At 42.8% G+C, this 57,479-nt stretch carries 57 protein-coding genes (1 of these 57 running past the window's edge); 22 read left to right on the top strand and 35 right to left on the bottom strand.

Translation table 11 applies throughout. From position 1 onward, the window contains the following. Positions 1-351: 351 nt before the first annotated feature. The 7 genes from ACZ5A8_RS04055 to budA all read left to right on the top strand — a co-directional run bounded on the left by ACZ5A8_RS04055 (position 352) and on the right by budA (position 9,090). Entirely contained in the window at positions 352-2,874 is a 2,523-nt protein-coding gene (locus tag ACZ5A8_RS04055; RefSeq protein WP_464532360.1) for an oligosaccharyl transferase, archaeosortase A system-associated, read from the top strand. A gap of 171 nt (positions 2,875-3,045) precedes the next feature. Further along, complete coding sequence (gene hacB / locus ACZ5A8_RS04060; RefSeq protein WP_229388535.1) at positions 3,046-3,552, top strand: homoaconitase small subunit; 507 nt, start codon at positions 3,046-3,048, stop codon at positions 3,550-3,552. Between the two features lie 107 nt (positions 3,553-3,659). Beyond that, positions 3,660-4,517 carry a DUF7714 family protein gene (locus tag ACZ5A8_RS04065; protein ID WP_464532362.1) on the top strand — a complete coding sequence of 286 codons (858 nt, stop codon included), beginning with the start codon at positions 3,660-3,662 and terminating at the stop codon, positions 4,515-4,517. Between the two features lie 458 nt (positions 4,518-4,975). Then, complete coding sequence (locus tag ACZ5A8_RS04070) at positions 4,976-5,536, top strand: manganese efflux pump MntP (protein WP_464532364.1); 561 nt, start codon at positions 4,976-4,978, stop codon at positions 5,534-5,536. Positions 5,537-5,602: 66 nt separating this feature from the next. Then, the gene (locus tag ACZ5A8_RS04075; RefSeq protein WP_464532366.1) at positions 5,603-6,595 is read left to right on the top strand and encodes an isocitrate/isopropylmalate dehydrogenase family protein; all 993 of its coding nucleotides are present in this window, start codon (positions 5,603-5,605) and stop codon (positions 6,593-6,595) included. 211 nt (positions 6,596-6,806) lie between these two features. Then, positions 6,807-7,451: a cyclase family protein gene (locus ACZ5A8_RS04080; protein WP_464532367.1), complete on the top strand. Its 645-nt coding sequence runs from the start codon at positions 6,807-6,809 to the stop codon at positions 7,449-7,451. Between the two features lie 790 nt (positions 7,452-8,241). Further along, on the top strand, positions 8,242-9,090 hold the full coding sequence (gene budA / locus ACZ5A8_RS04085) for an acetolactate decarboxylase (protein ID WP_464532369.1): 849 nt from the start codon (positions 8,242-8,244) through the stop codon (positions 9,088-9,090). Between the two features lie 454 nt (positions 9,091-9,544). On the opposite strand, the gene ACZ5A8_RS04090 is transcribed toward budA, so the two are convergent. The 10 genes from ACZ5A8_RS04090 to ACZ5A8_RS04135 form a co-directional block, all read right to left on the bottom strand. After that, the gene (locus tag ACZ5A8_RS04090) at positions 9,545-9,688 is read right to left on the bottom strand and encodes a hypothetical protein (protein WP_229388523.1); all 144 of its coding nucleotides are present in this window, start codon (positions 9,686-9,688) and stop codon (positions 9,545-9,547) included. Between the two features lie 543 nt (positions 9,689-10,231). Continuing rightward, positions 10,232-10,738: a ferritin-like domain-containing protein gene (locus tag ACZ5A8_RS04095; RefSeq protein WP_464532371.1), complete on the bottom strand. Its 507-nt coding sequence runs from the start codon at positions 10,736-10,738 to the stop codon at positions 10,232-10,234. Positions 10,739-10,783: 45 nt separating this feature from the next. Continuing rightward, positions 10,784-11,422, bottom strand: a complete 639-nt coding sequence (afpA, locus tag ACZ5A8_RS04100) for an archaeoflavoprotein AfpA (RefSeq protein ID WP_464532373.1) — start codon at positions 11,420-11,422, stop codon at positions 10,784-10,786. A 128-nt stretch (positions 11,423-11,550) separates the two neighbouring features. Continuing rightward, a complete protein-coding gene (locus ACZ5A8_RS04105; RefSeq protein WP_229388517.1) occupies positions 11,551-12,240 on the bottom strand; it encodes a flavodoxin family protein in 690 nt (229 codons plus the stop codon). A gap of 137 nt (positions 12,241-12,377) precedes the next feature. Further along, positions 12,378-13,754: a multiheme c-type cytochrome gene (locus ACZ5A8_RS04110; RefSeq protein WP_464532374.1), complete on the bottom strand. Its 1,377-nt coding sequence runs from the start codon at positions 13,752-13,754 to the stop codon at positions 12,378-12,380. Positions 13,755-13,799: 45 nt separating this feature from the next. After that, the gene (locus ACZ5A8_RS04115; RefSeq protein WP_322223110.1) at positions 13,800-14,285 is read right to left on the bottom strand and encodes a desulfoferrodoxin family protein; all 486 of its coding nucleotides are present in this window, start codon (positions 14,283-14,285) and stop codon (positions 13,800-13,802) included. A gap of 193 nt (positions 14,286-14,478) precedes the next feature. Beyond that, positions 14,479-14,826: a carboxymuconolactone decarboxylase family protein gene (locus ACZ5A8_RS04120; RefSeq protein ID WP_464532376.1), complete on the bottom strand. Its 348-nt coding sequence runs from the start codon at positions 14,824-14,826 to the stop codon at positions 14,479-14,481. A 187-nt stretch (positions 14,827-15,013) separates the two neighbouring features. Next, complete coding sequence (locus tag ACZ5A8_RS04125) at positions 15,014-15,235, bottom strand: DUF2180 family protein (RefSeq protein WP_229388510.1); 222 nt, start codon at positions 15,233-15,235, stop codon at positions 15,014-15,016. Between the two features lie 11 nt (positions 15,236-15,246). Beyond that, entirely contained in the window at positions 15,247-15,477 is a 231-nt protein-coding gene (locus ACZ5A8_RS04130) for a DUF2180 family protein (protein ID WP_464532378.1), read from the bottom strand. A 106-nt stretch (positions 15,478-15,583) separates the two neighbouring features. After that, positions 15,584-15,709 carry a desulfoferrodoxin FeS4 iron-binding domain-containing protein gene (locus ACZ5A8_RS04135; RefSeq protein WP_464532380.1) on the bottom strand — a complete coding sequence of 42 codons (126 nt, stop codon included), beginning with the start codon at positions 15,707-15,709 and terminating at the stop codon, positions 15,584-15,586. A 728-nt stretch (positions 15,710-16,437) separates the two neighbouring features. Between ACZ5A8_RS04135 and mer the strand changes: the two genes are divergently transcribed. The 4 genes from mer (at position 16,438) to ACZ5A8_RS04155 (ending at position 20,360) form a co-directional block, all read left to right on the top strand. Continuing rightward, complete coding sequence (gene mer / locus ACZ5A8_RS04140) at positions 16,438-17,424, top strand: 5,10-methylenetetrahydromethanopterin reductase (protein ID WP_464532382.1); 987 nt, start codon at positions 16,438-16,440, stop codon at positions 17,422-17,424. 102 nt (positions 17,425-17,526) lie between these two features. Then, positions 17,527-18,567: a F420H2 dehydrogenase subunit FpoF gene (gene fpoF, locus ACZ5A8_RS04145; protein ID WP_464532384.1), complete on the top strand. Its 1,041-nt coding sequence runs from the start codon at positions 17,527-17,529 to the stop codon at positions 18,565-18,567. 53 nt (positions 18,568-18,620) lie between these two features. Continuing rightward, positions 18,621-19,142, top strand: coding sequence for a nicotinamide-nucleotide adenylyltransferase (locus ACZ5A8_RS04150; protein WP_464532385.1), 522 nt, complete (start codon positions 18,621-18,623; stop codon positions 19,140-19,142). Between the two features lie 780 nt (positions 19,143-19,922). Then, a complete protein-coding gene (locus ACZ5A8_RS04155; protein ID WP_464532387.1) occupies positions 19,923-20,360 on the top strand; it encodes an Ig-like domain-containing protein in 438 nt (145 codons plus the stop codon). A 74-nt stretch (positions 20,361-20,434) separates the two neighbouring features. On the opposite strand, the gene ACZ5A8_RS04160 is transcribed toward ACZ5A8_RS04155, so the two are convergent. The 8 genes from ACZ5A8_RS04160 to ACZ5A8_RS04195 all read right to left on the bottom strand — a co-directional run bounded on the left by ACZ5A8_RS04160 (position 20,435) and on the right by ACZ5A8_RS04195 (position 29,655). After that, the gene (locus ACZ5A8_RS04160; RefSeq protein WP_464532388.1) at positions 20,435-20,995 is read right to left on the bottom strand and encodes an adenylate kinase family protein; all 561 of its coding nucleotides are present in this window, start codon (positions 20,993-20,995) and stop codon (positions 20,435-20,437) included. Positions 20,996-21,096: 101 nt separating this feature from the next. Continuing rightward, positions 21,097-23,427, bottom strand: a complete 2,331-nt coding sequence (locus tag ACZ5A8_RS04165) for a PEP/pyruvate-binding domain-containing protein (RefSeq protein ID WP_464532390.1) — start codon at positions 23,425-23,427, stop codon at positions 21,097-21,099. Between the two features lie 178 nt (positions 23,428-23,605). Further along, positions 23,606-24,133 carry a pyridoxamine 5'-phosphate oxidase family protein gene (locus ACZ5A8_RS04170; RefSeq protein ID WP_464532391.1) on the bottom strand — a complete coding sequence of 176 codons (528 nt, stop codon included), beginning with the start codon at positions 24,131-24,133 and terminating at the stop codon, positions 23,606-23,608. 61 nt (positions 24,134-24,194) lie between these two features. After that, on the bottom strand, positions 24,195-24,425 hold the full coding sequence (locus tag ACZ5A8_RS04175; protein ID WP_464532393.1) for a cytochrome b5 domain-containing protein: 231 nt from the start codon (positions 24,423-24,425) through the stop codon (positions 24,195-24,197). An 88-nt stretch (positions 24,426-24,513) separates the two neighbouring features. Further along, positions 24,514-26,607 (bottom strand): thioredoxin domain-containing protein, encoded by a 2,094-nt coding sequence (locus ACZ5A8_RS04180; RefSeq protein WP_464534005.1) that lies wholly within the window; start codon positions 26,605-26,607, stop codon positions 24,514-24,516. A gap of 21 nt (positions 26,608-26,628) precedes the next feature. After that, entirely contained in the window at positions 26,629-27,408 is a 780-nt protein-coding gene (locus ACZ5A8_RS04185; RefSeq protein ID WP_464532394.1) for a rhodanese-like domain-containing protein, read from the bottom strand. Positions 27,409-27,849: 441 nt separating this feature from the next. Continuing rightward, on the bottom strand, positions 27,850-28,746 hold the full coding sequence (gene uppS, locus ACZ5A8_RS04190) for a polyprenyl diphosphate synthase (RefSeq protein ID WP_464534007.1): 897 nt from the start codon (positions 28,744-28,746) through the stop codon (positions 27,850-27,852). Positions 28,747-29,385: 639 nt separating this feature from the next. Continuing rightward, positions 29,386-29,655, bottom strand: a complete 270-nt coding sequence (locus ACZ5A8_RS04195; protein ID WP_048135725.1) for a DUF2551 domain-containing protein — start codon at positions 29,653-29,655, stop codon at positions 29,386-29,388. A 1,016-nt stretch (positions 29,656-30,671) separates the two neighbouring features. On the opposite strand from ACZ5A8_RS04195, the gene ACZ5A8_RS04200 reads away from it, so the two are divergent. The 7 genes from ACZ5A8_RS04200 (at position 30,672) to ACZ5A8_RS04230 (ending at position 37,639) form a co-directional block, all read left to right on the top strand. Continuing rightward, on the top strand, positions 30,672-31,334 hold the full coding sequence (locus ACZ5A8_RS04200) for a 4'-phosphopantetheinyl transferase family protein (RefSeq protein WP_464532396.1): 663 nt from the start codon (positions 30,672-30,674) through the stop codon (positions 31,332-31,334). Between the two features lie 304 nt (positions 31,335-31,638). Continuing rightward, positions 31,639-31,884 carry an acyl carrier protein gene (locus ACZ5A8_RS04205; RefSeq protein WP_229388483.1) on the top strand — a complete coding sequence of 82 codons (246 nt, stop codon included), beginning with the start codon at positions 31,639-31,641 and terminating at the stop codon, positions 31,882-31,884. A 5-nt stretch (positions 31,885-31,889) separates the two neighbouring features. Then, entirely contained in the window at positions 31,890-33,368 is a 1,479-nt protein-coding gene (locus ACZ5A8_RS04210; protein WP_464532398.1) for a class I adenylate-forming enzyme family protein, read from the top strand. Next, on the top strand, positions 33,349-34,386 hold the full coding sequence (locus tag ACZ5A8_RS04215) for an adenine nucleotide alpha hydrolase family protein (RefSeq protein ID WP_464532400.1): 1,038 nt from the start codon (positions 33,349-33,351) through the stop codon (positions 34,384-34,386). The genes ACZ5A8_RS04210 and ACZ5A8_RS04215 overlap by 20 nt, the downstream gene beginning before the upstream one ends. A gap of 168 nt (positions 34,387-34,554) precedes the next feature. Beyond that, positions 34,555-35,619, top strand: coding sequence for an NAD(+) synthase (gene nadE, locus ACZ5A8_RS04220; protein ID WP_464532402.1), 1,065 nt, complete (start codon positions 34,555-34,557; stop codon positions 35,617-35,619). Positions 35,620-35,780: 161 nt separating this feature from the next. Continuing rightward, positions 35,781-36,914 (top strand): DUF362 domain-containing protein, encoded by a 1,134-nt coding sequence (locus ACZ5A8_RS04225; RefSeq protein WP_464532403.1) that lies wholly within the window; start codon positions 35,781-35,783, stop codon positions 36,912-36,914. 176 nt (positions 36,915-37,090) lie between these two features. After that, entirely contained in the window at positions 37,091-37,639 is a 549-nt protein-coding gene (locus ACZ5A8_RS04230) for an acyltransferase (protein WP_345945461.1), read from the top strand. Between the two features lie 159 nt (positions 37,640-37,798). On the opposite strand, the gene ACZ5A8_RS04235 is transcribed toward ACZ5A8_RS04230, so the two are convergent. Further along, positions 37,799-38,386, bottom strand: coding sequence for a metal-dependent hydrolase (locus ACZ5A8_RS04235; protein ID WP_464532405.1), 588 nt, complete (start codon positions 38,384-38,386; stop codon positions 37,799-37,801). A gap of 219 nt (positions 38,387-38,605) precedes the next feature. Further along, a complete protein-coding gene (locus tag ACZ5A8_RS04240; protein WP_464532407.1) occupies positions 38,606-39,667 on the bottom strand; it encodes a DUF8061 domain-containing protein in 1,062 nt (353 codons plus the stop codon). Positions 39,668-39,834: 167 nt separating this feature from the next. Here ACZ5A8_RS04240 and ACZ5A8_RS04245 point away from each other — a divergent pair, with 167 nt between their 5' ends. Next, positions 39,835-40,020 carry a DUF362 domain-containing protein gene (locus ACZ5A8_RS04245; protein ID WP_322223508.1) on the top strand — a complete coding sequence of 62 codons (186 nt, stop codon included), beginning with the start codon at positions 39,835-39,837 and terminating at the stop codon, positions 40,018-40,020. A 62-nt stretch (positions 40,021-40,082) separates the two neighbouring features. Further along, positions 40,083-40,811 carry a cyclase family protein gene (locus ACZ5A8_RS04250; RefSeq protein ID WP_464532408.1) on the top strand — a complete coding sequence of 243 codons (729 nt, stop codon included), beginning with the start codon at positions 40,083-40,085 and terminating at the stop codon, positions 40,809-40,811. Between the two features lie 16 nt (positions 40,812-40,827). On the opposite strand, the gene ACZ5A8_RS04255 is transcribed toward ACZ5A8_RS04250, so the two are convergent. Beyond that, complete coding sequence (locus ACZ5A8_RS04255; RefSeq protein ID WP_464532410.1) at positions 40,828-41,430, bottom strand: hypothetical protein; 603 nt, start codon at positions 41,428-41,430, stop codon at positions 40,828-40,830. 326 nt (positions 41,431-41,756) lie between these two features. Here ACZ5A8_RS04255 and ACZ5A8_RS04260 point away from each other — a divergent pair, with 326 nt between their 5' ends. After that, positions 41,757-42,116 (top strand): hypothetical protein, encoded by a 360-nt coding sequence (locus ACZ5A8_RS04260; RefSeq protein ID WP_322223502.1) that lies wholly within the window; start codon positions 41,757-41,759, stop codon positions 42,114-42,116. Between the two features lie 60 nt (positions 42,117-42,176). Here ACZ5A8_RS04260 and ACZ5A8_RS04265 read toward each other — a convergent pair whose 3' ends face one another. The 14 genes from ACZ5A8_RS04265 to ACZ5A8_RS04330 form a co-directional block, all read right to left on the bottom strand. Then, the gene (locus tag ACZ5A8_RS04265; RefSeq protein ID WP_464532412.1) at positions 42,177-42,731 is read right to left on the bottom strand and encodes an XTP/dITP diphosphatase; all 555 of its coding nucleotides are present in this window, start codon (positions 42,729-42,731) and stop codon (positions 42,177-42,179) included. Continuing rightward, positions 42,724-44,412, bottom strand: coding sequence for a bifunctional N(6)-L-threonylcarbamoyladenine synthase/serine/threonine protein kinase (locus ACZ5A8_RS04270; RefSeq protein ID WP_464532413.1), 1,689 nt, complete (start codon positions 44,410-44,412; stop codon positions 42,724-42,726). Before ACZ5A8_RS04270 ends, ACZ5A8_RS04265 begins: the two co-directional genes overlap by 8 nt. Positions 44,413-44,632: 220 nt before the next feature. Then, entirely contained in the window at positions 44,633-47,695 is a 3,063-nt protein-coding gene (locus ACZ5A8_RS04275; RefSeq protein ID WP_464532415.1) for a tetratricopeptide repeat protein, read from the bottom strand. Between the two features lie 409 nt (positions 47,696-48,104). Continuing rightward, a complete protein-coding gene (locus ACZ5A8_RS04280) occupies positions 48,105-48,269 on the bottom strand; it encodes a hypothetical protein (protein ID WP_229388452.1) in 165 nt (54 codons plus the stop codon). 370 nt (positions 48,270-48,639) lie between these two features. Then, the gene (locus tag ACZ5A8_RS04285; RefSeq protein WP_229388450.1) at positions 48,640-48,789 is read right to left on the bottom strand and encodes a 30S ribosomal protein S27ae; all 150 of its coding nucleotides are present in this window, start codon (positions 48,787-48,789) and stop codon (positions 48,640-48,642) included. A 21-nt stretch (positions 48,790-48,810) separates the two neighbouring features. Beyond that, on the bottom strand, positions 48,811-49,116 hold the full coding sequence (locus ACZ5A8_RS04290) for a 30S ribosomal protein S24e (RefSeq protein ID WP_229388448.1): 306 nt from the start codon (positions 49,114-49,116) through the stop codon (positions 48,811-48,813). Continuing rightward, the gene (locus ACZ5A8_RS04295; RefSeq protein ID WP_229388446.1) at positions 49,097-49,684 is read right to left on the bottom strand and encodes a GTP-dependent dephospho-CoA kinase family protein; all 588 of its coding nucleotides are present in this window, start codon (positions 49,682-49,684) and stop codon (positions 49,097-49,099) included. Before ACZ5A8_RS04295 ends, ACZ5A8_RS04290 begins: the two co-directional genes overlap by 20 nt. Position 49,685: 1 nt before the next feature. Further along, entirely contained in the window at positions 49,686-49,871 is a 186-nt protein-coding gene (gene spt4 / locus ACZ5A8_RS04300) for a transcription elongation factor subunit Spt4 (RefSeq protein WP_048132197.1), read from the bottom strand. A 32-nt stretch (positions 49,872-49,903) separates the two neighbouring features. Beyond that, positions 49,904-50,488: a DNA-directed RNA polymerase gene (locus ACZ5A8_RS04305; RefSeq protein ID WP_322223492.1), complete on the bottom strand. Its 585-nt coding sequence runs from the start codon at positions 50,486-50,488 to the stop codon at positions 49,904-49,906. Positions 50,489-50,549: 61 nt separating this feature from the next. Then, complete coding sequence (locus ACZ5A8_RS04310; RefSeq protein WP_464532417.1) at positions 50,550-50,915, bottom strand: DNA-binding protein; 366 nt, start codon at positions 50,913-50,915, stop codon at positions 50,550-50,552. Further along, positions 50,912-52,138: a translation initiation factor IF-2 subunit gamma gene (locus ACZ5A8_RS04315; protein ID WP_464532419.1), complete on the bottom strand. Its 1,227-nt coding sequence runs from the start codon at positions 52,136-52,138 to the stop codon at positions 50,912-50,914. The genes ACZ5A8_RS04310 and ACZ5A8_RS04315 overlap by 4 nt, the downstream gene beginning before the upstream one ends. Before the next feature lie 380 nt (positions 52,139-52,518). Beyond that, positions 52,519-53,682, bottom strand: coding sequence for a formate--phosphoribosylaminoimidazolecarboxamide ligase family protein (locus tag ACZ5A8_RS04320; RefSeq protein ID WP_464532420.1), 1,164 nt, complete (start codon positions 53,680-53,682; stop codon positions 52,519-52,521). Positions 53,683-53,965: 283 nt separating this feature from the next. Continuing rightward, entirely contained in the window at positions 53,966-54,709 is a 744-nt protein-coding gene (locus ACZ5A8_RS04325) for a stage II sporulation protein M (RefSeq protein ID WP_464532422.1), read from the bottom strand. Positions 54,710-54,791: 82 nt separating this feature from the next. Further along, a complete protein-coding gene (locus ACZ5A8_RS04330) occupies positions 54,792-55,649 on the bottom strand; it encodes a DUF63 family protein (protein WP_229388429.1) in 858 nt (285 codons plus the stop codon). 793 nt (positions 55,650-56,442) lie between these two features. Between ACZ5A8_RS04330 and ACZ5A8_RS04335 the strand changes: the two genes are divergently transcribed. Continuing rightward, positions 56,443-57,479, top strand: partial view of an NAD(P)-dependent glycerol-1-phosphate dehydrogenase gene (locus tag ACZ5A8_RS04335; protein ID WP_464532423.1) — the 5' portion only. The gene runs 34 nt beyond the window's last position; the window shows 1,037 of its 1,071 coding nt (coding positions 1-1,037); its start codon is at positions 56,443-56,445; its stop codon lies beyond the right edge, outside the window.

A 57,479-nucleotide genomic window follows, 5' to 3' on the forward strand; every position in this document is an offset into this window, starting at 1 on the left:
TAAAAGTCTAAATCAGTAAGATTTGCAGGGAAATTTAAACTGCACATCTATCTTTCTTGGACTTTTTACTTTTCTGTGCTTTATCTATCATGAATTCTTTGCCGAAATTCTCCCCCTGTGAAGAATACCGGCTTTTCTATTATTGTCTTTACCCGTTCATTCTCCCTGTGACAGTGTTCTATCCTGGAAGCTGCCATCCTGTCAGGGAATAAAAAGCACTGTGTAACTAATGAGACCAGAACTGGGATAAAACTATAAACCTCCAGATTGAATTACTACAATCTGTTTTACTTTCTTTTCACATAAATTATATATTTGATTGCAAAAATTTACTCCTAAAAGGGAATTACTATGAATTCTGAGAATCCTCCTGTATCAACGTTTAAATCTAGAATCAAATCCAGCTTGCCTTATACTCTGGCAGTTGCGATAATTGGTTTTGTAGCCCTATGGATCAGAATGCGTCCCTATGATTCTGTGTTTTTAGCCAATGGGTTTGTAAAGTTCACGAGCAATGACGCCTGGTACCATATGCGGACCTTAAATGTTCTTCTTGAAAACTACCCGAACAGGATGTTTTTCAACCCTATGACCAACTATCCTAACGGGAGTTACATCCATTTCGGTCCTCTTTATGATCAGATGATGGCCATAACCGCTCTGGTTCTGGGACTGGGTAGTCCGGGTCAGGATCTTGTCAATACCGTAGGAGCCTATTTTCCTGCAGTGCTCGGAGCTCTGACTGTCATTCCTGTTTACTATATCGGAAAATATCTCGGGGGGCATAAAACCGGGGTACTGGCTGCGATCCTGATCGCGTTTGCTCCTGGACAGTTTCTGTCACGTTCATTGCTTGGTTTTACAGATCATCACGTAGCCGAATCTCTGTTCAGTACTTTCTTCATAATGTTTTTCATGCTGGCAATAATTACTGCAAAGAAAAAAAATCTGCATTTTGAAGATATATTAAATAAAAATCTCACTGTCTTTAAAGAACCGTTAATCTATTCCGTTATTGCCGGTGTCATGTACTCGGCTTACCAGCTTTCGTGGCCTGGAGCTTCTCTTTTCTTACTGATTGCTCTGGTTTATGCCGTAATCCAGTACATTCTTGATAACTTCCATGGCGAGTCAAGTGATTATCTCGGGTTTACAGGCATAATCACATTCCTGGTAAGCGCAGTACTTATACTCCCATTTGTCCATGCTGATATGGGATTTTCTCTGTATTACTACTCATGGTTCCATGTTGCTACTGCTATTGGAGCAATGGCAGGTTTCGGGTTTTTAAGCTTTATTCAAAGGGAGTTCAAAAATAGAAATCTAAAAGCTTACTATTATCCTCTGGCAATATTCGGGATTGGCATTCTGGGACTGATAGCAGCAAAAGTCATATCTCCATCTATTTACTCTCTTGTCATAAATGCTCCATATACGGTATTTGGAGTCCAGACAGGTGGAGCAGCGACGATTGGTGAAGCTAGCTCTATGTTTTATTATGGTAATAGTTTCACTCTATCGAGAGCCTTAGGAAACTTCACAGCCTCCGGGTTTTTAGCTTCAATCCTTGGTATGATTATCCTTCTCGTTAATGTATTCCGGAAAGCAAAACCTGAAGAGGTATTGGTTCTTGTCTGGAGTATTTTAATGCTCTTTGCAATTTACGGCCAGAATCGTTTTGCATATTATTATTCCATAAATGTAGCAGTCCTCAGTGCTTATGTAGGAAGCCTGCTGCTTGAAAAGGTGAAATGGAATGAACTCGATCAGAAGTTCAAGTCCAGTGTGAAATCTCCGGGAGATCTATCAGGTTTTCTTAAATTCGTCAAAATAGAGCAGATCATTGCTGTCCTGGCTATAGTGGTTGTTCTTATTTATCCGGTATATGGAGCTGCACTGGAGCAATCAACTGGTTCAAACGACCCTAACGAGCCCTGGATAGAAACCTGTCTGTGGCTCAAGTCCTATACCCCTGACCCTGGTATGGATTACAACGCTATTTATGAAGCTCCTGAGGATGGAGAACTTTTCGATTACCCTGATTCTGCATACGGAGTTATGTCATGGTGGGATTATGGTCATTACATAGAAACGCTGGGCCACAGAATGCCCAATGCGAATCCTTTCCAGGCAGGAATAGGAGGACGCAGGGGAAGCATAGATGAGGAAAATCAGCCAGGGGCTGCAACCTTTTTAACTGCTCAGTCCGAAGAAGAAGCAACTTTAGTGCTTGAAGCCATCCACCCTGACCCTGATAAAGCCGGAGCACGTTACATCGTGTCCGATGAGAGAATGGCTATAGATATATTTCTGGCAATGCCTGAGTGGACTCTTGATACCGAAGGATACAGCGAGCCTTACTGGACAGGGAGCGGGTACCAGTATCTCCCTTCCACACGTTACTTCGATTCAATGGAATCGAGGCTGCATATCCTTGATGGAAACGGTTTGAAACAGTATCGTCTTGTCCATGAGACCTGGGCATATCAGACTCAGGAAGCTGGATACAAACAGGTTTACAATCTCCTTTATGGAAGCAGTATTCCCGAAGTCGACACGGGCTATGTTAAAATTTTTGAGTATGTTGAGGGTGCAAAGATTACAGGAACTGCCTCCCCTAATGAGGGCGTTAATATAAACACAACAATTTTAACAGGTCAGGGTAGGACCTTTGAGTATTCTCAGTCCACGACTTCGGATTCTGAAGGCAGGTATGAGTTTACCGTGCCTTACTCAACCGAGGGCCCTGTATCCGGGGAAACCCAGTTCGATACCGCTCCCTCAGGTCCGTATGTCATAAGCTACGGGGATACAACCAGGGAAGTAAGGGTCAGTGAAGAAGCCGTATTGAAAGGAGAAGAAGTAAAGATCTAAATGAAGGTTAAGCAATTAGAAATATAACTAGAGCAGTGAGATGTGCGGTTGAGGTTCTGCTGCACATCTGCTTTTCCTTCCAATTTTTAATTTTTCTTTCTTCTACTTTTTTCTTTTATGTCCGCTACCTAGATATACTATTAAAAAAACCTACTTCACAGGTGATGTGCATTGGAAAACCCTATCATAGGCCGAGTTTGGAAATTCGGAAACGATATAGATACTGATGTGATTATCCCGGGGAAATATCTGCGGACAAAGGATATGCAGGTGTTTGCAGCTCATGCAATGGAAGGTATTGATCCTGAATTCGCAAAGAAAGCAAAACCCGGAGATATTATTGTTGCAGGGGACAATTTCGGGTGCGGGTCATCAAGGGAACAGGCTCCTCTTGCTTTAAAGCATGCGGGAATAGCCTGCGTTGTGGCAAAGTCTTTTGCAAGAATCTTTTTTAGAAATGCGATTAATGTTGGGCTGCCCCTTATAGAGGCTGATATTGAATGTGAGGAAGGGGACGAAATTGAAGTTGACCTGCTCAAAGGTGAAGTTAGAGTTCCCGGAAAAGGCGTGTTCAAAGGAAATAAACTGCCTGACTTCCTGCTCGATATGCTTACGGACGGCGGGCTTGTCGCCCATAGAAGGAAAGTTCAGAGCCAGCAGAAAGAAGAATCATTGTGATGATGGATTATTTTAAGCAACAAAATTAATTAAATACCTGGCCTAAATGCCACCTGATCAATTCCTTAATCTGATTAATCCGGTAACAGCATAAACAACCGATATTTATGATTTTTCCAGATGAATACAAACATGTGGGAGTGACAAAAGCACTCCCTGCAGGCGCCGAAGAGCTAATTTATTTCCTTACGGATTATCTGATTGAAGAAAGAGAAAATCCCGAAACAGGTAGCTTGGAGTACGCACTCTACAGCGTTAGAAAGAGCGGAGATGGACTTCTCAGAAAGGTTGAAGCCCTCGAGCTGATCGCTTCAGGAGAAAAGGTTGTCAAATATGGAAGTGAATTAAGTATAAAAGATCGTGCCCTTCTGATTGAGACAGCATTAAAACTCTGTACCGGCAAAGTAAATACTGTCATTTTTACAGGCGTTGACAGGCACGTTACAATCGTTCACGACCCCGATCCCTCCTGTATTCTCGAAATAGAAATTCTTGACGTTGCCCCACCCGAACCTGCCTGGCTTTCCCAGGTCGTGAGGAGGCTTGAAGCCAGTGGGATTTTCGGAGACCTGCAGGTCCGGTTTACTGAAAACATAATTGACCTCAGGCATTTTGAAGGAGACAAAACTGTTTTTCCATGCAGTGCATCAGGGCTTGAGGGAAAATGCCTGGATTCGGATATCCTTACTGAAAATGGTCATCTGCTTGTAGGATGTGAGATCTCAAAGACTCTTTTTGAGATGCGTTTTCCGGAACTTGAGTACTCCTTCATAAACATCTGTCCTTTTAAATCCGACATAGTAGTGCCCTCAAAACCCTTTATTACGCGCTGTTGCAGGTCCGAAAAGTCGGGTTTTGTAAATATTTCAGGTTTTGAAGGGGCTGTTGTCCACTGGGGAGCATCCGAATATCAGGTTGCTGAAGCGGTCCGAAATCTTGTAAACAGATTGAGAAAAATCGGTTGATACTATTCCTGAAAATCTGAATGATATGCATTTGTATTCGGTTAAGGATTTTGAGCTGCGGATCTCGATTTCGACGGAAAAACTCAAACCCAAATGTTTAGTGTTTAAATTGAAATCGATATCAGATTCCAGTTTTGCATTTGATGAATAATTTAACAAATTTTATGAAAATCAATGCAAGTGATAACGATTTTTCCTTAACCGATGACCAATGGAATGATATGGTTATTCTTTGCAGCTCTGTTTGCCGCTTTAGTCCGCCGTGTACGAGTAATAAAAACAAAAGCACAAGTTTTACCGGAACCCTAACTCCAAAATATCAACCATACAGATATGGGAACATCTATTATGGTATACCTAAAATTTTTAACTTTTGGCTCATTTGAGAAACCTTTAAGTGCCAGGGAACTTATTATCCCGAAAATTCATGTATAAAACGAAGGCGGAGTAACTTTTTAATGTCTTTTCTAACGAATTTCCTGTTAGGGCTCGGGCTTGCAATGGATGCTTTTGCAGTTTCCATGTCAAGTGGCACTACAGTTCGGCCTTTTCGGGTCAGCGATGCTCTTAAACTGGCTATCTTTTTCGGAAGCTTTCAGGCTCTAATGCCGGTACTGGGCTGGATTGGAGGGAGTACGGTAAGTGGTTTTGTTTCGGATTACGCTCCCTGGATTGCATTCGGGCTTCTGGCTTTTATCGGGGGCAAAATGATTTATGAAGCTCTTTACGGAGACCCGGACGGAAAGGTAAATTCCCTTAATTATTCCTTGCTTTTCCTGTTAGCAGTTGCAACAAGCATAGACGCCCTTGCTGTGGGCATAAGTTTTGCTTTTCTGGGGACACCTATTCTTGAGCCCGTAATTATCATAGGCTGTATAACTTTTGTCATGTCCTTTTGCGGGGCAATTCTGGGATACAGGATAGGCCATTTTTTTGAGCATGAGGTCGAAATCCTTGGCGGGCTCATCCTGATAGGACTTGGTGGAAAAATCCTTGCCGAACACCTGCTCTGGATCTAAAATATATCCTGAGAACCTGAAAAAGTTACGCCAGATTCATATACCTCAAGCCATAGATGCAGTAACATGAAACTCGCGGTAATCGAAGGCGACGGAATTGGCAGGGAAGTAATTCCTGCAGCTGTGGAAGTCCTGGACGCTTTCGAGCTTGAGCTTGAGAAAGTTCCCCTGGAACTTGGCTATGCAAGGTGGGAAAGAACAGGCACTGCAATATCGGAAGAAGATATAGAAATTATAAAAGGGTGTGATGCCGTTCTTTTCGGGGCAGTTACCACGGTTCCTGACCCTAATTATAAAAGTGTGCTTCTCACCATCCGGAAGGAACTCGACCTCTACGCTAATGTTCGGCCTGTAAAACCTCTCCCTGGTATAATGGGCGTTACCGGGAGAAATGATTTTGATTTTATTATTGTCAGAGAAAATACTGAAGGGCTCTATTCAGGGATCGAGGAAATAGGTCATGATCTTTCCTGGACTAAAAGGGTAATTACTCGAAAAGGCTCCGAAAGGATTGCGGAATACGCCTGCAAGCTTTCAAAAGAGAGGTCTAACAAACTGACCATTGTCCACAAATCCAACGTCCTGAAGTCAGACAAACTTTTCCTTGATGTTTGCAGGCAGACTGCAAGTGCTTATGGAGTTGAGTATGGAGATATGCTGGTTGACTCTATGGCTTACAGCCTTATGATGCACCCCGAAAAGTACGATGTTGTGGTTACAACCAATCTTTTCGGAGACATTCTGAGCGATATGTGTGCAGCCCTTGTCGGAAGCCTTGGCCTCGTCCCGAGCGCTAATATCGGGAAAAAATACGCATTTTTTGAACCTGTGCATGGGAGTGCGCCTGACATTGCAGGAAAAGGAATTTCAAACCCTCTTGCTGCAATTCTCTGTGTGAAAATGTTTCTCGAATGGATGAGCAAGCCCGAAGCCATGCTGATTGATAATGCAATAGCCGATATACTTCAGAAAAAGACTATTACTCCTGACCTCGGGGGTAGGGCAAGCACGGCAGAAGTAGGGCATGCGGTTGCGAAATATATTATACAGAACCTGTAAAAAAAATATGTAGAGCAGAATATCCGTAAATAAATGCCGGAATAAACCATATATTCTCATTTTGCTCCTTGCCTGAGGAGGGATTTTAATATTTTAAAATCCATTTTTATTGCAGGCATGGTTTTGCTGTTAAAGGCAATAGAGTTATACGGCATAGAATTACGCTGTTACAAAGGCTGTTACAAAGAATAATCAGTAATGAATTTCGTATATGTTGCTAATGAATGGGGGTTTCATTCTGCCAGAGTTTTTCGATGTTTCACAGCTTATTAATGAAGAGATGGTTGTATATCCCGGAAATCCCAAACCTTCGATCGAGAGGTATGCATCCTTACCGAAGGACAGGGTAAATGAGTCTATTCTTACTCTGGGAAGTCACACAGGCACACATGTTGACTCAAAGCTGCATCTCAGGGAAGGTAGAGAAGGAGTTGCTTCCCTGCCTCTTGAAAGTTTTTATGGGAAATGCAGGGTTTTTGACCTTGTCCATGTGGAAGAAGAGATTAACAGGCAGGACCTTGAAGAGTTCCAAATAGATTCTGGAGATATAGTGGTCCTCAAGACAAGAAACTCTACCCTTGGGTACGTAAAATTCCTTGAGAACTATGTGCACCTTAAAATGGATGCAGCCGAATACCTTGTCAATGCAGGAGTCAAAACCCTGGGGTTTGATTACCTGAGCGTAAAAAAGCTTGAAGGGGATGATGAGGTTCATGAATTGCTTATCAATAATATGACCCTGTTTGAAGGGCTCAACCTTGCCGGTGTTCACGAAGGGGAATATATGTTCCTGGGTTTGCCTCTTCTTATAGATATTGATGGAGCTCCGGCAAGAGTTATACTGGTTAAAGAATGATAAAATCATGAAAATCAATAAGGTTGTCTAGACAAAAATAGTAATCCATTACACTTTAAAAGCCAGAAAAGAAATTAGAAATGCAGGTTGATTCTGCCTCATACCGGAGTTTATACTTTATAGTATAAAGCCACATCAAGCGACATGATCTACATAGGGTCTAACAAAAAATTAATTATGTTGGGTAACAATTCCAAGCATTTTAATATAAAACCGACAAATATAGAACCAATTAAATAAATCGGTGTGGCACAAAAATAGTTAATTTCCCACTATATGGGGTCTAACACAGGATCTCTGTAACAAGACGCCCTATTATGGTTTCTTTAGTATAATATGGTGAAAATCATATAAGTATCAATCGGTGGGCTAGTTCAATATGTGGCGACGCCAAAATTGAACGAAACAAGTTTGGAACTTAATTAATTTCTTGTTAGACCTACATAATATCCATAGCTGCACCACGATTTTTATGAGATCTTATAAACTCCGGTCATATGCTCTCTCCATATTGTTTAATTCTTAATTATTTTTTTCCGTTTCTGCCGGAACTGACCACTCCTGCTCAGTTCCATTTAAAACTTTCTGGTATCCATATCAAAAATAAAACATCGCATAACATCGGACTCTTCCAGCAAGCTCTTTGAAACATCCATAAGTTCTTCCCGTTTCCCACACAATACTTCTATCATCTGTTTGCTAAGTATCTGTAAGTCCATCTCTCATTATACTGAATAAATTTATAATATCGATAACAAGAATCTTACTAAGAATTCTGTGAGGAATATACATGAATAAAAAGAGTTTTTTGATCATTTTAATTCTTTTGTCAGTTATTCTAGCTTCAGGTTGCACCGGTTCTGAAGATAACTTTTCCGAAAAATCTGACAATATTGAGAGCAATGAAAATTCAGGCTCAGGTAGTCACGGGAGTGAGGCTGATGTTCTCTATCAGGTCTCAACAATCGACGCTCTGCTTCAGGGTATTTATGATGGGTTCCTACCGTTTGCAGAACTTGAAACCCATGGGGATTTTGGTATAGGAACCTTTGACGGGCTCGAAGGGGAAATGCTTGCCCTCGATGGAAATTACTATCAGATAAAAACAGATGGAATTGCCTATCCGGTATCCGGGGAAATGACCACTCCTTTTGCCACTGTCACGTACTTTGAAGCTGATGAAAATTTCCGGCTTGAGGAACCTGCAAACCTTACCGAGCTTGAAGCCTTCCTTGATCTGAACCTGCCTTCGGAAAATCTTTTTTATGCTATTCGGGTTGATGGAAATTTCTCTTATATAAAGACACGAAGCGTACCCATACAGGAAAAGCCCTATCCCAAACTTGCGGATGCTGTATCCACCCAGTCCGTCTTCGAATTTGAAAATATAAGCGGAACACTGGTAGGGTTCAGAGCCCCCGAATACGTGAAAGGTGTAAATGTGCCGGGATATCACCTTCACTTTATTACAGCAGACAGAAGTGCAGGAGGGCATGTCCTGGATCTTGAAATGGAAAATGGAGATGCTGCCCTGGACACTACCAGCGCATTTTTCATGGAGCTTCCTACCAGCAGGGATTTCTACACCGTAGAGCTGGGTCAAGATCTACAGACTGATCTGGAAAAAGTTGAAAAGTAATCTCAAGTTTTTACTTTTATATTTTTCTTTCGATTTTTGGAGGAAAATTCCCCCCTCCCCTTTTGATTTTGTTTTTATTCCTCTTACTTCCTATTAATTTTTTAGTTAATTCCTCCATAACTTTCCTTTAATTATTCTATCCTGTTTCCCTTACTCCTTTTTAGTTTAATTTATATTTTGCCTATTTCCGTTTTGCCCTTAATATGTTCTTGTAAATTTTCAGGTCTGTTAGTCCTGTTTACTTTTTTATTTTTTTCTTTACTTTTTCTTTACTTCTTCTTTACTTCTTCTTTACTTCTTCTTTACTTCTTCTTTACTTTTTCTTAATTTAATTTTTTGTTGAGATTCATTTCTCAACACTCCGCCTGTTCATAGAGGTTTTGCAGCTTTTACTATCCTGATTTATTATTCCTTATGCACTATTCCCGATATATCTTTTAACTCTATTTTGGTCTTACAAGTTCAGTACTGAAACTTTCAGTTTCAGGTTCATTCCCGTTATGTCCCCAAACTGACCGGAAATCTCTGCGTTTCTGAAGCTTTCAAACTGTTCATAGTACTGAGCTCGTTCAACCAGTCCTTTGAATATCTCTTCCATTGTATTCACCTCTATTCCTAAAAACTACTTCTGTATTTATTAACTTCCGCCAAGCAGGGTGAAAGTGTTTTTTGATAGAGTCTCGGAGCTAAAGGTTTTAAAATCTATGACTACTAAGCCTGAAAATCTCTCAAGAAGGCGTTTGGAAGAATATCGGAAAGTTTCAAAAATAAAAAAACGGCTAACTTTAAATCCTGTATCCTGAATTATATAACTGCATTTGCCGTATTGATTCTTCTCTTTTTCGGGCAGGCGCCGCAAGACAGGCTGGTGAAGTCGCTTTATAGTTTGGGTTAAAACAGCTCGAGATTAATGAAAATCTTTCTCGTGTCAGAGATAGTATTCTCCATAGTATTTATTTATCAAAGGCATTAAAAAGAATTTAAAGTAAAAAAGTTATAGGGAGATTTGCTTACAGCTTTTTTACAACAATCGCAGGCTGTTCTGCAAGTTTTCTGCATCTCTCCAGTTCTTTTCTCTCCAGTTCTTTTTCTTCTATATCTATTACTAACAGTCCATATCCTAACAGTCCTTTCAGTTTTCTCAGGTCTGCATCCGGAACTGAGTGACATCTTCAAGGTAATTGTCAATAATTTCGTAGTGGCCTCTTTCATACCTTGACAGCATCTGGAAGAAATTTCTCTGGTTTTCGTCTTCGGCTCTTTTTGCCAGTTCCGAATAGAAATCCTCACTTTTTCTTTCATGCCTCATGGCTGCAAGAAGAATCCCTGCATCTCCAAGGGTGATCTCTCCCCCTTTTGTCCGGGCTGGATCGAACTCAGGACTAAAAGACTGCCCGCTTGGAACTTCAGTACTGATTGCAGGCAGTTCTTTCTTGTCGCGGTATTCTTCGAGATAACTGAGATGCTTTACTTCTTCACCTGCCAGATGCTCATACAGTTCCTTAAATTTCGGGTTTTCCATTAAGGTAGCCTGCTGCATGTAGAAGTCCTTTGCCTCTATTTCTCTCTCAATTGCCAGAGCTATGGCTTCTTCGATTCCTTTAAGATTTTTTACTTCCTCTATTACATTTTGATATGCACTTTTCATACTTCTTACCCCCACTGATGTCTTATCTCTTTAGATTTCCTCATCTTAAAGTTTCCCGATTTCTTCCTTCATTTTTGCCTTCTTTCGTTCTTTCACTTTCATTGTTATATCTTCAGAAGGCCGTTCAAGTCCGAATATGTCATATATTTCATAAGGACTGGCAAGTACGTTTATATTTTCCATCTGAGCAAGTTTTTCCGAATTTGTAACATCTACTTCACGCATGCTTAGCTCAAATGCTCTACCACTGGGCGCAGCAGTTTTTACACTCCCCCTTTTCTGGTCTACAGGCAGGATGAAAATAGGTGTTTTTCCTTTTGCGGTCTGAGAAACCGCATTAGTAACAAGGGTATCTGCAATCCCGTATACGATCTTTGCCACTGTATTAGCAGTTGCCGGGGCTATCAGCAGAAAATCATAGTATCCCATCTGCAGCGGGCCTGCAATGAACGGGGAGTTGGGACCTGCGTCCACTTTGAAGTTAGGAAAATCGTTCTGAATTTTATCCCACAGGTGGTACCATTTCATTACGGTTTCCCCTTCTTTGGACAGGAAAACCATTGCTTCAACCCCGGTTCGGTTCTTAATGTCCACCAGAATACTGTAAGTCTCAATCATCTGGTCTCCGGAACCCGTAATTCCCCATGCTATGCGTTTAACTTGCTTGCCTAACGATTCTACCAAGATAACACCTCTTTAGGTTTCAATCTAAACTCTAATACTTTATTATCCTGATTATATAGTCTTTAATCGGACTTCTAAATCTCCAGTCCTTTATTCAATCCTGCTAGTTTACTGCTTATTGTGCTTGTTTACTGTTTATTTGCCTCTTCTTTCGTTTTCTCAGGTGCCGGAGTTTGAGACTCCTCTACGGAGGCAGCTCTCTTCACGAGCTGGGCTGTCTGGATAAGCCTCTTAAGAGTTCTTCTAAGGCTTCTCATACCTTCCGAATCCTCTGAAACCCCTTCTGCTCCTTTGTCTTTTGACCAGAAAGTTCCCCCCAGGTTTGCCCCAAAGGAACCCCCACCAACGGGAATCATTTCATTAATTATATAAAAGTTATGAATCGTCTGGATAGCATGTTCCTGCCCTCCTATCCGGTCTCCTCCGTCCGCGATCCCCATCCCAACCTTGTTCAAAAAGACCTTAGGATCTTTTGCAACCACAGCTCTGCAGCGGTCCATAATTGTCTTCGTCTGAGCACTCACGGTTCCCTGATAGACAGGAGTGCCTATAATCCAGGCGTCTGCCCAGATCATTTTATCGTACAGCTCAGCCGCAATATCGTCCTTATGGATGCAGCCTTCCTTTTTTCGAATACAGAAGTCACAGTGAATACAGAAGTTTAACTTCTTTCCTTTTGAAGAAAAATAATCTGTCTCTGCACCGTACTTCTCCTTTGCAATCCTCAGGGCTTCCTGAACCAGAAAATCAGTTGCCATATTCCTGGGACTTCCCGAGATCCCCAGAATCCTTATTGGTTTGGTTTCGGTTTCTTGCATGTCCCCTCGCCTGTATCTATTATAAAAAGTGCCTGCTCGAATATGTCTGTATGATAGTGTCTCTTCAGGGCAATAATCTTATGCCTGAGTTACTTTATCCCTGATTTTTAACTTTTCTCCTCTTCCTGCCTTTATTTTTATTTCTTACGTCTTCTGAGAATGATCCCTGAAGAAAGGGCAATAATAGCCCCTATGATTCCAAAGCCTGGAGTCGAGGTTTTTTCCTCTTCCGGGTATGTTGCCATATCAATTACAGGCACGTTATAGGCTCCCTCTCCGAAGAGCTCGTCGATATGCTCCTGAGGAGCCGACCTGTAGTGAAGAACTGCCTTTGTACTGATAGGATTCGAGGCATTTTCAGGCATTACAAAAGAATGCTTTTCAACTACAGATCCTTTCGGACCTATCCTGTTGTCCGATAGAATACTTTCTGCTTCCCATAATTTAACTGTGGGTTTTCCCTCAGAGTCTGCAAAGACAGTATGATAGATTGTTGCTCCAGAATCAATTTTTCCTGCGCTGTCAAGGGCTCCTGAGTGATAAAGTTCTCTACCTTCTGAATCGTTTACTGTAAGTTCAAGCCACATTTCTCTATCTTCAGTGACTCCAGTTGGAATTTTATGCCCTGCCCCTACATTCGTGATTTTTATTTCCACTTCTACGCTCTCTCCCGGTTCTGTCGAATCAGGAGCATTTACTTCAAGTTCTGCAGCGTGCTGGAGATATTCAATAGCTCTTTTTTCGTGCCTGTTTTCGCCCATAACATCTGTTACGAAAGCATTTGCGCCCACAAAATGATGAGTATATACATGTTCCCTCTCAGGACCTGTCGAGGCAGCTTTTCCGGGGTTCTCTTCGAAGCCGATAATCCCGGGAGTCATATGGCAGGCCTGACAATTTACTCCTTCTTCAGCATACGGGCTTTCCTCCCATTCGGTATATGTGGCTCCGAGAGTCAAATTGTTTACTGGATGGTAGATGTTATGGCACATGCCGCAGTACGCGGATTCGTTATAAAACTCGTGTGCTTCTGTCTCATGGGAAGCAGACTTCGTATCTGGCCTGTTTCCCCATTTTACATCTCCGGGTTCAAGGACAAAGGGAGCATTTCCTATCCCTTCGCTTTCGGCAACTGAATGGCAGAAATCACACTGTACCCCTTCTTTTGAAACCTCACTCAGGTGAGAACCGTCAAGGGGCGGAATTTCAGCCGAAACCACCCCTATAAGGGTATGGCAGCGGGAACAAAAATCGGGGGAAAGCCCCTGGGCTTCTGCAGCCACACCATATTCCTGAAGCGTTGCCTGGTAAAAGAAGTCGCTGTCCGCATTTGAATGCATGGAGCCGTCCCATTCTCCAAAACTGCTACCATGACAGTTCGAACAGATGCCGGATTTCGAAAATTGGTCAGATGTAAAATCTCCGGGCTCGCTCGGCGCTGCGGCTCCGGTAAATACAATCAGTCCTGCAAAAAGAGTAGTTATGATTAGACTTAGAAGTCCAGGGCTTTTCACTGCCTTTTCCCCCAGTTACTTTTGTCCCCCGTTATTTTCTGGTCTTCAGGCTTTCCATACGCATTTCTTGCCTTCTTCCTTTTCCTCGCCGGACATGACCTCTATCTGTCTGTACGTCTCCCAGACCCCGTGGATATTACACTTCTCCACTGCACGAAGGTTTGCGATCACTGATTTTTCTCCGCAGTTGCCGCAGATATTTACTCCACGTACCCTGCATGTTTCAATTTCTTTGATAGCAATCAGAGCCTCATCAGCTTCTACTCTGAAAGTCACTTTTGCTGTCTTCTCGCCGGAAGGAGACAGTTCTTCTCTTCCTATGAGTTTGTTTTGAAGATAAAGCTCAACCCATTCTATGAAGTGCTTTTCTTCCATCACATGAGGAATACTTCCAATGGTAACAATAACTTCAAAAGACTCGCCCGCAATTACCGTTTCAGGAGCTTCGATAACAGGTGTGTGTTTTTTCTCTCCTTCTGTAAGATTTGCCAGGTCCACAGGTTTGTTTATTTTTTCTTCAGTTCCAATCATAGTCATAACCCCGTCTTCTACAATCTGTTTTTACTCCGAACTTTTTACCCCTTGCTCATTTTGAGTGTATGTATCCAGTCTCTTTCTATCTGGATTTCTGGATACACACTATTCTCTCTACATCTATATTTATAATTGAATACGTATCCAGATGTTTAGCAGGTTTTTATTCTGGGTAACTCTAAGTATTCCTTTATTTTAATAGCTTGAGGGCTTCTCTGCAGGCAGCTACAGCCGGAGCTCCCGAGGTAATGAAGATGACATCCATTGTCTCCATAATTTCTTCTTTAGTTACTCCGTGGTTCAGGGCGCTTTTCATCTGAGCCACGGTACAGGCTTCACACTGTTTGGATGCCACGACTGCAAGAGCCATAAGGATCTTTGTCTTTGCAGGCAATGCTCCATCGGACAGTAATTTTCCATCACAGCGCCTGTACTTCCCAAGGAATTCAGGATCAAGTCCTTCAAGAGTTTCCAGAATATGAGGTTTGAATCCCATTTTCTTTCCTATACTTTCCACTATTTCTTTATTTTCTGCCAATTGTTAGCCTCCTCTTTACTACGTTTTTATTTCTTAACTGTTATGTCTGTTATCAGATACTTGATTAATTCAATAGATATCTTTTGCTATAGGGAACACCTTTCTATGGCTTTTGCTTTCGATTGTTCATACATGAATAAAGAAAGGAAAGAAAGGCATTTTATTTTCAATGGTATAATCATTGGAATTATACGCAAAAGTCCTCACCCAGAGTAGAGTCGATGCACTCACGGCACATCATCCTGGGAAGTTCTTTCTTGAGCGTCACATGAGGCAGCGGATATCCCCCTTTCATAGGAAATTCTACCTGCTTGATATGCTCCATACAGAGACCTTTCCCGCAGATGATGCATACACCTACAGCTTCGCTATCCTTGTTCTTTTCAAGGCAATCGTAACATTTCAGCATATTTGACCACCTCAACAAACTTCATCAAACAAACAGTTTTCTTTCAGGGCTACATGGCAGGGGATGCAAACAATTCTTTTAATGTGTTCTTGGTCAGCTTTGAGCTCAATAGGATAGCTACCTTCCCAAGCAGGGGTTTCCTCATGGATAAGGTGCTCTTTGCAAACCCCTCTCCCACATACGATACAAATTCCCACAGCATCCGTATCTTTACCTTCTCTGGCACATTCGTAACATTTCATCACTTTCCCTCCAAAATCAGAAAATCCTGTTTTTTCGAATTTATCCGAATTTTAAGGTCTAAAATATCCTACCTGTCTTTATGTGAGATAATTTCTGACCCTTTCATTATTCTTCTACGAGGGTCATGTCCTCTCCACAACAAACGAGCGTTCCACCGCCTACTTTTGTTACGGTAACTTCGTTGCCACAGATCTCGCAGAGGTATTTTTCTCCTTTTTTGGATACAGCCATAGCTAATTCACCTCCTTATTTTTTAGTTTAAATTCCTCAAAACCTCTAAGAGGGCTTTCCCCTTGCCCTGTTATTCCCGGTACTTACTTCGGGTTTTTATTAACATCCATACATATTAACCATTCTTTGTATATAATTGTAAGGATTTTTTAAAAAGTAACATAAATCTTCCCCTTCTATCTACATCTGTTATATTTTTCTCATACACTTCTGTCAAGGGGCTTGAAGCTTTTTCTTTTCATCTTTTCGGTAGCTTTAGACACGAAATGTATCGCTTACTTATCATGGGAAAATTATTCAAATTTCGACTCCTATATTTTTATGATATAAACCTTTTCCTGCTTCCGGAAGAAAAACTTCCTTTAAAATAATAGAATTGTTCTTTTTACTACACTTTATCGTTCTCTTTTGAAATATGGATTAAAAATGTCCTATTCTGGAAAAGGTTTATAAGGTTTGATTATTTCTTTTGAATGGGTCAGGTCTTGAACAGGTCTTCGCCATAAGGACTGTTTAAGGAATTCTTTTATCAGTCCTTTTATATACATTTCATTTAATACAGTTAATTATATATAGATTCTTAAATACTGTTATGTGAATTCTAGTTAGAGGTTGTAATTAACACCTACTATAATGGATGTTAATTATAATTTAAACTCTATACTTTTATGTGGGACGAAAAACAAACCCATCTAGCCATTAAGCAGTAGTTAAAGGAGTAATCAAAGATGAAGTTCGGAATCGAATTTGTGCCAAGCGATCCTGCCTTAAAGATCGCATACTACGCAAAGCTCTCAGAACAGCAGGGATTTGACTACGTCTGGATCACTGATCACTACAACAACCGTGACGTCTATTCCACTCTTACCGTTCTCGCTCTGAATACCAACAGCATCAAGATCGGCTCCGGTGTTACTAACTCCTATACCAGGAACCCTGCAATTACAGCATCCAGCATCGCATCTATTGCTGAAATCTCAGGCGGCAGGGCAGTTCTCGGTCTCGGACCCGGAGATAAAGCAACTTTTGATGCCATGGGCATTGCATGGGAAAAGCCTCTTGCAACCACAAAAGAAGCAATTCAGGCAATCAGAGGTTTCCTTGCAGGTCAAAAGGTCTCCATGGATGGCGAAATGGTTAAGTTCGGAGGCGCCAAGCTTGCTTTCAATGCTGGAAAAATCCCTATTTACATGGGTGCCCAGGGCCCCAAGATGCTCGAACTTTCCGGTGAAATTGCAGATGGCGTCCTGATCAACGCTTCTCACCCCAAGGACTTTGAGGTCGCTGTGGAACAGATCAGGAAGGGTGCTGAAAAAGCCGGCCGTGATCCCAGTGAAGTCGATGTTACTGCATATGCTTGCTTCTCCATTGACAAAGACCCTGCAAAAGCAATTAATGCTGCAAAAGTAGTGGTTGCCTTTATCGTCGCAGGATCTCCTGACCTTGTCCTTGAACGCCATGGCATTCCGGTCGAAGCCAAGAAGCAGATCGGTGAAGCTATTGCCAAGGGAGACTTCGGATCTCTTATGGGCGGGCTTGTTACTCCCCAGATGATCGAAGCCTTTGCAATCTGCGGAACTCCGGATGACTGCATGAAGAGGATTAAAGACCTTGAAGCAATCGGAGTAACCCAGATTGTCGCCGGATCCCCTATCGGTCCTGACAAAGAAAAAGCAATAAAGCTTATAGGTAAAGAAATCATTGCAAAGATGTAATTTTATTACATCCTGCAATAATTATTTTTTAATTTACTTCATTATACTTTTAAAAACACCTTGCCTGTAAGGCACGGTTATAAAGCCATTGGAGGTAACTGATTGCCACCAAAGATTGCAGAAGTCATTGAACATGACGTATGCGCAGCCTGTGGGGCGTGCGAAGCCGTATGTCCCATTGGAGCTGTTTCCGTAAAGAAGGCGGCAGAAATTCGAGATCCGAACAATCTGGGCCTGTATGAAAAAGGGGCTGGATACCAGGTTTGCGAAGGTTGCTTAACCTGCAGCAGGATCTGTCCGGTAGTGGACGGTTTCATCGGAGATGAACTATCAAACGTCCGCAAGTTCTTTGGCGCAAAGTCTAAAGATAATATCGGCAGCCAGGACGGAGGCGTAACGAGCGGAATTCTCAAAGCTCTCTTCGAGAAAGGCGAAATTGATTGCGCTGTAGGGATTACCCGAAACGAGAACTGGGAGCCTGAAGTCGTTCTGCTGACAAGTGCAGAAGACGTGGAAAGGACAAGAGGAACAAAATATACCTCTGACCCTGTAGTAGCAGCTCTCAGAGAAGCCTTCGAAAAGTACGACCGGATTGCAGTTGTAGGGGTACCCTGCCAGGCTCATGCTGCCAAGTTGATCAGGGAGAACGTAAACGAGAAGATCGTGATTATTATCGGCCTGCTCTGCATGGAAAGTTTCCATCATGAAGTAATGCTTCACACGATTATCCCCGATGTCCTGAAGGTCAATGTTCAGGATATCGTGAAGATGGAGTTTACAAAAGGTAAGTTCTGGGTCTACACAAAAGACGGAGAGGTCCACTCTGTGCCGATCAAGGATGTTGCAAAGTATGCAAGAAATCCCTGCCACCACTGTTGTGATTACACCTCTGTCTTTGCCGATATTTCTGTAGGTTCAGTCGGAGCTCCTGATGGATGGAACTCTGTTTTCATCAGGACCGAAACCGGTGAAAAATACTTCGATAAGGTCCGCGATGAGATGGAGATCATGGAAGACCCCAAGCCGGGCCTCGAACTTGTCGGAAAGCTTATTGATATGAAGCGCAAGAACAATGCGGAACATTTCCTGGAAGTCTGCAAAGAATTCAGCTTTGAAACAGGAATTCGCAACGAGACGATCTGAAATCAATATCAATTCAAAAAGAGAGACCCGGTACAAATTCGAGTTGGATCCGAATGACACGAGCTTTTTATATAGGACGTTTTCAGCCGTATCATTTCGGACACCATGCCGTAATTACGCGGATTGCAGAAGAGGTGGATGAACTGGTCATAGGCATAGGAAGTGCCCAGAAAAGCCATGAAGCCACCGACCCGTTTACTGCAGGGGAAAGGGTTCTGATGCTCTACAATGCACTTGAACACCTCCCTATCCGTCATTATGTCCTTCCCATCGAAGATGTCAGGTATAACTCTATCTGGGTTCACCATGTCGCATCCAGAACTCCTCGTTTTGACGTGGTGTACTCGAATAACCCTCTCGTTATTCAGCTCTTCCGGGAAGCCGGGTTCTGTGTTAAAGAATCCCCTCTTTATATCAGGGAGAGATACTCAGGTACTGAAATCAGGAGACGGATGATTGCAGGAGAAAAGTGGGAACATCTTGTCCCAAAACCTGTTGTGGAATCAATACGAGAAATCGATGGAGTAACACGCCTCCGGAATGTCTCTACAAGCGATAGCAATTTTTCTTTGTAATAGTTTATTTCTAACTTTTCCTGTGATGATTTTTCCCAACTTTTCTTTTAATGTTTTTTTCCTTACTTTTCTTTTCATTTTTTCCCAAAATTTCCTTTATTTTTTATAGCGTTTTCTTTAATTTTTTTTCTCTAGCTATTTTCTGCAATTCCCTTTTTTCATTGTCTTATATGTATTTTTATTCTCATATACTACTATCTAAGTTAAAAAATTATAATATTTATTATAAATTTACTACTTAATTACTTTTTGAGCTCTATAAACACAATATATTCTAATTATGAATAGTAGTAAATGAAAAATTTTAAAGACTGTATATAATAAAACTATTGCTTTGGGGAAAATTTTTTATAAAAGAAACAGCTATTTACTTTTGATGTACTCTCTAATAATTTTTCAATATATATTCGATTATTTCTTTGCCTTTTGAGGATAGTGTACTCTCAATTTTAGCCCTTATTTTACATATGGGTTCTCAAATTGAAGGAAGTAAATCTCGAAAAAGCATTGAATAGAAATAGTATGTTGAAAAGAATAGCAGTATATGTAAATTTTATACTGTACATTTATATTAGAATTGTATAATGACAAAAAATCATCTAAAAATCATTCAATCATAAGAAAATATGTTACTCTATTAAATCCGGTTCTTTACTCTGGGGGAGTACATTTTATTTGACAGTAAGAACCGGATTAAAAAAACAGAGTCTTTACGATATTTATGCTTGAATGAACACATGGAGTGTACAAATAATGTTAAAATTTGCGTTTAACAAATTGATGAAGGTACTGTGTATTTTCACATTAGCCTTTTTTGTCATGTCAGTGACAGGTGCAGCAGCATGCAGTAATAGTAGCAGTACATGCAGTAAAAAAACATATGCAGTAGATGATGTATTCAATATATCTCCCAGCCAGACATCCAAGGCATTTAACGTATTGGCTAATGACAAAGGATGTGGTCTCAAAGTAGTGACTACCGGGTACATTACTACGGCAAAAGGCGGCAAAGTGCTGATGAAAAGCAATGGTGCATTTAGTTATGTAAAGCCAGTTGCCTGTTCTAATAAAAGTGATAGTTTCACATACAAGGAAGTAAACAAGTATGGAGTTTATGACACTGCAAAAGTAACAATGAATTTCAAATGCAGTACCAGCTGCTCCAAGTGTTCTACGTGTACCAAGACCTCTACATGTACAAAGTGCTCTTGCAAATAAAAACTTTTAAGGAAATAGGGAAGTATTGAGCTTCCGGGGATTTAATTCCCCTCCTTTGCTATTTCCTTGCACAATCAAGGAACCAGGTCAATCCAGTCAATGGATCCTGGTTTATACTCAGGCATTTCCTTTTCATCTCCACTTAATATGTGGTCTATAATTGTTTCTATATCCTGCTCCACCTCTTCAAGGGTCTTTCCTGTGGTATTAACCTCATAAACAATATCACACCACTCCGAAGCTTCAACCAGTATAACATCGAGAGCTTCAGCTTCAGTATTCTCCCTTACCTTCTCTTCTGAATAGCCACGTGTTTCCAGCCTTGCTTTTAGTTCCGGAGGGCATGCCCTGAGGACAATAATAGTATCTGCAATATAATGGGCAAGGTGGCTTTCAAGAATTATAACTTTGTTTGTTGATTCCTTTTCCATTTCATCGATAAGCTCAAGAAGGCGGCTTCGGATAAGCTCCATATCCGCCACTACCGAATCCCTTTTTTCATCAACCTCGGTGTAGAGGTGTTCTTCTTTGATCAGATTATTAAGGTGAATCACTTTCCAATGCCTTCTTTTCTCGAGAAGCTTGCTTACCGAGGTTTTTCCCGTACCTGGCGTACCTGTGAGTCCTATGAGCATGGAGATGGAAATAGGGTTTATCGCAGTTATAATTAATCCCGGTTAAGGTAGGCTGACTTGCTGATTTTGAGACCGCGAATTAAGGATTTTTCGGTTTTTGTTTATTCCCATCTCTTCAACACCGTGATGATCCCCAGGTATCCGTCCACTGCTAGGTAGTCCCCGTTTTTTATGAGTTCTGTTGCATCCGGGACGCCGGTAACGCAGGGGATCCCATATTCTCTTGCAATGATAGCTCCATGGATCAGCATTCCTCCTCTGCGCTCCACAATTGCAGAACACAGGGGCACGATAAGAGTCATGTTTGGGTCTATGGCGTCACAGACAAGGATTTCCCCTGCTTTCAGGTCGAAAATATCTGTTTCTTTCAGGATAACCCTTGCAAATCCTTCAGCTACTCCTCTTCCGGAAGGGTTTCCCAGGAGCTGCCTTGGCTTTACCTTTTCTCGGAGAATTTTTGACTGCAGCGGTTTTTTCAATTCGGGGCTATAAGACGGGTCTCGAAGAGTTTTTGTAAGCTCCACAGCGAGTTCCTCGCTGTAAAAAACCTGATCTTCCGGCAACCTGTCTTCTTCAGAGCCCTTTTCAATTACTCTTTTTCTTCCTTCAAAAAGCACCCTTTTGAGTTCAGCCTCTATTTTCCCGAGATAGATATTGTCATCATCCCTAAGGCGGTAGCTTGCTCGGCCGAGGTCAAGAAGCTCGGCTGCACACTGCTTGTTTTTGCCTTCGAAACCGGAGAGAAATTTTTCTTTCAAGTATTGTATACGGTTATTACTCTTACTTTCTGCAGACACTGGGATAGGAGGATAGAGAGCTATCTCAAGGAGTAGCCTGTAAATGCCTTTTTTTATCCCGGGGCTTTCGGAATAGCTCCCGCCATATCTGGATATAAATAAGTCGAGTTCTTTTTCAAGTTCATCTACGGCTTTCCTCTCACATTCAATTTCAGGTTTCTCCTCAAGCTCAATTCTGTTTGTGTCTGCAGGTCCAGTTTCAACCTCGTGTCCGATCCCTATCTCATCCACATTCTCTTTTTCCGGGACCGTTTCGTCAGCCTTGATCCGCTCCCTTACTACCTTTATGAGTTCCGGGCTCTTTCGGAGCTTTTCGGAGATTTCCTCAAGTTTCCTGTTACGTTCGAGACTCAACATTTCAGTTCCGGAAAGGAGATCTGCAAACTCATAGGGATCTTCCGGGTTTACGGTTTCATTATAGACTTTTCCAAAAAGGCGGGCTCCGTGAGCAAAAGGTATGAATTCCTCCCAGTAAATATCATACCATTTCCTGTAAATTTCAGCCCTTCTTTCCATTTCCCCTGCGAGAGCAGAATCTGACAGTCTTTCAATTTTTTCTCTTTCCAGTGCCCGGGCTTCTGCCTGCATGGCCGGGACGTATTTTTCCTCTATGGCTGTCCTGAGCCCTTTGAGGTTCTCGAAACTTCTCCTGAGACTCAGGTACCAGCGCCTCTTTTCGTCCCTGTCCTGGAAGGTGGTTATCGGTCTTGCCTGGAGAATATAAAGCGTTGACTCTCTGAAGGTCCATTCTATGTCTTGGGGGCTTCCAAGAAGCTTTTCTGTCCTCCGGGTCAGTTTAAAGATCTCCAGAACCTCAGCATGGGTAAGAGGTGGGTTCTTTTGAAAAATTTCAGGTAGGGCTTTAAGTTCCGTACCCTCTTTTCCTGCAAATACCGCTTTCTCTCTTTCAGCCGGCATGTAAGTTTTTATGCTTCCTGTCTGTCTGGAAAGGGCCCAGCGGTCAGGCTCCACGGTGCCGTCAACAAGCCCCTTATTAAGCCCATACACAGCTTCGATAACAGCTTCGGATTCGTTATCTGGATTCTTCCCAAAAGCGACTCCGGATACCCTTCCCTCTATCATTTCCTGTACCAGCACGGCCATTGTACTGCTGAGGATATCAAGCCCCATTTCTTTTCGATATAGGAGAGCTGCATCCGACCAGAGGGAAGCCCAGACAAGGCGGAGGTGCCGAAGGATAGCCCTGGCTCCACGGATATTTACATATGAGGCATGAACACCTGCAAAAGAGGTCTTTGCGCTGTCTTCTCCGGGGGCAGAAGATCTGACTGCTACTGCTTTACGTCCAAAATGACTGGCAAGCCCTTCTTCCAGTTCTTTTTCCATTTCCCCAGGAAATGGAGTCCGGATGAACATGTGCTTAATTTTTTCCGAAGTATCCCAGAGTTCTTCCCAGCGCATCTCTTCAAAAGGCTTTCGGCTGAGCTCAAGAAGGATTCTCCCTCTGAGCCCTGTCCTGTCAAGATATGTCTCGTAGGCTGCAGTGCAGATGCAAACACCTGCCGGGACAGTCAGCCCCTCCCTGCGCAGGGCACCGAGGACAGAAGCTTTTCCTCCGCAGGCTTTTCCGGTATTCTCCCGGACTTCTTCTATAGGTATGAGCCACCTTCCCATAGTTTGCCTCCTCAATTTTGTATTTTACTTTATCCTGCCCCTTATCTCTGAGTTAATACTTTCCGGTATTAATTAACTTGTCAGGGCAAAAAGAGGATAGTGTTTACTGGAAAAATAAAGATTGTACTGGAAAAATAAAGATTGTACTGGAAAAATAAAGATCGGACTGGAAAAGCGATTAGACCGAAACTTCTACAACATGCTGGAAACGGGTAACTACAATGTACTTTTCTATTCTGATTTTCAGAAAAGCAGTCGTAGGAGAGTTTAGAAAGTCCTCAAGGTACGGGTGCTTCATCAAATAAATTTTTTTCATTATACTTAGTTCGAAATCTTCTACAGGTTCAACCCTGCCCAGGGCTGTTACTGCCATTGCATCCCGGAAATCCTCTATCTTATTCTTCCGGTTATCAATCAACAGGGATACTTCAGGGTTTGTCATCAGGTTTGAGTACTTCCTTGTAGCCCTGGTAGTTGAAAAAAGAATATACGTAAGCTTCTCATTCGAGGCAAAGGCGATAAGGCTTACATAAGGTGCCATTCCATTTTGAGTCGCCAGAACGGCAAGAGGTTGGGACGCAAAAAACGTTCTCAACTTTCCGAGGCACTCTTCTTTCTCAAGTCCGATTTTTTCTACAAACGTTTCCCCTATTCCCTCTTCCGGTTCGTGGGGAATAACCGATGCGATTTCATCTTTCACAGTCATAGCTCCTTAGCTCACCATTTCTCTTTTTACTTAAAAAATTATTAACTGTTATTAGGACAGGTTACTTCTTAAGAGTTCCTACAACAGGATAGTCCTTAAATGTCTCAGCACCATGAGGCGCTTCATCCATTGCTTCCGTAAGATCCTCTCCTGCTTCGTGGAGCCCCTGGTGAGTGCCATCCTCCCATAAATAACTGTCTGATACATCGTATACCTGGCCGTCATATGCAATGTAAACCTTACCATTTTTACCATTGTATTCTGAAAGTTCTTCAAGTGTGTACTCTTTCATTTTCCATCTCCTCCATTTCTTTCACTTTGCAATAAATTACCTATTTTTACTATATTCATTAAGTCTGCATCCAGCTTGAGCGCGAACCTCAAACATTAAGCATCTTTAACATCTCGCTAGTTTCGGTAGTAGGAAGCTGGCATTCATAGTCCTGGCAGACATATGCAGTTGCCTTTCCTTCAATAGGGAGCTGTTCTTCTGTATATTTTGCCAGATCTGTAATTTCGGGCTTTTCTCCTTCAGGCCTGAAAATTAGAACCTTATTGGGCACGAAATAGTTCCAGAGTTCCTCCAGCATATGTCCTGTATCCGGAGCCCCGGGCTTTCCTGAGATTATCACTTCATATGAAGGTCCAAGCCTGAAGTCAAGGGCAGACAGAAACTGAGTATACCCGGAAGGCACTTTTCTGATCAATTTTGAAAATGCGCGTTCGAGCCTGTCAGCAGTTTCCTCGAGCTCAGGATCTGCAATTATCCTGGAAAGGCGCAGAAGATTCAACATTTCAACTGAGTTCCCGGATGGTATTGCTGAATCTGTAAGCTCCTTTTTTCTGAAGATAAGAGATTCACTATCGTTAGCTGTGAAATAGAGCCCTCCGTTAGCCGGATCCCAGAAATGTTCAAGCAGCTCGCTGTTCAGGGAAACGGCTGCTTTGAGGTAACGTAGTTCGAACCCTGCCTCATAGAGCTCCAGGAGCCCGTGTGTCAGGAAGGCGTAGTCATCGGAAGTTCCGGAAATTCCTGCAGCCCCTTCCCTGTAACGATGAAGTAGCCTGCTGTCGGGACTATAAAGGGTTTTAAGAATAAAATCTGCGGCTTTCTCTGCAGCTTTCAGATACCTTTGCTCTCCGAAAACCTGGAAACCTTTTGCAAAGGCTGCAATCATAAGCCCGTTCCAGTCTGTCAGGATTTTGTCGTCCATAGAAGGTCTTTTGCGCTCGTACCTGGCTGCAAGGAGTTTTTCTCTGGCATGTTTTACACGTTGTTCAACTTCTTCTACGGGCATATTAAGTTCAGCTGCAAGGGATCCCGGAGAGCGGACCATGAATAGTATGTTTGTTCCGGTTTTCCTACCCCTTATCTCTTCTTCAAAGTTGCCTCCTTCCTGAACGTTAAACATTTTAATAATCAATTCGGAATCTTCAGGGCCAAGTACACTCCTGACCTCTTCTATGGTCCACAGATAGTACTTTCCTTCTTCTCCTTCGACATCCGCATCTTCTCCACAGTAAAACCCGCCCTCCGGAGATGTGAGGTCTCTTAACACGTAATCCAGAATCCTTTCTGCTGTTTCTTTATACAGCTCTTTTCCGGTAACCTGATAGGCTTCAGTGTATGCAACTGCGGTAAGAGCCTGGTCGTAGAGCATTTTTTCAAAGTGAGGCAGGATCCACATACTGTCCGTGGAATATCGATGGAAACCCGATCCCAGATGGTCATAGATCCCTCCCCTGCGCATATTGTCCAGCGTATGTTCTACCATTTGAAGGGCTTCAGGGTTTCCGCTACGCTTCCAGTAGCGGAGCAAAAACGAAATTTTGTGCGGAGTCGGGAATTTTGGGGCTCCTTCAAAACCTCCGTATTCCGTATCAAAAGAATTCAGCATTTCGTCATAAGCTTCTTCGATTATCTCTTCACCGAGCCCTTCCCCTGCAGATTCCACAATTATATTCTGGATGGTAGATGTGATCTTTTCCGCTGAATCCAGTACATCTTCGTTTTGGTGGTTCCAGATTTCTTTTATCCTGGGTACCAGTTCCAGCATTCCTGTCTGATTGAAACGGGACTTTTTCGGAATGTATGTGCCTGCAAAAAACGGTTTTTTGCCAGGAGTCATGATTATATTAAGAGGCCAGCCCCCTCTCCCAAGGATAATCTGGCAGACAGTCATGTAAATATTGTCGATATCAGGTCGTTCCTCCCTATCTACTTTTATAGAAACGAAAGCATCGTTCATCAGTTTTGCAACTTCTTCATCTTCAAAAGACTCATGTGCCATTACATGGCACCAGTGACAGGTAGAATATCCAATTGAGAGAAAAACGGGCTTGTTTTCCTTTCTGGCTTTTTCAAAAGCCTCTTCTCCCCAGGGATACCAGTCCACAGGATTATAGGCATGCTGTAGAAGATAAGGACTTTTTTCGTCAATCAGGCGGTTAGGTTTTCTTTGTTCTTTTCCCAGTACAATCCCTCCTGAGTTTCCTCAAGCTTGCAGATCCCGCCAGGCAATCATGCCGCCTCTCAGGATCTTTACCTTCTCAAAATCGTTTCGGGCAAGAATCTCAGCAGCTCTGACCGCACGCATACCTGAACGGCATACAACTACTATTTCCCTGTTTTTCTCATTTTCAAGTTCCAGAACCCTGTTCTCCAGGCTTCCGACAGGAATATTTACCGAGTTTTCCAGATGCCCCAGTTTTCCGGAAAGCTCATTTTCCTCTCTTACATCAAGGATGAGAAACGAAGTGCCAGAGTCAAGTTTCTTCTGTAGTTCAGAGGCTGAAATGGTTTTTGTACTCGAACCCTCTTCCCTTCTGGATGCGGCTTTTCCTGCACCTGAGCTACCGGACTCGCTGGTTTCTCTGGAGGCATGGGATCTTCGGACGACAGAATCTCCGGGTTTAAAAATTTTTTTCATCCAGCTTGCAGATCCAACCTTCAGTTCCTCTGTCATTTTATAATTCTCATTTCTTCCGTAAAGTCCGAATTGAAAACTCATTTTTTCTCTTCCTTCGGTCCTGAAAGAGTTTATTGCATATTTGCAGCTTTTGAGGGTTTTCAGGGCAGAAGCTCCTGAAACATCTCCCGGGCAGAAGTAGATGCTTTCAGCTCTCAAGAGTTTTATTTTTCGTCTTTCCAGTAATTTTAAATAATCCTTAAAATGGCCCTGTGCCAGATAGGCATGTACAGCACCATCCACTCTTCTGAACTTTAAAATATGTGCCCCACAGGAGTAAGGATTAAACTCTCTAAAAGTATCCATAATAACTCCCCTTATCCATATAAGTAGCTACAATGTATTTGATCCTTTACCGGATAATCTTGCCGGATAGCTTTAATCCCATCGCTGGACGTTTTTACTTTTATGGGTATGCAATAAGTTCTCAGAGGAATCTGATACTCATGGAAATTGAAAATCATATATAGCCAAACTTTCCCCAATTTACATAGCTCTCACCGGAATATCAATATATCGGTGCTACTGGGGCTATTTTCTGGCAGGTTGCCAGGTCAAAAAGGCAATTTTGAAAAGATAGGAACATGAAACCTGTACAGTACTCAAAAAAGTTTATATCACAGGTGTAAATCTACAATCTGTAAATTTACAGGTTAACAGGGATATCATGAGTTCCCTATATTCAGTTTTCCTTTACTGTTGAAATCCCTTAATTAGATACCCGGCTCATCATAGATATTAAATGTCTCAGGATACTCCCTGTTTTTTTACTGGTAGAAGTTGCCCGACTTCTTCACTTTTTTCCTCATATTTTCCTACCCCGAGGAAATTTATCACTTTTGAGACGCGGTATGAGTGTTCGCGCTTCTTTTCGTCTTTACGTGCCTGGTATACTCTGACCGAACGAAGAAGGTCGATTTTTCGGAACTCGGGCCAGAAAGGAGCGCAGAAGTAAGTTGCACATTCACTTCCGTTAGCCTGCCACGGCAGGAAATTGGATACTCTCTCATCTCCTCCTGTGCGGATGACCAGATCCACATTCGGGACGGATACTCCCGGAGCAGGGTAGAGGTGTTTTGATATCAGATTTTCATCGACATCTTCCAGAGAAAGTTTTCCGTTTGAAACGCACGTTGCAATATCCCTGACTGCCTGCATTATGTCCTGCCTGCCCCCGTAGGCAATAGCCACATTCAGGTTAAACTTTCTATGGTATTCGGTGGCTTTCTCAATCTTTTCAATTGATTCATTCAGAAAAGCCGGTAGTCTTGTCCTGTCACCTATTACTCTAACCTGCGTTTCTTTTTCATAGGTCCTTTTGTCGCTATAAAGCTTTAAAAACTTTTCATTGATCAGGTTGAAGAGCCCATCAACTTCTTCTTCCGAACGGTGAAAATTCTCCGTAGAAAGAGCATAAAGTGTAAGCTGTTTTACTCCTATCTCATAACACCATTCAATAACCTGTTCGGTGACTTCTGCCCCCATGGCGTGCCCGAAACTTCGAGCCTTTCCCAGCTGTCCCGCATATCTGCGGTTTCCATCCATAATTACAGCTATGTGGTCAGGGATTTCAGAACTTAAAATCTCTTTTTCAAGCATCTGCTCATACTTCTGGTAGAAGATGCTGAAAGTCCGGTTTTTCATGAAGCGAAGCCCTGCCCGGAAGGCTCCTGTATTCCACGGTCCCATTTTCAGGCTAATTATCTGTTTTCCCCCTGGCAGTATAATAATAGGTAACAGGAATATTCATATACATTTTTTGTGGTATGGAATTTAATATTCCTCAGACCAAAACTTTAATTTTTTTTTCTTAAAGGGTTTTACTGTCTAGCTTTATTCGTTATACTCAGGTTTATTTATTATATTTCAATTTTTACTTCAGTTGCCTCATAAATTTGCTAAATTAAAATAGTCAAGCTTTGTTTTATGCTATTATATAATAGTACAGATAGATAAAAAAGCCATATGATATATTAACAGGAATCGTAATTAAGTATAACAACTAACTATATTAACTTTTTTCAAACCAGTTAAGATGATCATCCTGTTTTTAAAGAGCCAAGAGCAGGGTATCAACTCCAAGGAGGGGCTAAATTTTTTGATGCTGATTTTAACCGGAAACTCATTTTTGATATACCTTTTTTTATCTCCAGAAAAAAGGAGTTTTCAATAGAGCTTTTAAACCTGCAGTTCACTTGATTTATCTGTGTTTCAACAGAGTAGAACAGTAAATTTGCGAAGTTCTCGTCACACGAAAAACAGGATTTACAGCACTAAGGCGGCTCAGTAGTTTTCAAGAACAGAGCCGACAATGTTTTTGTAACTTTCTTTCAGGGAATAAACGTTGTGATCCCCGGTGACATTTATGCTCAGGATCCCGAGTCTCGTATTCATAAGCCCGACCATGGCTGACACTCCCCGGTAACTTACCTCGAATTTTCCTTTATCAAGGTAGTCATAAACTTCACCGGTGGTGAACTTGTCTCCGGTCAGGAAGAGATTGAGCACAACCTTGCGTATCCCGTTTTCATCCCTGCCGAGATACTTTATCAATCTCGCTCTTACCCTTTCTTCCGCAGTCTGCAGTTTCGGACACCTCAGTTTTAATGATAATTTGAATTATATTCTTTTTACTGTTTTATACTGTATTCATTCCATTCTGGTTGTTATTTCCAAACAGATGCGACCCTTAAGTAGGGGCGCTAAGAATCGAATACCCTATATCCTTATCGTTTATATATTTTAGGATTACTTTTTTTTAAATATTTATATTGAAGTATATTATGGATATACAGATATGTTATGCAGATCCACCGATCAATTCAGAAAAGGATGAAACCTCATGATTTTTCTCTTTAGCTTTCAGCTTCACAACAACAGGAATGTGGTGAAGGTTAACTGTCGGTTACTATACTGAAATGGTGCCCTGCTTGAAATCCATTAGTATTGCAGAATAAGATCTTAGGTATAAGTAGTTTACAGTAGAAATTGTTGAAAACAATTTTGAACAAATGTTGCCAGTTTAGCCTGCAAGCAGAAAGAAGGCAAAGAATGATTAGAAGTATGAATTAAAAGTATAAATTACAGACTAAGTTCCCTGGTTAAAATTACATGAACAAGCAACCTGGATCTGATTTGATTATATTTGTCTGGAGTTATCAAGGGCTTTTCGGAAATAAGAGATTTATGGATAGTCATAAAAAAGTGAGCTGCTACAGAAACAGGATTATATCTTAACATTGTATGGTACATGTAACCTGAAATTTATTCTATAGCAGCTCAGTAACATTTTTCCTACCTTTTGGTTTGAGGCAAGGCAGAAATACCCTTCTAAATTTTTACTCTTTATGTTTTTACTCAGTTAATTTTTCAGTACATATAGAGTATGGGGGCGCAAAAACCGAACAGAAGAGCGATCAGTATTGAGATTCATGAAATGCTTTCTCACATACCTCTTTTTTTCTTACTGTCAATCTTTTTATATTTTTTTCACCAATTGTGAATATGGGCTTTTATATCCAGTCAGTTATAGCAAATATATTGTGAGCTGCATGTATACTGAGAATTTAATGACGCTTTCTCCCGTTCCTCTGGAAAATGTACCTCACTTATGGGAACAAAACGATGTTCTTATTTTTTTTATTGATCTGGATGATTATGACATATTAAGTCCAGAATGCCTCAACAATATTGAAAAAGAACAACTAGGAAAACTGAAAACCATATATTTCAAAAAAAGATATATTGTATCCAGAATGATTTTGAAACATGTTCTATGCCATCTCCTTAAAAAAAAATCTGTCCTGGATATATCTACATATAAAGACGAGTATGGAGAAGTCCATATACTCAACCATAAAGAATTACATATCTGCTTATCCTACTCTGAAAATATTGTAACTCTTGCAATATCCAGGGTTGAAATTGGTATTGATGTCGAAGTTAAAAGGTCACTGCCACTAAAAAATACTTTAAAATATTTTCAAACAAAATCTTCATGCACCGACAAATCAGTAAGTGATGTCGATCTCTTGAAGACATGGACCATGAAAGAGGCTTATTGTAAGTTTTCTAATACAAGTATATTTTCCATTCTTGGTAAAGAGCCGGACTTTACTAATACCTGTTATTCGAGTTATATGCTGAACAATAAATACATCTTTTCTGTCATTACTGATTCGGATCCACACACCATTAATATAAGCCTCCTTGAAAAAATCAGCTATAGTTGAGCCAGAAGAGTTTGATACATTTTTATGTAAGCTCATTTCTTTCTCAGGTAATATACACGGATAGATAGATCGCGTGAATTAATTCCAGTTATGTTACTGCTAAATCCGTAGGAATCAAATATCATGACCTGATGTGTTTGAGCTCTTTTCTATTTTGTTTTTCAGTAACATTTATCTGGGATATATACTCTCAAATTATTTATATAGTTGTATTACATAACTACCTGTGGGGCTTTCAACTATTATGGACAAAATGTGTGTTACTTGCAATTAATAATTTAATTTAATTAAGGGGTAAGATTACATGGAACATATAAAGAATGGTATACTTGATTATTTGAAGGACAATTCTTTCATGGAGCGGGGAGCTGTTCTTAAAGATAGCGACTCTCTCACCCAGAACGGCATCATAGATTCTATCGGTTTACTCGAATTGATAGACTATATCTGTGAAACATATTCTATCGAAATTCCTGAAGATATGCTGACTCCCGAGAATTTCGACTCCCTGCAGGGGATCACCGACCTGATAACCAGACTGGCGAAGTGAGGGGCATGAGAATTGATGCTTATATCACTGAACACGCCAGAAAAACTCCTCACCAGATTGCCCTTGAAGAGGGTAAAAAGTCTATTTCTTATAGCCGCCTTGATGAGGATATAAGCATAATTGCTTCATCTCTGACTGACTTTGAGAACTGCAGATTTGCAATACTGGCTGAGTCCGGCACACAATACATAAAAATACTTATGGCAGTATACCGGTCAGGCAACATCGCAATACCTCTTCCAATAGAATTGCCGGGGTTAAGTCTTGAAAGAATCCTTGACGCTGCATGCATTAACAATATAATTGCAACGAGAAAGCAGTACTTGAGATTTGGAGATGGATTTTTTGAGCGTTTCGGAACAGTGATCGTCGTTTCAGACGATAACGTAGTAGAGACTCGCGGTAAAAGAGTGATACTCGAAAGAAACAATCCCGAACTGAAGCTGGTGCTTTATACTTCAGGCACGACAGGCACTCCTAAAGGAGTTATGTTAAGCAATAAAAACCTGGTCTCAAATGCCAGGTCAATAATCGAGGTTCTGAGCATAACTCCAGAGGATAAAGCAGCACTTGTAATCTCTCCTCATCATGCCTTCGGGAATTCGATTATTAACTCCCACCTGATAGCTGGAGGGTCAATCCATACCGGAACAATGAATTTCATAGACCCTGTTTTCAATCTTATAGAATCCGGAGTATCTATATTTTATGGAGTGCCCAGTACCTATCGTATTCTTCTCAGATATCCAGAAAGGTTCAAAAAAGCCTTTGCGAATGTCAGGACTGCTGCATCTGCTGGCGGAGCCATGGACCGGGCTATTGTACGAAGTATCAGGGAGTTAAGTCCGGGTACGCAGATTCTGCCAATGTACGGCCAGACCGAAGCTACAGCAAGGCTTTCCTACCTCCCAGCAGAAGATGTGGACGAATTTATCGATACTATAGGAAAGGCAATTCCTGGAGTCACACTTGATGTCTTTGATTCTGAAAACAGGCCGGTAGATCCTGATGTAACAGGCGAGCTTGTTGCCAGGGGAGACAATATCCTTCTGGGTTACCTGAATGATGAGGACGCAACTGAAAAGAGAGTCATCAACGGGTGGCTTCATACAGGGGATCTTGCACAGAAATTACCAGGCGGGTATATCAGGCTTCTTGGGCGTAAGGACGACCTCATAAAAATAGGGGATCACCGGGTTAACCCGAGAGAGATTGAAAAAGAGATAGAAAAGAACAGTGAGGTTTCCAGTGTTTTTGTTGTGCCTGTTACCCATGAGCTTATGGGCAATGCAATCAGCCTCATGGTTATACCAAATCAGGGAACTGAAATTGATGCGATTTTTGCCTTCTGCAGGAAGAACCTGCCAGGCTACCTGTACCCCAGGGAGATCCTCTTCATCGACCATCTTCCGCTAAGTGAGAACGGGAAAATATCCAACAGGTCTATTATAGAGGAGTATCAGCATGTCAAAGCTAGTATGTAAAAAGTGTGTTCTGGACTCGGATATTCCAGGCATAGAATTTAATAAAGAAAGCGGCATCTGCCATTTCTGTGAGACGTACGTCCCTCTTTCTTCTCAGGAAAAGGAGCAGTACCTAAACAGGATTGAAGGGCTCTTTAAGGAATACAGTGGCAGGGGCAATTATGATGTAATATTTGCACTTTCAGGTGGAAAAGACTCTTCATACACACTTTACAAACTTAAAAAAGACTACCCATTCCTGAAAGTACTTGCTGTCCAGTTTGATAACGGATTTACTTCAGATTATGCCGTGGTAAACGCAAAGAAAATGTGTGAGATTACGGGATGCGACTATTTTAAGCTGACAATAGAAAAGGAGGTCCTGTACGAGCTCTTCCGAAAGGCAGCCGAATCACGTGACGCGTTCCCGAAGTTTGCCAAATACAGGGCAAGCGACATATGCAATATCTGTATCAGCATAATAAAACAGAAACTGCTGGAACAGGCAATAGTGCAGAAAGCACCTTTTATAATATTTGCTTTTACAGCAGGACAGTCGCCCAATCCTATAATCAACCTATCAGCTAATTTCATACAATGGTCAAGGAACCTCTTTGAAAAGCAGCTGCAAAAAATAGGAATTGATGACAGAGATGAGCAGTTTCTTATTAAAAACGAGGTCATTAAAAATATAGACGAGATTGCTCCATCCATTCTGCACCCACTCTGCCTGTGGGAGTACAGCGAAGATAAAGTACTTGAGACCATAGTTGGACTTGGATGGAAAGCTCCTGACCTCAATGACAGCAATTCAACCAACTGTACATTGAATTCTTTTGCATGCTATAACCATCTGGAAAAGTATGGCTTCCATCCATACGCCTTTGACATAGCAGGGCTTGTCCGAAGCGGGGAAATGTCAAGGGAAGAAGGGCTGGAAAAACTTAACCAGGAACTATCGCAGCCACTGATAGAGGAAGCTGCAGAAAAACTTGAACTAAAGATAAATAATCCACAAAAAATCCTGCTTAAAATCTAATCAACAGCTATCCGGCAAAGAACTATTTCGGCAAAAACTATCCAGGCAAAGGGTCAGATAGTTAATAACTAATTGTCAGCAGTTTAAATATAGAAGTTTAATATGTGACCAATCACCTAAATGTATAACCAATTACCGTCACAAATAATCGATCAGGGGAGTAATACTATGCAGATAATCGGAAGTAGCGTAGCGCAGACTACAGAGAGTAATATAGGGACGTTATCCAAAAATAGCACTGAGGGGTCAATAAATTACACCAATGCACAGATCATGGATGAACTGAACAGAGATACTGATAAGCTTGCTGAAAAGCTCAAGGGTTTCATACGAGACCAGGTTACTTCTTTTAAGAAAAAGGGGGTAGTCCTGGGAGTTTCGGGAGGTATTGATTCAGCTGTAGCCCTTACGCTTTGCGTACAGGAATTCGGGAAGGAAAACGTGTACGGAATTCTCCTCCCTGAAAAAGAGTCAGCTCCTTCAAGTAGAACCCTGGGGGCGGAAATCTGTGAAAGCCTGGGAGTTTCATATGAGGAAGTCCCTATTTCTCCAATTATTGAGGCCCTTGGCATCTACGAAAAAAAGGAACAGATAATAAAAAGGACCTGCCCGGAATACGACCCCGAGGTGCACAAAACCTCACTCGTGCTACCTGACTTCCTCAATCAGGGGCTGTTAAATGTTCCGTATATCAGGCTGATAAAGGATGGGGAAACGGTTGCCAAGTACAGGTTGAAAGCAAACGATTATCTGGAATTAATTGGCCTGCAGAATGTCAAACAGAGATCCAGAATGATAGTCCAGTATATGTATGCCGAAAAGATGAATTACGTTGTTTGTGGCACAACTAATAAGACCGAACTTGTCCTTGGTCAGTTTGTGAAATACGGAGATGGCGGCGTCGACCTTGAGCCTCTTGCAGACTGCTATAAGACTCAGATCTATGCCCTGGCAAAACACCTCATGGTGAATGAGGCAATTATAAAGCGTCCGCCAAGTGCCGATACATGGAGCCATTATACAACCGATGAGGAGTTTTACTGGCGCATGCCCATGCATATCATGGACCAGCTGCTGTACGCTAAGGAACATAAACTATCCTTAGAGATTACTAAAAAGAACACTGGTCTGCCCGGAGATACTATAGAAAAAGCCTGGAGGCACATCGACAGAGTAAGGGATACGACCGAATATGTGCGGGCTACTCCTCCTGTCTATTATCTGGGAAAGTAAGCTGCATAAAGTAAACCTTATACTAAACGTAAGCTGGTGGATATTGCCAGAAAAACTATTTGAGGGCTTTACTCTCGAAAGCCCAGAAATTTAAGTCCAAAGTCGAGGCTTGAAGTCAAAGTTCAAGATAATATCTCGGTTAATAATCCAGATGGATAAGCATGAACACCACAGTTTCTATTGTACGCTGCTCCGACTACTCAAACGTAAAAAGTGCAATTAAAGAGGCACTTTCCCTGATAGGCGGACTTGAGACTATTATTACTCCGGGTAAGCGCGTGCTGCTTAAACCTAATGTGCTTGCTATCCGGGCTCCTGAGGACGCTGTCACAACTCATCCTGCAGTAGTATCTGCAATGTGTGAACTGGTTAAGGAGGCAGGCGGTATCCCGGTGATAGGAGACGGGTCAGGGATTGTGAAACCGGGTTCTACTACAACTTCGGAGGCTTTTCATGCATCGGGAATTGAAGATGTCGCATCAGCTTACGGTGCGGAGCTTGTCAATTTCGAGACTTCAGGTTACACCGAGATCTCTGTTCCCGGTGCAAGGCAGTTTCCACGCCTGTACATCGCAAAAGCAGTCCTTGAAGCTGATGTGATAATCTCACTTCCGAAACTCAAGACCCATGAATTGACACTTTATACAGGGGCTGTCAAAAACTTCTTTGGAGCTGTACCTCAGAAAATCAGAAAACAGGCACATGCTCTGGAAGACCGTGACCGCTTTGGGGAGGCCATAGTTGATATCTACTCAATAATCAAACCTCACCTTGCAATTATGGACGGAGTGATCGGGATGGAGGGAAACGGCCCTGCCAACGGAACACCTGTAGCTTCAGGAGTGGTTATGGCAGGTTACGATTGTGTAGCCCTCGACATGGTTGCTTCCGAACTGATAGGAATCGATCCTTTGAAGGTGCCCACAAACAAAGCCGCACTTTCAAGAGGGATCGGGACCAGGTATCCGGAACTTGCAGGAGTACCTCTGGAGGAAGTGAAAGTCAGATTTAAAATGCCCGAAGGTGGAGCCACCGCAATGGTGCCCTCTTTTCTTATGAGAGCCTTTAGGAAACATTTGACTGTAAAGCCTTTTATCAACACTTCAAGCTGCGCACTTTGCAAAGCCTGTGTCTTGAACTGTTCAGCAAGTGCAATTGAAGAAATAGGCAGGAAACTGAAAATTAATCAGGAAAAGTGTATCCAGTGTTATTGCTGCCGTGAACTGTGCCCTAATGATGCGGTAGAAATAAAAAAGTCCTTACTCCTTAAAATCGTAACCCGAAGTAAAACCTGATCGGGTATCGCATGATAAGATAAATCATGGAATAAAACTTCTTTCTAAATTGTGTATTATCAAATTTCAATAATATGGTTCGAACTTCAATTAACGTAGTCCAAGACTAACTATAGGAAATATATTTATCGGTGGAAGAGTAATGAAAAGTAAGTATCACGCGTTTTCACCACAAAATGGGGGGCATTACCATGACTGCTGTAATATCTAACAGAGATAAAGTAACTTTCAGTGAAGTGGCTGATCACTACCATAGCAATAAACTCATCTTCGGGATAAAGTATCTTAAAAACTGGGTTCTGGAACGTCTCGCCTCGTGTGCCCCGGTTCCCTCCTGGAGAGCAAAACTACATAAAATGCGAGGTGTGAACCTTGGGAAAAATGTATATGTCGGTTATGATGTGGTCTTCGACAGACTCCATCCCGAAATGATCACAGTGGGGGATTACGCTGAAATCGGGGACCGTTGCTTCTTATCTGCTCATTCAAGAGGCAGCCTGACCACAAGACAGGCGTATCCGAGGACCATAGCTCCCATAAAAATTGGGCGTGGGGTTTCTGTGAATCCAGGATGTATAATCACCCAGGGCGTCGAGATCGGAGAAAACTCGATAATAGGGATTGGATCTGTAGTTAGCCGTGACATCTCTCCAAACAGTCTTGCCCTGGGCTACCCGGCTCGAGTTGTCAAAAAGCTCGATGGTGTGGGTGATCTCCAAAACTGATTTACAGGTCCCTTAATCTTTTTTTACTTTTTGTCTCCTTATCAATTATTAACTTTTTTGCTATTAATTTCTGATTATCTGATCACAAGACAGGCTTTTAATCAATACCTTTTATTTTTGCCTGACATTTTTTGTTTAATATATCAACCCGATTTGGAATCATTTTTCAGCTTTGTAACTGAATTCAAACCCAAATCGACTCAGAGCAAACAATACCATTATTATTACAATAAAAACGCAGAAAACAGACACAAGAGATACTATTAGATAGTTAAACAAGCCGCCAGCTTCTGCGAACCCGGTATCCATTATTGAGAATACACTGATAGGTTTATTGTACAGAGGATAGAGATAAACACAGCCTCCTTCAGCAATATCGTCTAAAAGCAGGTGTGTAAGGAAAGCAGATCCTGCGAAAATTGCCATGTATACTGCTTTACTCAGCTGCCGGTATGCAGCATATCCTATAACTCCCCCGAACAGAATTGCAGTAAAACTAAATAGAAATGAATGTGTCGGGATCGAGCCAATTGAGCAGTGCTCTAAAGTGCTGTTTACGAATACATTATATACAACCATTATATCCGGAAACAGTGTAGATAAACCGCCTACGAATGCCAGCAATAACAGCTTCCTTGAGTCTTTAAATGAGAGTTCTCTGCGAGAGAGAGCTGTTGTTGCAGCATATATACCTACAGCGCCGACGCAAAACAAAAAAAACAGAACATGTACAACCGGATATGGCATGAGAGACCCTTTTTTCAAATTTTTGAAATATCTTTTTCAGATGAAACGTATCTAAGAGATTTCAGAATCTCCCAATCTGATCAAACCTGAGAAGATCGATATCTCTATAAACTCTATTGATCAATCCTCTATAAAATTTTGTTCCTCTCAGGGCTCGCTGAATAAGTGTCGATATGCTTTCTTTAAAAGGAATTCGGAAAAAAGCCCGAAAAGATATCCTCATAAAGGAATAAGTTCTACAAGCAACCCGTCTTCAAAAGGATGCCTTTCAATAATGAAAATTCTCGTTCCAAGAGGTTCAAGTTCTTCTTTAAGCCCATCCTTAAGGTCTTCAAGCACCCACCAGGCGATCTCAATTTTTCCGCTTTTTACTTCGAAAAGTTCGTTAGGAACCTCTATCTCCCTGAGGATCTCTTCTGCAAGCTCCTGATTCCCCCCATTGATAACCCCATAGATGAGAGTTCCGTCTTCAGTGATTTCATCAAACTCTCTTGCTATGTTTTTTGCAATTCTCTGAAATCTTTTGCGCAGCTGGACTGCATCCTTATAGGTCGAAGAACAGAAATGTACTTTCTTACAAACATGGAAAGCTGTTTCAGCATGCGTGCAGGAACCGGCAGCGGCACAGGAAGTGTCTGATTCCAGGGAAAACCCGTTTTCAAGAAGAGCTTCTGAGTTATTATCGGAAAATTCCAGTTCGTTCAGGTTGAGGAAAATTCCCATTTCCTCTGCAAAAGTTGCGACCCTCTCCGCACCTTCCAGAGAAGGGATTTCTATTCCGGTTTCCATTCCAAGACCTTTTGCATTCCGCAGGGTATCTGCATAAGGGCTGTGCATGAGCTCTCCCCATAATGCCTGCGGAGGATGAAAGCGGATTTCATCAAGGCCTGCTTCTGCCAGCTTTTCAAGGGTTTCCCTATCAGGAGCTAGAGACGTATAAAGATGAATATGATGATTTTTCCCAAAAGAGGACTTAAGCAGTCGGACGTAGTGCAGGACTCTCTCCAGCTTAAGTAGAGGCTCCCCACCAGTAATCCCTGTCCCGAGGGCATCCATAGTCTCAGCTTCTTTAAGCAAGTCTTCATCGCTTTTTACAGGCCTTTCATTTGCGAAAACCAGGTCTTTTCCATGTCTTCCATCAGAAAGCGGGCAGTAAAAACAGCTTTTAGGGCAGAGGCCCGTTACAAAGAGCACCATTTTGGCACCCTGCTGGCAGAGCCTGCAGCCCTCTGAGATGTAACTGCAAAAAGAGCCTGTTTCATCCTCGGTGAACTTTTCCATACCTGAGACTGCATATTCTTTTGTCCTATATAAGGCTTGTTTCCTGGTGCCGTCTTTCCCCCATGATGAATGGGAACTCAATAGAAAGGGATTTTCCTAATCTGCTTAGAAATTAATCGAATCCGGCTTAGAAACTAATATATCTATCAGGTGCTAAAGGTTCATTGATGTCAAAGATGGATGGATACGTCGTAGTTTTCGGCTGCAAAAGATGTGGTAAATGCAAGGATGTGTGTCCTGTGGGAGCCATTTATGAAGAAAACGAGCTTACGAAAATCGATCCTAAAAAGTGCAACCTTTGCATGAAATGTATTGACGAATGTAATAATAGGTCTATTATCTACATGGACTGATATGAGAATGACTTCGTAATGAGGCCGAACAGAATCAGAAACTCAGGACAAGGTGGAAGGAGATGTTTGACCCGGAAAAAGTTCCAGTTAAGGGAAAGGTCACAGATATTACAGTCTCAATTTCTTCTTTGACTCCCATCTTTCCGGGAGATCCGGAACCTTCAATTGAAAGGACCTGTACTCTCGAAAAGGACGGATGTGCAGTATCCAGATTGAGTTTCGGAAGCCATACAGGCACGCATGTTGATGCACCATCTCACATCCTGAAAGACGGATTTTCAGTTGATAGACTGGACATAGAGAGCCTTATGGGTAAGGCGGTTGTTCTGGACTTTTCTCAGAGAAATGGGGCATTGACAGACTATATTCTTGATGAGGCTTATAATGACCGGAAAATTACTGAAAGTGTTCCTATACTCCTTCTGAAAACCAGATTTTCTTTCCGGAAAGGAATCCATCCCGAAAGTTCAGGTCTTCAGGAAGAAGAAAGCGACAAGGAGAAGGAACCTGAGGAGCCACTTGATGAATCTGTTTATCTTGATGCAGGCGCTGCATCCTGGATTGTTCGGAACGGGTTCAAAACAGTGGGAATTGATGGCTTTTCCGTTGACAACCTATCCTCAGAAGTCCTGCCTGCTCATCACATACTTCTTTCAAATAACGTGAATATCGTGGAATGCCTTGACCTTAGCTCAATAGAAACAGGGATATATTTTTTCCTGTGCTTGCCCCTGAAAATTGATGGATGCGATGGTGCCCCGGCAAGAGCATTACTGATTTCTTACTCCTGATTTTTTTTTCTGATATTCAGAACCTGGCCATCGTATATCTCATGCCGTCCAGGGTGACCATTTCAAACAGGAACTCGCCTGAGATAGGGTATTCTATTACCACTGCCGTGTTTTCTTCAACAACTGACAGCATTTCACTGCCCTCCTGAGTCCGGGCAGGAACCCATATGCCTTCAGAATTCGGGATACCTTTTATGAAATGGATTGTTTTTCCTTCAAGAAGTACTCTTTTTTTAACTCCGTTTTTGTACTGATATATAATGATATTATTTTCAGGGGTCCACTCGGAGTCGGTCAGGTTGCCATTACATTCCTGATCAGGGTCTACTCCGAAACTGATATATCTGACTGATGGCGGGAGAGAAAAGGTCAGGATGCACATACTTCCCTCAGGGCTATACCTGTCCGCAGAGTCACGGGCGTACCCTTCCTGGATCGAGAGAAGAGAAAGGGAGGCGGTTTCTGCCTGGGCTTTTATCTCTGCGTCCTGAAGGACAGGCGAGGCTGTATTCCAGGCATGGGCCAGAAGGATCACTACTGCAGCCAGAAGCGCAAGATATACTACAAGTTTAAGAGGGATAGTGTCTGCGGCTGCAGTGTCGGAAATAAAATTTTTCATATAACTGTAAATGATCTCCAAATAATAAAAAATTTTACTCAGCGGATGAGAGTAATTTTTTAGCTGCTAAAACTAAAAGGAAAACTTGAAGATAAGTAACAGGTTAAAGGATAACAGGAAACGACTGGTAAAAGAAAGCTTAAATAGACCGATTAAAGAAATCTTAACTAAAATAATGATCAAAAGATAGAAAGGAATGAAAGTACAGTTCATCGGAAAGCACAGGAGGGTTCGGAATAAACGAGGAATGCGATGAAAATCTGCTATGTATCTGTTTTTCTGAGGAGCAGCTTGAGGAAATCAAAAAATATGCAGCTCTTAACGGCATGGAAGTTGAAGAATTTATACAAAACGTTTGCCTGACTCACTGCCTCCAGCAGATGGAATATGTCTACGGGCAGAAACCTGAAGAGTCTAAAGTTGCGGGTGGGGCTGCAAAATCAGAAGACGGACATAAAATCGAGCCAAAGGAAACAGAGGCCAGAGACAAAAAACCGACTTCAAAAGACCTGCTTGACGGACCGCTAGTACTGGATCAGCAGTGCATAATGGATCTCTTTGCCATTAAGAGGGAGTTCGGACACAGTTCGAATAACCAGATAATTACAATTGCCCTGAAACTGGGCTTAAACCAGCTCAGTGTGGCCCTTGACCTGCTCAAGCATAAGCCAAAAGAGAAAAAGTAACTATACAAAAGTGAGACCCTCGGAAAAGTGAGACAGTTGTTTTCTGAAAGTGCAGGGTTTTTAAGCCCTGCTTGTAAACCATTCCAGAAACTTATCGATAGCCCTGCGCCGGTGGGAAACCTTATTTTTCTCTTCGTCCCCGAGTTCCCCGAAAGTCACGCCCTGGTATTCGAATATAGGGTCATACCCAAAGCCACCTGTGCCTCGCTCTTCGTATGCGATCTTCCCTTCCACTATTCCAGGGAAAACAAGAGGCTTTTGTCCAGGTTCGCAGTATCCGATCACGGTTTTAAAATATGCTGCCCTGTCCTTTTCCTCTTCCATCAGTTTCAGCACTTTAGGGTTTCCGAGTTTATCTTCTACAAAGCGGGAGTAGGGGCCGGGAAAGCCGTTTAATGCATTTATGAAGATCCCGGAATCATCTACTATCACAGGCATATTCAGTTTGTTTGCAACATACTGTGCCCCGTGGGCTGCTATCGGTTCAAGTTCATCTTCCTGAAGTTCCGGGTATCCATTCTTATCCTGAATGACTTCTATCCCGAAAGTTTTGAGGATATCCCTTACTTCGGCAAACTTGCCTTTATTTCCCGTAACAAAAACGATCTTATGCATAGCGAGCCCTCTTTTTTATCTCTTCAACTCGCCTGAGTACATCCTCTGAATCTATAAAAGTACTTGCATATCCTTTTTCGAAAGCTTTAATAAGTGTTTCGTGGTCGCGGTGAGTGCTCTCAAAGGTCTGGAAAAGCACATGGACATCTACGCCTCTGGCTTCCAGGCTTTTGTCAAAATAAGCAAGTCCGAAGTCAATGAGGTAAAGCCTCTCGCCTGCAAGAAGGAGGTTTGAGGTGGTAAGGTCCCCGTGTACTATACCTGAACTGTGCAGTTTGCCTACAAGCTCTCCAACTTTTTCCGAAACCTCAGGAGTTATGAGGTACTTTATGGGGACTCCTTCGATGAACTGCATTTTGAGCTTGAAGTCCTCAACATCATAGATGATCGGTGTTGGCACTCCTGCGCGCCTGGCTTCAGACATAAGGCGGGCTTCTGTCCGGTTCCTCTCTCTCCTTATCCTCTCATCTATCTCTTTATGCCTGTAAACCTTGGGAACCCTTTCCTTAATAAGTGCTTTCTTTCCTTCAGGTCCTTCTTCAAGATAAATAACAGCTTCAGCCCCGTTGTCCAGCATTTCTCCGGGTGGCATACTGAAGAAAGCCTCAGGGGAAATTTCAGGGACCTTTTTCATCTCTTTTTCCTTTATCCACGTCACTTCCACATCATCGGTCCTGAAACTCGGGTTTACACGAGAATCCTCGATGGAAATGGTATTTCCGGACCTGTACATCAGGAGCCCTGTGTATGCAATCATTGTCCCGTTATCGCCCATGAAGCGTTTTTCCGGCACATAGAACTTTGCACCCCTGGCTTCACACATCTTGTCTAACATTTCACGGAGCCTGGTATTTGCACCCACTCCGCCTGCAAGCAGTACTTCTTTTTTTCCTGTGTGGGCAAGGGCTCGTTCTGCAACTTCCACGACCATCGCGAAAGCAGTTTCCTGATAGGAGTAGCAGACATCCTCAAGAGAAGCTTTTTTCAGGGCTTCGCTCGAAGCAGTGGAAAGCCCTGAAAATGAGAGATCCATTCCTTTAATTACGTATGGGAGAGGGATGTATCTCTTTGCGTCTTTTGCACACGCCTCAATTTTAGGCCCTCCCGGGTGAGGCAGGCCTGCTCCCCGCGCAAATTTATCAAGGGCGTTTCCAAGGCCTATATCAAGGGTTTCCCCAAAGACCCTGTATTTCCCTTCCATATACGATATAACCTGGGAATTTGCCCCACTTACATAGAGGACAACAGGGTCTTTTGCAGGAGTTCTCCAAATCCCTATTTCTATATGTGCAATGCAGTGGTTGACCCCTATCAGGGGGATTCCAAGGGACAGGGAAAGCATCCTGGCTGCTGTTGCAATAGTCCTCAGGCAGGGTCCGAGCCCTGGTCCCTGCGAAAAAGCTATGCCGTCGATATCTGAAGGCTCTACCCCTTTTTCTTTTGCCTCCGCAAGGAGTCTTTTAATAACGATTGCTGCAAATTTTGCATGGTGCTGGGCGGCTTCCCTCGGGTGGATTCCGCCTTTTTCAGGCTTATAAGTTTCTGTAACCTCTGCAATAATTTCGGTCTCGGTCACGATTGCGGCACTGAGGTTCCAGGCAGTGCCTTCGATTCCAAGGATGAATGTGTTTTTCAAGGCTTCCGGTCTCCTTTCCAGTCCTTTTTCTCTGCTTGCTGTCACTGCCTTCGATAATACCGGAGAGGGTTATATACATTTGCTTTTCTGACATCCTTGAAGGATTTCTGGTTTATCCCCCTTTTCTCCCAATCTTTTTCTCCTCAGCCCCTCTTTCTGATTTATTTTTTCTAACTTTCCCTTTTCAATTTCTCCTTTTCAGATTCTCCTTCTCAATTCCTTTTTTATTTTCTAATTTCCCTTTTTCAGTTTCTTTTGCAGGGTCTCAGAATTTTCCAAGCTTTTCCACGCTTTCTCTCATGGGTTCTGGAGAGAACAGGCTTTTTTCAAGCCTTTTTGTAAACTCTTCAAGAATTGATACAGGGATGTCAAAATCCGGAGGTGGAGGGGTAAGCGTCTCAAGTTCGAGTTCTTCTTTTTCCGTCCTGTCGGGCCTGAACCCTGGAAGGACCAGAAGAGAGGATAAAATCAGAATCGTGAGCACATACTCTTTCCCATAAAGAGCCCATGAAACACTGTTTGCACCGGCCGGGTAAAAAGTCTGGCTTATAATGGCTGCAGGCCAGGATATGAAGGGCAGGGTCGAGGCTGCGGGGTGAGATAGCAGCACGCTGAAAATTAAAAAGAAAATTAGGCTGAACCCTGTTTTTTTAATAAAACCATGCGTTTCCGGAGCAAGCCACCATTCCCACCAGGCATTTCTAAGGTGTCTTGCATGGATACTTTTAAGAAGCAGGGATGCAGGCTGTTTTACTTTCCTGGAATTTTCGAGCTTCAAGCATTCTTCAAGCCTTTCGGAAGCTTTTCGGAAGTAACGGACCTTACAGTAGAAAAGGCCCAGGAAATACAGGGCATAAGCCCTCAATTCGTTGTCTCCGGGTTCAAGGCAAATAGCTGCCTTTTCAAGTTTTCCGGCAGTTGCAAGGAGCATATACCTGAAACGTGCACTATCCTCCTCAAAAGAAGATTCTGCATACATATACCTGGCATACGCATCCCAGAGCAGGAGCTTCTGGCCTTCCGTATCCAGGGCAAGAGCTCGCCTGAAGGACTCAAGAGCGTCTTCGCACGCCTGTTCTTCAAGTTCTACTCTACCCTTAAGGCTCCTTGAAAATGCATTATCCGGAGCCTCTGCAATTGAAGCTTCAAGCTCTTTTAATGCACCCCTGCTGTTCCCCAGCCTGAAGTAAATCTCTGCAAGCCCGTTTCTGGCATGAATATTCTTCGGGTTTGATTCAGTTGCTTTCCTGTACGCCCGCAGGGCATTTTCAAAATCTCCCTGCCTTGAACAGGCAAAGCCCAGCAGGCAGGAGGGAATATCAGAATCTTTATCCTCTACTGTGAACTTCTCAAGAACCCTGGCAGCTCCCTCAAAATCCTGAAGCCTTATAAGAGCAAAAGCTTTCATTACCGAAGCCAGTGTATCTTCGGGGTCGGAGATAAGGACGCTATCAAATGCTTCCAGGGCTTTTCTCCATCCTCCGCAGTGAACAAAAACAATTCCCTTCCCGGAGCAGGAGGTTTTTCCGTATCCAGAAAGTTTTCTGGCATTCTCAAAGGCTTTCAGGGCATCTTCGTATCTGCCAAGAGCATCAAGGGCAAAACCTTTCCCTGTCCTGAGCACTTCCAGCATGGGCTTTTTCCTGGCAGGGTCCGGAATCCAGAACTTTTCCGCCTTTTTTTCTCCACCGTTTTCTCCAGCCTTTTCTGTACTTATGGTTGTATAAAAAATCTCTTCTGCCTGCTCAAAAGCCTCCAGAGCTTCTTCATATTTCTCAAGACATATGAAGGCAATTCCTCTATAGATCGGGGAGGATATGTCCTCTGAGCTATAATTTGTTGCCCTGTCAAAGGCTTTAATCGCTTCTTTATATTCTCCAAGTTCGGCAAAAGCAAGCCCCCTGTACTTCCACCCTTCTGCCCCGATTTTGTCTTCAGGAAGCTTCCCGGATAGCTCAAGGTATTTTTTAAAAGCTGTCTGCAGCTGATTTTCAAGAGGTTCTTCGGTATCCTTTTGCCTGGTTTTAAGCATGGAGAGGGCAACTCCTCTGTTGTAGCGGGCAGGCAGGCTTTCATAGTCAAGTGTAAGGAGATTTTCATAAGCTTCCAGAGCTTCCCTGTATTTCCCTAGCTTACAGAGCGCATTTCCTTTTCCATTCCAGGCAAAGGCATTCTCGATATCAAGCCTTAGAGCCTGCTCAAAAGCGTCCAGAGATCTGGAGTAATCCTCAAGCTCATAATAGACCTCTCCAATGCCGCTCAGGATGCAGCTGTTTTCAGGCCCGAAAGAGAGGGCTTTTTCGTAAGCCTGCATTGCTTCATAATATTTTCCAAGGGCAAGGGAACAGCTGCCCATTCCTCCCCAGGTTTCTGAATTTTCAGGATTTTCTTTGAGGGTTTTACTGAAAGAATCAAGCGCATGCTGGTAATTCCCAAGAGCCAGCAGGGCTTTTCCCCTGTCGATTTCTGCCTCTTTATAAGAACTGTCCATCTGAAGTACACTTTCAAATGCCTGAAGAGCTTCCCCATACTTTCCCAGACTTCCGAGCAGCCTGCCTCTTTCTATCCTGTTTCTTACATTCGTGGGCTCAAAAATAAGGCTTTTTTCAAAAGCTCCAAGTGCTTCTTCTCTTTTTCCTATGCCTTTCAGAATTTTACCCTGAGTTTCCCATGCACCTGCAGAAGCAGGTTCAAGCTCCAGAGACTTTTCACATGCTCTCAAAGCTTCCCTTCTCCTGCCCAGGGAAAGGTATGCTTTTGCCCTTCCTTCCCATGCTCCTGCATGTGAAGGTTCCAGCGCCAGGGCTTCTTCAAATGATTTAAGGGCCTCTGCATTCTTTCCCAGAATATATAGGGACACTCCTTTGTAATACCAGGCTCCAGGGTTTTCAGGATTTGTTTTAAGTGCTCCTGAGAGCGATGAAACTGCCTCAATGTGCTTCCCTAGCTGGTTCAAAGCAAGCCCGCTATAATAAAGAGCACCTGCATGTTCCGAATCCCTTTCAAGCACTCCTCCGAAAGCTTCCAGAGCCTGTTCAGGAAGATTCAAATATCCCAATGTAAGTCCCTTAAAGTAACGGGCAAGAACATTGTCCGGGTCAAAAGCGAGAGCCCTTTCGAAAGCCTCCAGAGCTTCTTCAGGGCGGTCGAGGTACCGCAGTGTATCTCCCCTGTACTGCCAGGCGACCGTGTCATGAGGATTAATCTCAAGCAGGTAATCAAAGGCTTCAAGAGCCTTTTCAAAGTTTTTCTCTGACCCGATAGGATTTTTCAGGTTCAAAAGAGCAAGGGCTTTACTGTACCAGGCTCTGGCGTAAAGAGATTGCATAAGACCTCTGGCATTATCTTCTAAAAATATTTATATGGAATTATATATGCGCCCAGATATAAATACGATTGCAGAAAAGAGTTACTGATTTACTAAATCCGGTATTTGCCTAAGCTTGAAGCTCAGATTTTCTTTGAGCCCCAAAACCGTTTTTTAGTTATAGTTAATAAATACAACTCCATAACTTGTCCGGCTGCATGTCGGAAGAAACAAAGACGGGAAACAAAGACCAGAAATAAAGACGGGAAACAAAGACGAGAAACAAAGACGAGAAACAGAGTCGAGAAAAAGAGTCGAGAAATAAAACTAAAAGTGAAGCGAGGAGTAACACGAGACTTGAGTAAAAAATAGGGCAGAAGAAAAGGATACTTAAAAAGCTCGTTTTGACATAGTATTTAATCCTATTTATTTAATTCTGTTTCTTTTCCGGCGGCAGCCTGATAATCAGCCTGACATTTTTTAAGGTCAGGTTTTTGATAACAAGAGGTTTTTGCCTGAACCCTTTTATTTTCAGGTTTTCTACATGCATATCCTTAATTTCAATAATCTTTACTCTCTCTTTTTTTTCGGACATGTTTTCCCCTTTTCTTATCTGAAAGCGTATATTTCATTTTAGTCTCATATTTCTGGTTGAATATAATATTTCATAAATAAACCGCTTTCTGTCCCCAGTTGAAGTTCGGGAACCCGGTTGAATTCAGGAACTAAATTTCATTTTCCGGGATCTGAAGTTGAGAGTGTTTAATAATATCCTTTTTCGGGAACTACTTTCCGAAAGCTGCGGCTTGCAGTCGATCAAAAAGATGGGTAAAAAGACGGTAAAATTAAGGTCAGTAAATTGAAAAGCTGGTTGAAGAAAAGACTCTTAGTAATCTGAGTGAAAGGAGCCGCAGGAAAACTCCTGCGGTCCGGGTTGAAAAATGAGTTATGATTTCCCTTGCGGGTTATTTCTTGAACTCGGTATAGCCGCACTTTCCGCAGGCAAGGCGGTTTTTGTGTTCGGCAAGGAATGTACCGGGTCCGCATCTGGGACAGAACTGTTTGAGTCTGGTTACGGAGTCGCCCTGGACTTTATAGTAATCTTTTACTGCCATGTTTATACACCTCAGTAAGGCTTAAGCCTCTTCTCCCTCGGTCTCTGCTCCCGGGGCAGGGTTCCTCTTCAGGACGTATTCCTGTTCTACCTGTTTCATGCGGGCTGCATCTTCGTAGAGCTTTGCATAGCCCTTGCTTTCCTGCATCCCGTATTCGGTCTTGATCCTCTGGATGACCAGCAGTTCAAGGGGGGCGTTTAACATTGCAGCAAGTTTGTTCCTGATGTCACTTCTGGAAGGAGTCGAACCTTCATATTTCACTATGAAATCCAGTTCCCTTCTGTTTAAAAGTGCATTTTTTTTATCTTTAAGGATCTTTATGTCCATCTAAAATTCTCCGTATCTTATCCAATTCATTATTCTGATTTTTGCTGATGAGCTTTTCAAAAAGAGCCCTTATTTCTTCTTTTTTTTCCTCAGTGACCTCTACAAAGACCACTCCCTCATCGGGCTGTCCGTAAAGGACCACAGACCCCAGTGGAGCCATAAGGATTACAGGAAGGGTTGCCAGATCCTCTTCTCCTTTTACAAAAATGCGGAGAAGCTTTTCTGAGGCAAACGCTTCGCAAAGGGTTTTTATCAGCTCATCGGTGATAATCCCTGCCGGGTTGTCAACCGAAACTTCTTCGTAGACTTTGTCCCTGTTCCGGGCCGACACATCTTTGGATACCGGTTTCCTTTTGGTGCGGTCATCCACAATACAGATGTCCGGAATAATCCCGGCTTCGAGCAGGTGGAAGGTAGTAACATCCCCTACGGATATAAGTTTTGTGGGGCTTGCAAGCTTCCCTACAAACTTTTCTACGGTATCCCTGCCCTTACCCCTGTATAGAGTACCAAGGGGTTTTTTCATAAGTGGGCGAAGTTCTCTCGGAAGTTCGATATGAACACTCAACTCAGCGCACCTTCAAGGCAAATCTATCCGGGATGTCAACCCCGAGTTTTTTTGCGATTTCCGAGCGTTCCGTGTCAAGAATAATAACAAGTCCACTCCATTCCTCTGCGAGGTCCGAAGTTCCGCAAACAGGACAGGTTTGCCCTTCCAGGACTCTCAAACAGTGTCGACATACTTTTTCTGGCATTGCAAATCCTCTCTTTTGCCTTTCTTCTCTATTCAAGCTGTCTCTTCACCTGCGACTTCCTGAGGCTGCTTCTTCCTGCGGGCTTCTTCGAGCCACTGCAGTTTCCCAAGGGCAGTCTGGCGCATGGTAAGCCCTATCTTGCTTTCTTTTGGTTCCCTTTCATTGATACTGACCGCAACAATTCTGGCTCTTACATGGTCCCCTTCGGCAATTGCCTTGCCTCCGGTTTTAGTTACAAGCCTTGCGTTTTTTGCATCATAAGAAATGAAGTCGTCAGTAATCTGGCTGACATGGAGCAGCCCGTCCATTGGTCCCAGTCCTATGAAGACTCCGAAGCCGACAGCTTCCACGACCTCACCTTCAATAATCTCCTGGAGATCTGGAAGGAACATTACTGCTTCAAATGTCACATCGTAGTATACAGCCCCGTCTCCGACGAGGATATGCCCTTCTCCGACCTCGTCGATATTGTAGACCGCGACAAGAGAACCAAGCTTTTTGTCAACCTGTCCCTCAAGTTTTTCCCGTAACGCGTTTTTAATGGTAGGCATTATTTCTTCCCCGAGAAGGGTAGGAGGAATGCGAACAGTATCAACGAGTTTCATTAATTTATACATCTGCTAATCACCCGTAAACCTAATCAATGGAACTGCTGCCCGGAGATGTCCGGTAGGTTTTTCAAACAAAATCCAGTCTGTTTTTTTGGCGCAGAGATACGGTCTGGATCCCGCTTTCAGCAAGCCTGCGCTTCAGCCCTATATCATTTGTCAGAACAGCCGCTTCCATCTCTCTGGCGAGCCTGAGAATCAAGTCATCCGCATGCCCCGTACCGGCTATTCGCCTGCACCTGTCCATCATGGACCTGGCAACCTTTGCGGCTGTTCTGTTTGAACCTTTTTCCCGCTTTATGAGTTTTTCTATTTCAAATACAACAGCTTCAGGCACATAGAACTCATTAAAACCCAGCCTTTTCAGTTCTTCGAAAATATCCACTCCGAACTGGACAGGGATCATGAACCCGTTAGTATCTATTATAATTTTCAACTCTTTATTACCCCTACTCCAATGAGCCTCCAGCGGGAATCGACTCTCCTGCTAATAGCAACCATAGCCCCGATGGCTGCACTTATCGGGCGTTTGAGTGCTACCTGGGCTTCGTTTTTCCGGGCACTTGTGACCACACCTACAGTCGTTGCGGTTCCTATGTTGAGCATAAGGGGTTCACTGGTCTTGATCTCATTGATCTTTTCTTCCCTGGTGACTCCCACAACCCTCTCAAGCAGGTGCAGCTCCATGACAAACTGGTGCCTTGTATCAGGAAGAGTGCCTGGGGTGCCTGCTATCTGTCCGGTTAAAGAGTCGCCTTTTGTCAGGGTAGGATCAAGATAGGTTCCGACAGCCAGAAGGCCTCCAGGGGTTGCTTCTTCAACCTTTGTTGCGCCTGCATAAATGGATGAGACCGTGGTCAGAATAGGAACCCATCTAGTGGTACCTTCGGTTGTAATTTTTATTCCGGGCCTTATCTCGAGTTCGTCTCCGGGGTGAAGTACACCTTCTGTAAGGGTACCTCCGATAACCCCTCCACGGATTTCATCGATTGAAGCTCCGGGCCTGTTAATGTCAAAAGACCGGGCAATCAGCATGCTGGAAGGCTTGTCCACTTTGTGTACAGGAGTCGGGATCTGGGTCTCGAGAGCATCGATCAGGATATCGATGTTAATATTCTGCTGGGCAGAAATCGGGATTACAGGCGCATTTTCGGCAACCGTACCTTTGACAAATTCTTTTATCTGGTGATAATGCTCGACAAGGCGCTCCCTTGATACAAGATCGATTTTATTCTGGACAATAACAATGTTTTCAATTCCGATTATGTCCAGAGCCATAAGGTGTTCCTTTGTTTGGGGCTGCGGGCAGTCTTCGTTTGCGGCAATTACAAGCACTGCCCCGTCCATAATTGCAGCACCAGAAAGCATAGTTGCCATCAGGGTCTCGTGCCCCGGGGCGTCTACAAAGGACACTGTCCTGTGCTCTTCTGTTTTTTCTCCGCAGGTAGGGCAGGTTTCTGCCACGGTATAACCCTGAGGAGCAGGGCATTTCGGACATTTCATGAATGGGGAGTCTGCATACCCCAATCTTATCGAAATGCCTCTTTTTACTTCTTCACTATGCGTATCCGTCCACACGCCGGATAAAGCTTTAACAAGTGTGGTTTTTCCATGGTCGACATGGCCTACCATGCCGATATTAACACAGGGCTGACTCAAGTTGTAGTTTCCTCCAGTAAAGTGAAGATAATCTGATATAAGGCAGTATTTTTTCCGAAATCTGTACCTTCAGGGATTCTAACTGCTTTTTCCCGGAGTCTGCAGACTTCAAAGATTAAACCTTATTGATCTTTAATTTTCACTATGTGATCCTTAGTTTTATTGTAATCTGTAACTTGAAGCGGGATTTTTCGGAACGGGTTTACATTAGCCCGAACCCCTTCTCCAGGCAGTTCTTTATTTTCAAACTGAAAACCCGGGCAAAATCTGTCATTAAATTTTTAGTTACGGCTTGAACCTAGCAGATTCAGGTGATACTTTTAAAGTTTACGGTATCCTGCACAATTCATATCTACTAATGCCGGAAAGCCTTAATAAATTTATGTGACGATCATATCAAGTTTCTCGAGCTCCAGAGCGCGCCTGATCTCAAAGGCAAGCCTTCTGCCCGTACTCATCGGCCTTCTCCAAAGTGAATTACCATAAGAGTGCCCGACTGACATGTGCACATTGGTCCCGCCGCCTACTCTCGGGGCAACGTCGTAAATATAGAAATTCAGGTCCTTGTCCACACAGGTCTGGAGGCAGAAAGGCCCTATAACTCCAGGTGCGTAGTGTTCTTGAGTGGCTTTTACGTATTTTTCCCCCATTTCGAACACTTTTTCAAGAAGAGATTCGCGAAGGGTTGCCGAGTTGTGCCCGCAAACAGTATATTCCGGGGTAAGCTGGTTCTGGGCAAGAGCCATCTGCTGAGGGGCAGGAAGCCTTACATGCCCGTCAAGGCTGGTCTCAAAGCGCCAGTCAACGCCAAGGAGTTCCAACTTGCTCATTTTCGGTTCAATTGGGGAATAGAACATATCAAGGTTGAAGACAGGTCCTATGATGTAACGCTCGATCCTTGCGTTTTCAAGAGCTTCGCGCGTAATCACTCCCTGCTTTATAAGGGCTTGAGATTTTTCCAGGTATTCCCCGTAGCTTGAAGCCGTAAAAAATCCCCTTTCGAGTGTCTTTACTGCATGGGGGAGCTTTACCATTACTAACTCATCAATGTCCTCGGGAGACTCTATTTTTTCCGGAAACGGGAGACCTGCCTTTTCCAGGATCCAGTAATAGCTCTGCTGTTCACTTCTCTCCTCACTCCTGAGGAGGTTCCTGCTCCCTACCATAGGCACTCTAAAATTTTCTTCGATCTCATCTATGCTGCAGTAGGAAGTAAAAGAGCGGTTAGGGATAAAAAGAACTTTCTCGTCAACCAGTTTCTGCTGGTTCTGGGGCAGGAGGATTTCGTTATATTTCTTAAATACAACTGCCTCATCGACGATTCCTCTTTTTATTCTCCCGTAAGGGTCTCTCTGAGCTTTGAAGTAGTCGGTGTAAGTTTTCTCCCTTCCCGCTTGGCAGACTGCAAGGGTCCTGAAATCTTCTTCAACTGCTCCGTCGCAGATGTCGAGTCCAGAGTGAGAGGCAATTGTCCCTACTTTAATCTTATCAGCATGCGCGTAATAGCCTTCAACAATTTCCTTAATTTCTTTCCTGTCAATCATATGTGATGTCTCTCAGCTTTTTCGAGGTATTGATACTTCTGTGAGATGGTGATCAGGTGTGATCCTGTATGATTCTTAACCTGACATTCGAGGTGATATGCCTGAAATACAGGTCCCGGAGGTAGCCTGCCAGGTTTTATTAAACAAAAGCTTTGATTGGATTTTTCCCCATTAACAGCTTTACCTATTAAAACCCTTTCTAATAGAAGTAATCATTTATATAATGGAGGGTAAGCCGAAGTGCTGGTTTGCCTCTCGCGGCAGTCTCCATTTTATCTGATTTTTAGAGGAAACTAAGGATCAAAGGTGTAATAAAGGTCTCAATTACGGCTGCCAGAAATAGGAGAGGCAAAATCCAGCGGAAATAGAATCTCAGTCCTTCCTTAAATTCTTTTTTAATCTCGGTGGGTCTGCCTATAAGCGCAGAGAAAACCTGGTGCCCAAGTCGGAGCCCTATTCCGGCTGAAAGAAAGACCATTGGCAGTTCCAATATCCCATGCGGGAGAAGAGCAAGAAAAATAAAAAGCAGGCCTCTCTCCTGGGCTACGATGTGTGAGATTACTCCGACAATATACCCATTGAAGGCAATAAATATCACCGGAAGGACACCAAGAGCAAGCCCGAGTACAAGAAAGAGCAGGCTTACAAAGGCATTGTTAAGGAAGATTCCTAGCATAATGAATATCGGGGGCATAGCCAGAAGGGGCGCGAAACGGGAGCTAAAACCTTCCATGAGCGTATCAGCCATGTCCGGAAAATTTGCCGATGAAGTATAGCCTGCAGACAGAGCCCCGAAGAACACAAAGGTGATGAAAAGAACATACGGCCAGATAAAACGAACGTAACTGGTAAACCCGGATCTTTTTGAGATGCTTCTTCCTCCAGGCCGGGTTTTTGTTTTTCCGCTGTCAGCTAAAAAAGCATTTTCCTCTGTGGAATCTATTTCTCCTTCCCCCACTCTTTCAGGAGTTTCTGTCCTTACCTCTCCGTTTCTCTCCCGCAAATAATATTCTTCCTCTCTTTCCATGTTTATCCCCCAATAAAAACTTAATAAAAACTTAATACACAGGGTCCCGGTGTCAGATACAGGAACCTGTTTGCCTTTTCTTTCAGATTCCCAGCATCATTCGGATTGTATTCCGGGTTGCTGGAGAAAGCCCGAGGATCAAAATAACCATTTTAATAAGCATTTTCAGGTTGGTTGACTCCTCATCTTTCTCAAACTGGGTATCAAGTGCATAAAGAACCCCTACGAAGATAATTAGCTTCAATGGATACATAACCAATGCGGTATCCGTAAGTTTAATGAGATAAGAAGGGAGCACGTGTTTTTCAAAGTATCCCAGTTTATCTATCCCGATGTATGTTGAGGAAGCGTCCAGCATATGGGCAAGCAGGATGGACAGATTAAGAGGGTCGGTAAAAATTGAGGATTTTAAGCGGCGCGCAACCAGGTAAAAGGCGAAGGTCAGCCCTGTTCCTGCTCCGAGTACAAAGATCGGAACATACCCGGCTACAATGTTCTCAAAGTACAGCAGTGTGCCCAGGTTTAATAAAAACCATGCAAGCCCGAAGCCTGCAAAAACGGGATAGTATTCCTTCACAAACCCAGCTTTCTGCAGCCTGATTGACAGCCAGAGGCAGATTACGGTTATCCCGAAGACCAGGAAATAAATATTCGGGGTTATAAGCAAATAGGTGAAAGGAGGGTGAAAGATGCCAGCCGGAGAATCTTCAAGCACGCGCAGGGAAGAGCCTGCAAGTACGAACGGCAGGATTGAAATAATGAATTTGGGAGTTATTTTTACCTCCAGCTTTTCAAGGAGCCTGAAAATCCCGAAAATACAGATGCCCAGTACCACTGCCCAGGTAAAGGTGTTTACAAGGTTATACCCGTCATCGGTCCTTATGGGGTCCAGATAGTAGGTATTGATAAATTGTGAAATCTTATCCGTTAAAAAACTCATCTTATCACTCAGTCAAAATGGCAATAACCTAATACAATTAATACTTACTGTACATAGCTGAATTTATGTACTGGCTTATATATATGAAACAAACTTATTTCCGAACTGTAAATGTAGGAGCCTCAACTGGCGAACGGTGTTCGGTTTAATTATAGATATTCTTTACCTTCTCAAAGCTGTGTTTCAGGAAAAGTAAACATATTATACTGATATTATATTATATGTTTATTATATCTCGATATTTTTATAATTTATCTATATATTTATATCTGTTAAAAGGTTATAGTTAATAAACTTATCAATAGATAGAGAATTGATTTAAGTAAATTACCCTGGTAAAATATCAATCTTTAATTTACAGCCAGGTGCCGAAACTCTTTTCATAGACTCTGAAGAATGTTAAAGAACGAAAAATGGAAGTTAACTGGTCAGGAGCATTTTGTTCTTTACATCATTGAGAATTAAGCTAACAAATCAAGTTGGTGAATCAAGCCAATGAATTAAGTTCTCCTATTTAACTAGTAATACATATTAAACGAGTTGTCGGTTTTCTCAGGCATTATTTCTCAGTATTATCATCTACAGTGTTTGATGCCTGTATGTTATCTGCTGGTGTTAAATACCGGATGATTAGAAATATCTGCAATAACAGTTGAGATGTTAATCACCAGTACGTAATCACCAGTACATAATCACCAGTAAGCTAACTTCAGTGCCTTGCTGGATTATATATGACGGATTTATTAAATCCAGTTAGAGTATATCTTTATTACAATCAAAAATTCATGCGGGTATGAAATTGACCATTAATAAAAACAGCGCAAAATGGATGCAGTTCCCGAGAGATGTACTTATCGGGCACGGCGTGCTTGAAGAAGTAGGAGATGTCTGCAGGGATCTTAAACTGAAAGGAAATGCGCTGGTAGTAACCGGAGGCACTACGTGGGATGTTGCAGGCAGAAGAGTCTGCAAACTACTTGAAGATACGGGGGGCAGTGCAGAGACGGTCCTCACCTGCAGGGCTACGATGGAAGAAATCGAGAGAATTATGGAAAAAGCTCTTGAAACAGAGGCCAGCTTTCTCCTTGGAGTCGGGAGCGGTAGATCGATTGATCTTGCGAAGCTTGCTTCCACAAGGCTTGAACTCCCTTTTATCAGTGTGCCGACGGCAGCTTCTCATGACGGGATAGCATCTTCTCGCGCTTCAATAATGGATAACGGGAAAAACGCTTCCGTACAGGCTCAGGCTCCTATTGCAGTGATTGCGGATACCGAAGTTATCTCAGCAGCCCCTTTCCGCTTTCTTGCAGCGGGTTGTGGAGATATAATCTCCAATTATACGGCAGTTCTGGACTGGGAACTTGCAAGCAGGCTCAGGAATGAGTATTTCGGGGAATATGCTGCCGCTCTCTCACGAATGGCTGCCCGCGTAGTTATCGAATATGCAGATTCTATAAAGCCTGAGCACGAAACCTCTGTCAGACTTGTGGTAAAAGCCCTGGTCTCAAACGGAGTTGCGATGAGCATTGCAGGCTCTTCAAGGCCGGCTTCGGGATCTGAACATATGTTCAGCCACGCCCTTGACAGGATTGCCCCAAAGTCTGCACTGCATGGAGAGCAATGCGGAATTGGTACAATAATGATGATGTACCTGCACGGAGGAAACTGGCAGGAGATCAGGGATGCCTTAAAAAAGATCGGGGCTCCTACGACTGCAGAAGAACTGGGCATAGAAGATAAATATATAGTCGAAGCCCTGTTACATGCACACAGTATCCGCCCGGATCGCTATACAATTCTCGGAAACGGGCTTACCCCCTCGGCAGCTGA

This window comes from Methanosarcina subterranea (genome assembly GCF_055385895.1).

Bases quoted from the DNA above. Each gene is read 5' to 3' on its own strand.
- ACZ5A8_RS04170 (WP_464532391.1), bottom strand. From the start codon at position 24,133: ATGACTGTGAAAGATGAAATCGCATCGGTTATTCCCCACGAACCGGAA.
- ACZ5A8_RS04210 (WP_464532398.1), top strand. From the start codon at position 31,890: ATGAGAATTGATGCTTATATCACTGAACACGCCAGAAAAACTCCTCAC.
- ACZ5A8_RS04325 (WP_464532422.1), bottom strand. From the start codon at position 54,709: ATGGAAAGAGAGGAAGAATATTATTTGCGGGAGAGAAACGGAGAGGTA.
- uppS (WP_464534007.1), bottom strand. From the start codon at position 28,746: ATGAAAAACCGGACTTTCAGCATCTTCTACCAGAAGTATGAGCAGATG.
- ACZ5A8_RS04075 (WP_464532366.1), top strand. From the start codon at position 5,603: ATGAAACTCGCGGTAATCGAAGGCGACGGAATTGGCAGGGAAGTAATT.
- ACZ5A8_RS04155 (WP_464532387.1), top strand. From the start codon at position 19,923: ATGAAGGTACTGTGTATTTTCACATTAGCCTTTTTTGTCATGTCAGTG.
- ACZ5A8_RS04330 (WP_229388429.1), bottom strand. From the start codon at position 55,649: ATGAGTTTTTTAACGGATAAGATTTCACAATTTATCAATACCTACTAT.
- ACZ5A8_RS04245 (WP_322223508.1), top strand. From the start codon at position 39,835: ATGTCAAAGATGGATGGATACGTCGTAGTTTTCGGCTGCAAAAGATGT.
- ACZ5A8_RS04070 (WP_464532364.1), top strand. From the start codon at position 4,976: ATGTCTTTTCTAACGAATTTCCTGTTAGGGCTCGGGCTTGCAATGGAT.
- ACZ5A8_RS04160 (WP_464532388.1), bottom strand. From the start codon at position 20,995: ATGCTCATAGGACTCACAGGTACGCCAGGTACGGGAAAAACCTCGGTA.
- mer (WP_464532382.1), top strand. From the start codon at position 16,438: ATGAAGTTCGGAATCGAATTTGTGCCAAGCGATCCTGCCTTAAAGATC.
- ACZ5A8_RS04205 (WP_229388483.1), top strand. From the start codon at position 31,639: ATGGAACATATAAAGAATGGTATACTTGATTATTTGAAGGACAATTCT.
- ACZ5A8_RS04090 (WP_229388523.1), bottom strand. From the start codon at position 9,688: ATGGAAGAGATATTCAAAGGACTGGTTGAACGAGCTCAGTACTATGAA.
- ACZ5A8_RS04055 (WP_464532360.1), top strand. From the start codon at position 352: ATGAATTCTGAGAATCCTCCTGTATCAACGTTTAAATCTAGAATCAAA.
- ACZ5A8_RS04285 (WP_229388450.1), bottom strand. From the start codon at position 48,789: ATGGCAGTAAAAGATTACTATAAAGTCCAGGGCGACTCCGTAACCAGA.
- ACZ5A8_RS04200 (WP_464532396.1), top strand. From the start codon at position 30,672: ATGACGCTTTCTCCCGTTCCTCTGGAAAATGTACCTCACTTATGGGAA.
- ACZ5A8_RS04280 (WP_229388452.1), bottom strand. From the start codon at position 48,269: ATGTCCGAAAAAAAAGAGAGAGTAAAGATTATTGAAATTAAGGATATG.
- ACZ5A8_RS04185 (WP_464532394.1), bottom strand. From the start codon at position 27,408: ATGGATACTTTTAGAGAGTTTAATCCTTACTCCTGTGGGGCACATATT.
- ACZ5A8_RS04225 (WP_464532403.1), top strand. From the start codon at position 35,781: ATGAACACCACAGTTTCTATTGTACGCTGCTCCGACTACTCAAACGTA.
- ACZ5A8_RS04065 (WP_464532362.1), top strand. From the start codon at position 3,660: ATGATTTTTCCAGATGAATACAAACATGTGGGAGTGACAAAAGCACTC.
- ACZ5A8_RS04080 (WP_464532367.1), top strand. From the start codon at position 6,807: ATGTTGCTAATGAATGGGGGTTTCATTCTGCCAGAGTTTTTCGATGTT.
- ACZ5A8_RS04230 (WP_345945461.1), top strand. From the start codon at position 37,091: ATGGGGGGCATTACCATGACTGCTGTAATATCTAACAGAGATAAAGTA.
- ACZ5A8_RS04175 (WP_464532393.1), bottom strand. From the start codon at position 24,425: ATGAAAGAGTACACACTTGAAGAACTTTCAGAATACAATGGTAAAAAT.
- ACZ5A8_RS04260 (WP_322223502.1), top strand. From the start codon at position 41,757: ATGGAAGTTGAAGAATTTATACAAAACGTTTGCCTGACTCACTGCCTC.
- ACZ5A8_RS04265 (WP_464532412.1), bottom strand. From the start codon at position 42,731: ATGCATAAGATCGTTTTTGTTACGGGAAATAAAGGCAAGTTTGCCGAA.
- nadE (WP_464532402.1), top strand. From the start codon at position 34,555: ATGCAGATAATCGGAAGTAGCGTAGCGCAGACTACAGAGAGTAATATA.
- ACZ5A8_RS04105 (WP_229388517.1), bottom strand. From the start codon at position 12,240: ATGCAAGAAACCGAAACCAAACCAATAAGGATTCTGGGGATCTCGGGA.
- ACZ5A8_RS04240 (WP_464532407.1), bottom strand. From the start codon at position 39,667: ATGGAAAAGTTCACCGAGGATGAAACAGGCTCTTTTTGCAGTTACATC.
- ACZ5A8_RS04275 (WP_464532415.1), bottom strand. From the start codon at position 47,695: ATGCAATCTCTTTACGCCAGAGCCTGGTACAGTAAAGCCCTTGCTCTT.
- ACZ5A8_RS04165 (WP_464532390.1), bottom strand. From the start codon at position 23,427: ATGGGAAGGTGGCTCATACCTATAGAAGAAGTCCGGGAGAATACCGGA.
- ACZ5A8_RS04115 (WP_322223110.1), bottom strand. From the start codon at position 14,285: ATGATTGGAACTGAAGAAAAAATAAACAAACCTGTGGACCTGGCAAAT.
- budA (WP_464532369.1), top strand. From the start codon at position 8,242: ATGAATAAAAAGAGTTTTTTGATCATTTTAATTCTTTTGTCAGTTATT.
- ACZ5A8_RS04320 (WP_464532420.1), bottom strand. From the start codon at position 53,682: ATGATTGACAGGAAAGAAATTAAGGAAATTGTTGAAGGCTATTACGCG.
- ACZ5A8_RS04150 (WP_464532385.1), top strand. From the start codon at position 18,621: ATGACACGAGCTTTTTATATAGGACGTTTTCAGCCGTATCATTTCGGA.
- ACZ5A8_RS04125 (WP_229388510.1), bottom strand. From the start codon at position 15,235: ATGCTGAAATGTTACGATTGCCTTGAAAAGAACAAGGATAGCGAAGCT.
- ACZ5A8_RS04290 (WP_229388448.1), bottom strand. From the start codon at position 49,116: ATGGACATAAAGATCCTTAAAGATAAAAAAAATGCACTTTTAAACAGA.
- spt4 (WP_048132197.1), bottom strand. From the start codon at position 49,871: ATGCCAGAAAAAGTATGTCGACACTGTTTGAGAGTCCTGGAAGGGCAA.
- ACZ5A8_RS04095 (WP_464532371.1), bottom strand. From the start codon at position 10,738: ATGAAAAGTGCATATCAAAATGTAATAGAGGAAGTAAAAAATCTTAAA.
- ACZ5A8_RS04135 (WP_464532380.1), bottom strand. From the start codon at position 15,709: ATGGCTGTATCCAAAAAAGGAGAAAAATACCTCTGCGAGATCTGTGGC.
- ACZ5A8_RS04235 (WP_464532405.1), bottom strand. From the start codon at position 38,386: ATGCCATATCCGGTTGTACATGTTCTGTTTTTTTTGTTTTGCGTCGGC.
- ACZ5A8_RS04255 (WP_464532410.1), bottom strand. From the start codon at position 41,430: ATGAAAAATTTTATTTCCGACACTGCAGCCGCAGACACTATCCCTCTT.
- ACZ5A8_RS04215 (WP_464532400.1), top strand. From the start codon at position 33,349: ATGTCAAAGCTAGTATGTAAAAAGTGTGTTCTGGACTCGGATATTCCA.
- ACZ5A8_RS04305 (WP_322223492.1), bottom strand. From the start codon at position 50,488: ATGTATAAATTAATGAAACTCGTTGATACTGTTCGCATTCCTCCTACC.
- ACZ5A8_RS04250 (WP_464532408.1), top strand. From the start codon at position 40,083: ATGTTTGACCCGGAAAAAGTTCCAGTTAAGGGAAAGGTCACAGATATT.
- ACZ5A8_RS04130 (WP_464532378.1), bottom strand. From the start codon at position 15,477: ATGAAATGTTACGAATGTGCCAGAGAAGGTAAAGATACGGATGCTGTG.